53 protein-coding genes, 2 tRNA genes and 1 riboswitch (2 of these 56 cut by a window edge) are annotated in these 55,500 nt (G+C 72.3%); of the genes, 23 read left to right on the plus strand and 32 right to left on the minus strand.

Annotated elements, in window-relative coordinates; genetic code table 11:
* Positions 1–1,098: the 5' portion of a low temperature requirement protein A gene (locus tag D7I43_RS10430; protein WP_158610092.1), read on the minus strand. Its footprint begins 123 nt before the window's first position; only the first 1,098 of its 1,221 coding nucleotides appear in the window; it begins with the start codon at positions 1,096–1,098; the stop codon falls past the left edge of the window.
* A 133-nt stretch (positions 1,099–1,231) separates the two neighbouring features.
* Here D7I43_RS10430 and D7I43_RS10435 point away from each other — a divergent pair, with 133 nt between their 5' ends.
* Together D7I43_RS10435 and D7I43_RS10440 are read left to right on the plus strand one after the other, a co-directional pair.
* Positions 1,232–1,651: a DUF6086 family protein gene (locus tag D7I43_RS10435; protein WP_120328230.1), complete on the plus strand. Its 420-nt coding sequence runs from the start codon at positions 1,232–1,234 to the stop codon at positions 1,649–1,651.
* 162 nt (positions 1,652–1,813) lie between these two features.
* The gene (locus tag D7I43_RS10440) at positions 1,814–2,755 is read left to right on the plus strand and encodes an aminoglycoside phosphotransferase family protein (RefSeq protein WP_120328231.1); all 942 of its coding nucleotides are present in this window, start codon (positions 1,814–1,816) and stop codon (positions 2,753–2,755) included.
* Between the two features lie 113 nt (positions 2,756–2,868).
* On the opposite strand, the gene D7I43_RS33565 is transcribed toward D7I43_RS10440, so the two are convergent.
* On the minus strand, positions 2,869–3,012 hold the full coding sequence (locus D7I43_RS33565) for a hypothetical protein (RefSeq protein ID WP_240032915.1): 144 nt from the start codon (positions 3,010–3,012) through the stop codon (positions 2,869–2,871).
* On the opposite strand from D7I43_RS33565, the gene D7I43_RS10445 reads away from it, so the two are divergent.
* Entirely contained in the window at positions 2,971–3,363 is a 393-nt protein-coding gene (locus D7I43_RS10445; protein WP_240032911.1) for a hemerythrin domain-containing protein, read from the plus strand. The genes D7I43_RS33565 and D7I43_RS10445 overlap by 42 nt on opposite strands.
* Before the next feature lie 48 nt (positions 3,364–3,411).
* On the opposite strand, the gene D7I43_RS10450 is transcribed toward D7I43_RS10445, so the two are convergent.
* Complete coding sequence (locus tag D7I43_RS10450) at positions 3,412–4,536, minus strand: FAD-dependent oxidoreductase (RefSeq protein WP_120328233.1); 1,125 nt, start codon at positions 4,534–4,536, stop codon at positions 3,412–3,414.
* A gap of 31 nt (positions 4,537–4,567) precedes the next feature.
* On the opposite strand from D7I43_RS10450, the gene D7I43_RS10455 reads away from it, so the two are divergent.
* A complete protein-coding gene (locus tag D7I43_RS10455; protein ID WP_240032891.1) occupies positions 4,568–5,296 on the plus strand; it encodes a TetR/AcrR family transcriptional regulator in 729 nt (242 codons plus the stop codon).
* 38 nt (positions 5,297–5,334) lie between these two features.
* On the opposite strand, the gene D7I43_RS10460 is transcribed toward D7I43_RS10455, so the two are convergent.
* Positions 5,335–6,078 carry a class I SAM-dependent methyltransferase gene (locus D7I43_RS10460; RefSeq protein ID WP_120328234.1) on the minus strand — a complete coding sequence of 248 codons (744 nt, stop codon included), beginning with the start codon at positions 6,076–6,078 and terminating at the stop codon, positions 5,335–5,337.
* A 119-nt stretch (positions 6,079–6,197) separates the two neighbouring features.
* Entirely contained in the window at positions 6,198–6,467 is a 270-nt protein-coding gene (locus D7I43_RS32465; protein WP_147427241.1) for a hypothetical protein, read from the minus strand.
* Positions 6,468–6,696: 229 nt separating this feature from the next.
* Here D7I43_RS32465 and D7I43_RS10465 point away from each other — a divergent pair, with 229 nt between their 5' ends.
* Positions 6,697–6,975, plus strand: a complete 279-nt coding sequence (locus D7I43_RS10465) for a hypothetical protein (protein ID WP_120328235.1) — start codon at positions 6,697–6,699, stop codon at positions 6,973–6,975.
* A gap of 344 nt (positions 6,976–7,319) precedes the next feature.
* Here D7I43_RS10465 and D7I43_RS10470 read toward each other — a convergent pair.
* Positions 7,320–7,393: transfer RNA gene (locus tag D7I43_RS10470), tRNA-Gly, on the minus strand.
* A gap of 223 nt (positions 7,394–7,616) precedes the next feature.
* On the opposite strand from D7I43_RS10470, the gene D7I43_RS10475 reads away from it, so the two are divergent.
* Positions 7,617–8,597 (plus strand): zinc metalloprotease, encoded by a 981-nt coding sequence (locus D7I43_RS10475; RefSeq protein WP_120328236.1) that lies wholly within the window; start codon positions 7,617–7,619, stop codon positions 8,595–8,597.
* Positions 8,598–8,670: 73 nt separating this feature from the next.
* Here the strand turns inward: D7I43_RS10475 and D7I43_RS10480 are convergent, their stop codons facing one another.
* Positions 8,671–9,222, minus strand: a complete 552-nt coding sequence (locus D7I43_RS10480) for a pyridoxamine 5'-phosphate oxidase family protein (RefSeq protein WP_120328237.1) — start codon at positions 9,220–9,222, stop codon at positions 8,671–8,673.
* Positions 9,223–9,322: 100 nt separating this feature from the next.
* Between D7I43_RS10480 and dcd the strand changes: the two genes are divergently transcribed.
* Positions 9,323–9,901, plus strand: coding sequence for a dCTP deaminase (dcd, locus tag D7I43_RS10485; RefSeq protein WP_120328238.1), 579 nt, complete (start codon positions 9,323–9,325; stop codon positions 9,899–9,901).
* 98 nt (positions 9,902–9,999) lie between these two features.
* Here dcd and D7I43_RS10490 read toward each other — a convergent pair whose 3' ends face one another.
* Positions 10,000–10,977, minus strand: a complete 978-nt coding sequence (locus D7I43_RS10490; RefSeq protein ID WP_240032892.1) for a C40 family peptidase — start codon at positions 10,975–10,977, stop codon at positions 10,000–10,002.
* Positions 10,978–11,052: 75 nt separating this feature from the next.
* Positions 11,053–11,190, minus strand: a riboswitch (cyclic di-AMP (ydaO/yuaA leader).
* Positions 11,191–11,444: 254 nt separating this feature from the next.
* Here D7I43_RS10490 and D7I43_RS10495 point away from each other — a divergent pair.
* Positions 11,445–13,466: an N-acetylmuramoyl-L-alanine amidase gene (locus D7I43_RS10495; protein WP_240032893.1), complete on the plus strand. Its 2,022-nt coding sequence runs from the start codon at positions 11,445–11,447 to the stop codon at positions 13,464–13,466.
* Between the two features lie 57 nt (positions 13,467–13,523).
* Here D7I43_RS10495 and D7I43_RS10500 read toward each other — a convergent pair whose 3' ends face one another.
* Positions 13,524–14,537 carry a C40 family peptidase gene (locus tag D7I43_RS10500; RefSeq protein WP_240032894.1) on the minus strand — a complete coding sequence of 338 codons (1,014 nt, stop codon included), beginning with the start codon at positions 14,535–14,537 and terminating at the stop codon, positions 13,524–13,526.
* Between the two features lie 193 nt (positions 14,538–14,730).
* Here D7I43_RS10500 and D7I43_RS10505 point away from each other — a divergent pair, with 193 nt between their 5' ends.
* Entirely contained in the window at positions 14,731–15,411 is a 681-nt protein-coding gene (locus D7I43_RS10505; RefSeq protein WP_240032895.1) for a GOLPH3/VPS74 family protein, read from the plus strand.
* A gap of 70 nt (positions 15,412–15,481) precedes the next feature.
* Here D7I43_RS10505 and D7I43_RS10510 read toward each other — a convergent pair whose 3' ends face one another.
* Together D7I43_RS10510 and D7I43_RS10515 are read right to left on the minus strand one after the other, a co-directional pair.
* Positions 15,482–17,680, minus strand: a complete 2,199-nt coding sequence (locus tag D7I43_RS10510; RefSeq protein ID WP_120328242.1) for a (Fe-S)-binding protein — start codon at positions 17,678–17,680, stop codon at positions 15,482–15,484.
* Between the two features lie 322 nt (positions 17,681–18,002).
* A complete protein-coding gene (locus D7I43_RS10515) occupies positions 18,003–18,266 on the minus strand; it encodes a cell division protein CrgA (protein WP_091126805.1) in 264 nt (87 codons plus the stop codon).
* A 222-nt stretch (positions 18,267–18,488) separates the two neighbouring features.
* Between D7I43_RS10515 and D7I43_RS10520 the strand changes: the two genes are divergently transcribed.
* Genes D7I43_RS10520 through D7I43_RS10535 form a run of 4 tightly spaced genes read left to right on the plus strand, consistent with a single transcriptional unit; the run spans position 18,489 to position 21,968 of the window.
* Complete coding sequence (locus D7I43_RS10520) at positions 18,489–19,295, plus strand: DUF881 domain-containing protein (RefSeq protein WP_120328243.1); 807 nt, start codon at positions 18,489–18,491, stop codon at positions 19,293–19,295.
* Positions 19,292–21,025, plus strand: coding sequence for a class E sortase (locus D7I43_RS10525; RefSeq protein ID WP_240032896.1), 1,734 nt, complete (start codon positions 19,292–19,294; stop codon positions 21,023–21,025). Before D7I43_RS10520 ends, D7I43_RS10525 begins: the two co-directional genes overlap by 4 nt.
* A gap of 6 nt (positions 21,026–21,031) precedes the next feature.
* Positions 21,032–21,313, plus strand: a complete 282-nt coding sequence (locus tag D7I43_RS10530; protein WP_120328244.1) for a hypothetical protein — start codon at positions 21,032–21,034, stop codon at positions 21,311–21,313.
* Between the two features lie 4 nt (positions 21,314–21,317).
* The gene (locus tag D7I43_RS10535) at positions 21,318–21,968 is read left to right on the plus strand and encodes an aminodeoxychorismate/anthranilate synthase component II (protein WP_120328245.1); all 651 of its coding nucleotides are present in this window, start codon (positions 21,318–21,320) and stop codon (positions 21,966–21,968) included.
* Between the two features lie 64 nt (positions 21,969–22,032).
* Here D7I43_RS10535 and D7I43_RS10540 read toward each other — a convergent pair whose 3' ends face one another.
* The 9 genes from D7I43_RS10540 to D7I43_RS10575 are packed head-to-tail and all read right to left on the minus strand — an operon-like array spanning position 22,033 to position 31,802.
* Positions 22,033–22,545, minus strand: a complete 513-nt coding sequence (locus D7I43_RS10540; RefSeq protein WP_240032897.1) for a SanA/YdcF family protein — start codon at positions 22,543–22,545, stop codon at positions 22,033–22,035.
* Positions 22,545–22,721, minus strand: coding sequence for a hypothetical protein (locus D7I43_RS33570; protein WP_240032898.1), 177 nt, complete (start codon positions 22,719–22,721; stop codon positions 22,545–22,547). Before D7I43_RS33570 ends, D7I43_RS10540 begins: the two co-directional genes overlap by 1 nt.
* 52 nt (positions 22,722–22,773) lie before the next feature.
* The gene (pknB, locus tag D7I43_RS10545; RefSeq protein ID WP_120328246.1) at positions 22,774–24,591 is read right to left on the minus strand and encodes a Stk1 family PASTA domain-containing Ser/Thr kinase; all 1,818 of its coding nucleotides are present in this window, start codon (positions 24,589–24,591) and stop codon (positions 22,774–22,776) included.
* The gene (locus tag D7I43_RS10550) at positions 24,588–26,027 is read right to left on the minus strand and encodes a serine/threonine-protein kinase (RefSeq protein WP_120328247.1); all 1,440 of its coding nucleotides are present in this window, start codon (positions 26,025–26,027) and stop codon (positions 24,588–24,590) included. The genes pknB and D7I43_RS10550 overlap by 4 nt, the downstream gene beginning before the upstream one ends.
* Before the next feature lies 1 nt (position 26,028).
* The gene (locus D7I43_RS10555; RefSeq protein ID WP_120328248.1) at positions 26,029–27,534 is read right to left on the minus strand and encodes a peptidoglycan D,D-transpeptidase FtsI family protein; all 1,506 of its coding nucleotides are present in this window, start codon (positions 27,532–27,534) and stop codon (positions 26,029–26,031) included.
* The gene (locus D7I43_RS10560; RefSeq protein WP_120328249.1) at positions 27,531–29,024 is read right to left on the minus strand and encodes an FtsW/RodA/SpoVE family cell cycle protein; all 1,494 of its coding nucleotides are present in this window, start codon (positions 29,022–29,024) and stop codon (positions 27,531–27,533) included. Before D7I43_RS10560 ends, D7I43_RS10555 begins: the two co-directional genes overlap by 4 nt.
* Before the next feature lie 28 nt (positions 29,025–29,052).
* The gene (locus tag D7I43_RS10565; RefSeq protein ID WP_120328250.1) at positions 29,053–30,525 is read right to left on the minus strand and encodes a protein phosphatase 2C domain-containing protein; all 1,473 of its coding nucleotides are present in this window, start codon (positions 30,523–30,525) and stop codon (positions 29,053–29,055) included.
* A complete protein-coding gene (locus D7I43_RS10570; RefSeq protein WP_120328251.1) occupies positions 30,522–31,007 on the minus strand; it encodes an FHA domain-containing protein FhaB/FipA in 486 nt (161 codons plus the stop codon). Before D7I43_RS10570 ends, D7I43_RS10565 begins: the two co-directional genes overlap by 4 nt.
* A 6-nt stretch (positions 31,008–31,013) precedes the next feature.
* On the minus strand, positions 31,014–31,802 hold the full coding sequence (locus tag D7I43_RS10575; RefSeq protein ID WP_120328252.1) for an FhaA domain-containing protein: 789 nt from the start codon (positions 31,800–31,802) through the stop codon (positions 31,014–31,016).
* 207 nt (positions 31,803–32,009) lie between these two features.
* Here D7I43_RS10575 and D7I43_RS10580 point away from each other — a divergent pair.
* The 3 genes from D7I43_RS10580 to D7I43_RS10590 all read left to right on the plus strand — a co-directional run bounded on the left by D7I43_RS10580 (position 32,010) and on the right by D7I43_RS10590 (position 34,078).
* Positions 32,010–32,095, plus strand: a tRNA-Leu gene (locus tag D7I43_RS10580).
* A 64-nt stretch (positions 32,096–32,159) separates the two neighbouring features.
* Positions 32,160–33,275, plus strand: a complete 1,116-nt coding sequence (locus D7I43_RS10585; RefSeq protein WP_192902117.1) for an NAD-dependent epimerase/dehydratase family protein — start codon at positions 32,160–32,162, stop codon at positions 33,273–33,275.
* On the plus strand, positions 33,272–34,078 hold the full coding sequence (locus D7I43_RS10590) for a WecB/TagA/CpsF family glycosyltransferase (protein WP_120328382.1): 807 nt from the start codon (positions 33,272–33,274) through the stop codon (positions 34,076–34,078). Before D7I43_RS10585 ends, D7I43_RS10590 begins: the two co-directional genes overlap by 4 nt.
* A 51-nt stretch (positions 34,079–34,129) precedes the next feature.
* Here D7I43_RS10590 and D7I43_RS10595 read toward each other — a convergent pair whose 3' ends face one another.
* Positions 34,130–36,004 (minus strand): S8 family peptidase, encoded by a 1,875-nt coding sequence (locus D7I43_RS10595; RefSeq protein WP_120328254.1) that lies wholly within the window; start codon positions 36,002–36,004, stop codon positions 34,130–34,132.
* A 210-nt stretch (positions 36,005–36,214) separates the two neighbouring features.
* Here D7I43_RS10595 and D7I43_RS10600 point away from each other — a divergent pair, with 210 nt between their 5' ends.
* Positions 36,215–36,814: a hypothetical protein gene (locus tag D7I43_RS10600; RefSeq protein ID WP_120328255.1), complete on the plus strand. Its 600-nt coding sequence runs from the start codon at positions 36,215–36,217 to the stop codon at positions 36,812–36,814.
* Here the strand turns inward: D7I43_RS10600 and D7I43_RS10605 are convergent.
* The 3 genes from D7I43_RS10605 to D7I43_RS10615 form a co-directional block, all read right to left on the minus strand.
* A complete protein-coding gene (locus D7I43_RS10605) occupies positions 36,782–37,180 on the minus strand; it encodes a hypothetical protein (RefSeq protein ID WP_120328256.1) in 399 nt (132 codons plus the stop codon). The genes D7I43_RS10600 and D7I43_RS10605 overlap by 33 nt on opposite strands.
* Positions 37,181–37,431: 251 nt before the next feature.
* Positions 37,432–37,653: a DUF397 domain-containing protein gene (locus tag D7I43_RS10610; protein ID WP_120328257.1), complete on the minus strand. Its 222-nt coding sequence runs from the start codon at positions 37,651–37,653 to the stop codon at positions 37,432–37,434.
* Positions 37,623–38,504 (minus strand): helix-turn-helix domain-containing protein, encoded by an 882-nt coding sequence (locus tag D7I43_RS10615; protein WP_120328258.1) that lies wholly within the window; start codon positions 38,502–38,504, stop codon positions 37,623–37,625. Before D7I43_RS10615 ends, D7I43_RS10610 begins: the two co-directional genes overlap by 31 nt.
* A gap of 643 nt (positions 38,505–39,147) precedes the next feature.
* Between D7I43_RS10615 and D7I43_RS10620 the strand changes: the two genes are divergently transcribed.
* Both D7I43_RS10620 and D7I43_RS33020 read left to right on the plus strand, forming a co-directional pair.
* Positions 39,148–39,438 (plus strand): hypothetical protein, encoded by a 291-nt coding sequence (locus D7I43_RS10620; RefSeq protein ID WP_120328259.1) that lies wholly within the window; start codon positions 39,148–39,150, stop codon positions 39,436–39,438.
* 101 nt (positions 39,439–39,539) lie between these two features.
* The gene (locus D7I43_RS33020) at positions 39,540–39,992 is read left to right on the plus strand and encodes a hypothetical protein (RefSeq protein WP_192902118.1); all 453 of its coding nucleotides are present in this window, start codon (positions 39,540–39,542) and stop codon (positions 39,990–39,992) included.
* A 122-nt stretch (positions 39,993–40,114) separates the two neighbouring features.
* Here D7I43_RS33020 and D7I43_RS10630 read toward each other — a convergent pair whose 3' ends face one another.
* Both D7I43_RS10630 and D7I43_RS10635 read right to left on the minus strand, forming a co-directional pair.
* On the minus strand, positions 40,115–40,882 hold the full coding sequence (locus D7I43_RS10630; RefSeq protein WP_120328261.1) for a PASTA domain-containing protein: 768 nt from the start codon (positions 40,880–40,882) through the stop codon (positions 40,115–40,117).
* 208 nt (positions 40,883–41,090) lie between these two features.
* Positions 41,091–41,771 (minus strand): PASTA domain-containing protein, encoded by a 681-nt coding sequence (locus tag D7I43_RS10635; protein WP_120328262.1) that lies wholly within the window; start codon positions 41,769–41,771, stop codon positions 41,091–41,093.
* A gap of 121 nt (positions 41,772–41,892) precedes the next feature.
* Here D7I43_RS10635 and D7I43_RS10640 point away from each other — a divergent pair, with 121 nt between their 5' ends.
* The gene (locus tag D7I43_RS10640; protein ID WP_120328263.1) at positions 41,893–43,344 is read left to right on the plus strand and encodes a hypothetical protein; all 1,452 of its coding nucleotides are present in this window, start codon (positions 41,893–41,895) and stop codon (positions 43,342–43,344) included.
* A 127-nt stretch (positions 43,345–43,471) separates the two neighbouring features.
* On the opposite strand, the gene D7I43_RS10645 is transcribed toward D7I43_RS10640, so the two are convergent.
* Positions 43,472–44,950 carry a glutamate-cysteine ligase family protein gene (locus tag D7I43_RS10645; protein WP_120328264.1) on the minus strand — a complete coding sequence of 493 codons (1,479 nt, stop codon included), beginning with the start codon at positions 44,948–44,950 and terminating at the stop codon, positions 43,472–43,474.
* Positions 44,951–45,233: 283 nt separating this feature from the next.
* Positions 45,234–45,815: a YceI family protein gene (locus D7I43_RS10650; RefSeq protein WP_120328265.1), complete on the minus strand. Its 582-nt coding sequence runs from the start codon at positions 45,813–45,815 to the stop codon at positions 45,234–45,236.
* Positions 45,816–45,912: 97 nt separating this feature from the next.
* On the opposite strand from D7I43_RS10650, the gene D7I43_RS10655 reads away from it, so the two are divergent.
* Both D7I43_RS10655 and D7I43_RS10660 read left to right on the plus strand, forming a co-directional pair.
* Positions 45,913–46,419 carry a MarR family winged helix-turn-helix transcriptional regulator gene (locus tag D7I43_RS10655; RefSeq protein WP_120328266.1) on the plus strand — a complete coding sequence of 169 codons (507 nt, stop codon included), beginning with the start codon at positions 45,913–45,915 and terminating at the stop codon, positions 46,417–46,419.
* Between the two features lie 220 nt (positions 46,420–46,639).
* Positions 46,640–48,229: a S8 family peptidase gene (locus D7I43_RS10660; RefSeq protein ID WP_120328267.1), complete on the plus strand. Its 1,590-nt coding sequence runs from the start codon at positions 46,640–46,642 to the stop codon at positions 48,227–48,229.
* 300 nt (positions 48,230–48,529) lie between these two features.
* Here D7I43_RS10660 and D7I43_RS10665 read toward each other — a convergent pair whose 3' ends face one another.
* The 3 genes from D7I43_RS10665 to D7I43_RS10675 form a co-directional block, all read right to left on the minus strand.
* Positions 48,530–51,208 (minus strand): ATP-binding protein, encoded by a 2,679-nt coding sequence (locus D7I43_RS10665; RefSeq protein WP_120328268.1) that lies wholly within the window; start codon positions 51,206–51,208, stop codon positions 48,530–48,532.
* A gap of 110 nt (positions 51,209–51,318) precedes the next feature.
* Entirely contained in the window at positions 51,319–52,467 is a 1,149-nt protein-coding gene (locus D7I43_RS10670) for an acyl-CoA dehydrogenase family protein (RefSeq protein ID WP_120328269.1), read from the minus strand.
* Positions 52,468–52,531: 64 nt separating this feature from the next.
* Positions 52,532–54,064 carry an acyl-CoA carboxylase subunit beta gene (locus D7I43_RS10675; protein ID WP_120328270.1) on the minus strand — a complete coding sequence of 511 codons (1,533 nt, stop codon included), beginning with the start codon at positions 54,062–54,064 and terminating at the stop codon, positions 52,532–52,534.
* Positions 54,065–54,289: 225 nt separating this feature from the next.
* Here D7I43_RS10675 and D7I43_RS10680 point away from each other — a divergent pair, with 225 nt between their 5' ends.
* The gene (locus D7I43_RS10680) at positions 54,290–54,862 is read left to right on the plus strand and encodes a snapalysin family zinc-dependent metalloprotease (RefSeq protein ID WP_120328271.1); all 573 of its coding nucleotides are present in this window, start codon (positions 54,290–54,292) and stop codon (positions 54,860–54,862) included.
* A 227-nt stretch (positions 54,863–55,089) separates the two neighbouring features.
* On the opposite strand, the gene D7I43_RS10685 is transcribed toward D7I43_RS10680, so the two are convergent.
* On the minus strand, positions 55,090–55,500 hold the 3' end of the coding sequence (locus D7I43_RS10685) for a hydroxymethylglutaryl-CoA lyase (protein WP_120328272.1). 501 nt of this gene lie beyond the right edge of the window; the window shows 411 of its 912 coding nt (coding positions 502–912); its start codon lies beyond the right edge, outside the window; it ends in the stop codon at positions 55,090–55,092.

Below are 55,500 nucleotides of genomic sequence, written 5' to 3' on the forward strand. Positions count from 1 at the left end.
CGGCGGCGCCAGCAGGACCAGCGCGCCGATGGCCACGAACCGGCGTACCGCGAGCCGGTTGAAGACGGCCCGTTCGAGCCGGATGCGGCCGAGCATGAAGATCGCCGGACCGCCGAGGATCGCGAGGAGCCAGGCCGGCTGGGTGCGCCCGCCCGGATGGGCCAGCACGATCTCCGCCCCCGCCGCGATGGCGACGATGCCGAGCACCATGAGTACGTGGGCGGAGCCGATGTTCCGGCCGAGCGTCGCCCGGTTCGACGACATGCCGACGGCCTGGGCCAGCACCTGACCGGCGCGGTAGAAGTAGATCCGCCACAGCAGCACGGACGACAGGAACGTGATCACCAGGGCGGTCGTGGCGGCGATCGTGGCGGGGTGGGCGGTGTAGGTGAGGCCGATCGACAGCACTGTCTCGCCGAGCGCGATCAGCAACAGCTGCTGGTACCGCCCGGGCAGATGTGCCGTGTCGGCCATCGCCCACGCGCTGGTGGGCACCCGGCGCATGCCGGGTACCGGCCAGCTGAACCGCGCGACGACCAAGTCGACGGTGATGGCGACCGACCACAGTGCCACCCGGTACGCGTCCCGCTCCGCCGCGCCCCAGAGCCAGAAGACCGCCGAGGCGGTGGACCAGATCGCCCGGCGGGTGTAGAGCGCCCGGATCGCCCCGTGCTCCCGCAGCATCGTCCGGAGCAGCAGCGGGCGCCCGATGTGCAGCAGCACGTACGGAACGGCGAAGGCGCCGCCGCGCGCGACGAACGCGTACGGTAGCGACGTCGTCATGATCAGCAGGCCGAACGCGCTCGCCAGGACCAGCAGTTGGATCCAGCGGTTGCGGAAGTCGAACCGGCTCGTGATGTGTGCGGTGGTCGTCCACAGCCAGAGCAGCGGCAGGGCCAGGACGACCGTGTACAGCAGCGACAGCCAGCGCAGACGCACGTTCTCGGAGAGGAGGTCCGGCACCACCCGGCTGACGACCCCGATCAGGGCGAAGACCAGCGCCAGGTCGAAGAACAGCTCCAGGAAGTTGGCCTGCCGGGTGTCCTCGTTACCGCGCAGGATGCCGCCCGCCTGTGCCGCCTCCGATGGTCGCCCCACCCGCCCATGGTCGCCGGGGCCCTTCCCTCCCGCCGCCGATTCGCCTGTTTCACGGGGATCGGGTGGCTCGAGGCCGGCGACGTCGACGGGCCCGGGGCGGGTCGGCGAACAACCGATCTATGATCATGGAGGCATGAGCCAGTACTTCCAGGTCAATGACCTCGTCCTGTGGAACCCCTCCAACCGGGTGGCCGAGTTGTTCGTCCGTACCAGCGAGGCCGTCGCCCCACTGGTCGACGTGCCGACCGGCATCGGCCCCATGCGCGCCGACGACTACGAGATCGACCTCGACGTGTTCGTCGCCTTCGTGGACGCGCTGGTCGCGCAGTACCTGTCGTCGAGCCACGCGATCCTCAGGTCCCTGCTGGAAGGCTTCGTCGCCACCGCACTCGTGATGGTGGACCGGGCCGGCCGCACCGTGCCCTCGCTCCAGGCCACCGCCACGCTGGACCCGAGAGACGTCTCCGTGGGTCCCGGGGGGATCGCCCCGCTCGGCGACCCCGAGCGCCTGTACGAGCTCGCCCGCCGGCACGCCGCCGCGATGGCCCGCTGACCGCCGACCAGGGCTGATCCGGCGCCCCGCGCGCCGACCTGCGCCGTACCCCGCGATCACCCCCGCCATCGAAATCGCTCGACCGGACGGCAGGGATGAGCCGATCATTACGCCAACTGCCAGCCCGGTCACGTGTCGGCCGCATCAGACAAGGACGTCTCGGTGAGCAACACGCCCCATCTCGGTCCGGTGCCCCAACGCATCACCGTCGACGCCGAGCTGGTGCGTCGACTCGTCGCCCACCAGTTCCCCCGGTGGGCCCACCTCCCGGTCGCGCCGGTGGCCGACGGCGGCTGGGACAACTGGACCTTCCACCTCGGCCCCGGGATGTCGGTGCATCTGCCCAGCGCGGCCGAGTACGCCCTGGCCGTCGACAAGGAGCACCGGTGGCTGCCGGAACTCGCCCCCCGGCTTCCGCTGCCCATCCCCGTGCCGCTCGCGAAAGGGGAGCCCGGTGAGGGCTACCCGTACCCGTGGTCCGTCTACTCGTGGCTCGACGGCGAACCCGCGAGTGCGGACCGCATCGCCGACCCCGTCCGGTTCGCCATCGACCTAGCCGAGTTCCTGTCGGCCCTACAGCGCATCGATCCCGCCGGGGGTCCCCTTCCCGGGCAGCACAACTGGTACCGGGGCGGCACGCTGCGCACCTACCACCGGGACGTCCAGCGCGCCCTCGCGGTGCTGGATGGCCACGTCGACGTCGGCCTGGCCCGGGAGATCTGGACGGACGCGCTGGACGCGTCCTGGGACGGCACGCAGACCTGGTTCCACGGTGACGTGGCCCAGGGAAATCTCCTGATCGACGACGGGAAACTGGCCGCCGTCATCGACTTCGGGACATGCGGTGTCGGCGATCCGGCGTGCGACATGGCCATCGCCTGGACGTTGTTGACCACCGAGGGCCGGCAGGCGTTCCGGGAGCGACTGGCCGTCGACGAGGGAACGTGGGCGCGTGGGCGCGGCTGGGCACTCTGGAAGACGCTCGCCGCCTGCGCCCGGACCGTGGGCCAGTCCGACGAACAGGCCGCGGTCGCACTGCGCGTCCTCGGTGTGATCTTCGACGAGTACGTGGCGGACGGCGGACGGCGGCAGTACCAGCCTTGATCGTTCCGGGACGGGTTTGCACGTCCGCCCTGCCCCGTGATCGGATGGTGGCAGCATCGCGTGCCGGTGGCGGGCTGCGTCAGGCATGGAGGTGCGGAACCGAAGGGCCGCCATCAGTGGCTTCCCACGACCGCGACCGTGCAGTCGCGCTCAGCCTGCAGCTCGCGCAGGCACATCAGGAACTGCGTCGCCAGATCGGCGAACTCAGGACCGGTCTGGGCCAGCACCGACCGGAAGACGGCGTACTGGTGACCCATTGCCTGGCGTTCTGCGCCGCGTTGGCGTCGCATCACCGGGGCGAGGACACGGGCATGTTCGCCGAGCTGTTGCGGGAACGCCCCGACCTCGCGAAGACCGTCGCCAACCTCGTCGAGGACCACGAGATGATCGCGTCGATCCTGGCGCGGGTGGTCGAACTCGCCGACCGCGCCACCGGCTCCCACGGTCCGGCGCTGGAGGCGATCGACCGTGAACTCGACGGACTGGCGGCGATCATGGAGTCGCACTTCAACTACGAGGAACGCGCGATCAGTGAGGCGCTGGACGCTGGGATACCGGACACGGGCTGGTCCGACCGGGTGTTCCGGTTCCGCGAGGGCGGGCACTGATCCCCGTCGAGGTCGCGGGAGCGGGGTGCCCGCGCGAGGCCGGCGTCGTCAGTCTGCCGGCACCGGCTCGGCGGGCCGCCCTGAGAAGAAGCGGACGATGTCGTCGGCCGCCGTGGCGGACAGCATCATGGCCTGGACTCGGGCGGACATCTCGGCGATCGGGTGGATCCTCGTGAACATCGCCTCCTCGTACGTCCGGATCGCCGTGTCGGGGTCGGCCGGGTGGGCGGCGAGTTCGGCCGCGAGTTCGGCGGCGTCGAGCATGGCCTGGTTGGCGCCCTCGCCGACCGGCGGCATGAGGTGCGCGGCGTCACCGATGAGGGTGATGCTCGGCTGGTGGGCCCAGCGGGTGCCGGTGGGCATCGCCTCGATCCTGCGCGGGGTCGGCGGGCCGTCACCGGCTTCGATGAGCGCGGTGAGGCGGGGATCCCAGCCGTCGAACACGTCCAGCAGCGCCCGTGTGCTGCGGTAGGTGTCCAGGGGGCGACCGTCCGGGGGTAGGGAGATCCCGACCCGGATGCTGCCGTCGCCGAGGCGTTGCGCCGCCAGGATGCGGCGCACACCGATGCACCAGAGGTTCCCGGGGCCAACCAGCTCGGCGAGGTCCGGGTGGCGCCGGTCGGCGTCGCTGATGCTCAACTCGACCAGGGTGGCCACGGGGGACAGCGTCGTGTCGGTCAGCAGCGACCGGACGACCGAGCGTGCGCCGTCCGCGCCGACGAGGACGTCACAGTCGGCGCCGCGGCCGCCGTCGAACGTCAGCGCGAAGCCGCCGTCGGGGCGTGGCGTCGCCGCCACGAGCCGGTGCCGCCACCGGACAGCGCCGGCGGGAAGCGAGTCGAGCAGAAGATCACGCAGTGCGCCGCGGTCGATCTCGGGGCGTCCGGCGAAGGAGCCGGGGTCGGGCCTGTGGTGCACGAGGGTACGTCCGGCCGGGTCGAGGATGCGGTGCTCCTCGCCCTCCGGCCGCGCCTCGGACCGGAACCGGCCGGCGAGACCCGCCGCGGCCAGGGCCTTCTGCCCGGACTCCGGGTGCAGGTCGAGCGAGCCACCCTGCGATCGCGCGGTTCGGCTCGCCTCCCGCTCGTACACCACCGCGTCGATGCCGTGCCGGTGCAGGATCCGGGCCAGCGTCAGCCCACCGACGCCGCCGCCGGCGATCGCGATTCGCATCAACATCCCCCGTTACCGTACGCTGTATTCCATGGATACGCCGTACGGTAGCGCACCGCTGCCCGTCTGGGAACGGCCCGAGCCGCAGCCGCGGGCGGCGCCGGTGCCGCTGAGCCGCACGAAGATCGCCGCCACGGCGATCCGGATCGCCGACGCCCACGGCCTCGAAGGGCTCTCGGTACGCAAGATCGCCAAAGAACTCGGTGTCGGTCCGATGCGGCTCTACGACTACGTGACCAACAGGTCAGAACTGCTCGACCTGATGGTCGACGCCGTGTACGCCCAGATCGCCGAGGCCGCCGGCCAGCACCCCGAGTGGCGCGCCACGGTACTGGCCATCGTCCACCGGACCCGCGAGGCCGCTCTTGCCCACGAGTGGTTCGCCGACCTGCTCGGCGCCCGGCCGCACCTCGGACCTCACGCGCTCGCCGTGGGCGAGGCGACCGCGGCGGCGCTCAGCCAGGCCCCCGGCGTACGCGATGTCGATGACCTCCAGCGGGCCCTGGGCGCCCTCAACGCGTTCATCGTCGGAGCCCTCCGCAGGGAGGTCACCGAGCGCCGCACCGCCCGTTCGACCGGCACCGACCTGGCCGCCTGGCAGGCCACCCACGGGCCCTACCTGACCCGCATGCTCGAAACCGGCCGCTACCCCACCGTCGCCCGACTCGTCATCGACGGCGCCCACCTCGACGCCGAGGAGACCTTCCACCACAACCTGACCACCATCCTGGACGGCATCACGAGCCGACCCCGCAGGTGACCCCGCGGAGGTTTCTGCTCCCGACGTCGGACGTGGCGCTAGACAGCTTCGAGGACCAGGAACAGGTAGCACAGGATGTACCCCGAGGGGGAGGTCACGAGGTCGGGGAACGCCTCACGGGCACCGGGTGCGGGAGGTGGTTCGCTCATGACGGCGATCCGGAAGCCGGCCGCGACGAACTCGTTGGTGATCGCGTGCAGTGGTCGGTGCCAGTACGTCAGCACGGCGGGCTGGCCGTCGAACGTGTACTCCTCGGACCACTGTTCGGTGGCGAAGTAGTCGCCTTCGGGCCTGATCAGGTGGTAGACGAAGGGGTGGTTGACGGCCACGATGAGCCGGCCGCCGGGCACGAGCACGCGCCGCAGCTCGGCGAGCGGCGCCGTCCAGTCCTCGAGGTAGTGAAGGACCAGGCACACGACGACGTCGTCGAACGCGGCGTCGGGGAACGGCAGAGGCTCGTCACCCAGACCGCCCTGATGCAGGGCAGTGCCATCGCCGAGCCGCTGCCGGGCCAGGTCCAGCATCTTGGCGCTCGGGTCGATGCCGGTCACGATGGCGCCACGATCGCGCAGTGCCGCGAGCAGGGGGCCGGCTCCGCAGCCGACGTCGAGGATCCGCCGCCCGGCCACGTCTCCCGCCAGGTCCAGCATCGCCGGCCGGGTGTAGTAGCCGTTGATGAGGTTGGACTCGGTCTCGGCCGCGTACGCCTCGGCGAAGCTGTCGTAGTCGTTGGCCAGAGTCTGGCCGGCGGGCCGGGAGGAGTGGTCAAGGTCAGGAGACATGCGGCCGATCCTGGCAGGTTCGGTCGCTCCGAGGTGCCCCGCGGCGCGATCGTGGAGCGGGTGGCGGGAATCGAACCCGCACTGTCGGCTGGAAGTTGCCGATCTGGCCGAATCGGCTGCTAGCGCCGCACGAAGATGAGGCAGGCCATAGCGGCCGCGATGGTGACAAAACCCGCTGCGTTCAGCGTTACCACGATCGGATGCGGAATCGACGGAAACTGCGCTGACGCTCCCAGGACGATAGTGACACCTACCAGTGCGAGCGAGCTGCCTTTGCGCAACGGCAGCGGCGCGAAACTGGAACGTGGCCGCGGTACACGCCCCGTGACGATTATTCCGATGCCGAGAGCTATGGCGACGATGCCGAAAACCTCAAAGATCAGCAGCACGGCGACAGGGGGAGATGCTGACGGGGTGAGCACGGCGTGATCTTTACACGCCTGAATTCCAGCGGCTACCCCGACTGCGCGGCGAGATAGGCATTGCCCCACCCAACCGGTACCTGACCCCCTGGCCGCGATGTACGTGACAGCGGGTCAACGGCATGCTGGCGTCAGCGGATCTCGGATCGGGCACGCGATTGAGGGCGGCTGCCGTCCCGGGTGAGAGGCTGAACGCATGGGACTGGACAAGGAGGCGCCCGCGCGGCTTGCCGACGCACGTCTCGCTGAATGGCGACGCGTCGGCTATGGCGAGTGGTGCGCGATGCTCGGCGACAAGGACGTACGCCAGGTCGTCGGCGAGGATGGCAAGCGGTACAGCGTGGTCAGCTACGCCCTTGACGATGGCGAAGGGCGCGTCCGCATGTCGGTGGCCGTGGACGACGGGGACTGGTCGGCGTTCGTGCCGCTGGTGCGCGACGAAATCATGGAGCCAAATGGCACCTTCGTCGAGTGACCTCTTCTGGTGAAAGAATGATCGATCGTCGGTCTTGAGCTGGGCCCCCGCCACTGAGCGGGTGACGGGGATCGAGCCGCTGTCAGCTTCGGAATGGTCGAGTGGGAGCGGCTGCCCAGGCGTTGGCCTCGCACCCGCCACCGGCCGCGACCGGCCCGCCGCCCTGGCCGACGCCGCAATGCACCGGGTCCAAGGCCAGCCGCACCGGCGTCACCCTGTCCGACCCACGCAACACGGCCGGCGGCGGATCAAGAAGGGTCGGGATCGGGCGCGGCCAGCGCAAGAGGCGGTAGCAACGATCAAGGCCCCAGCCAGGAAACCTGTCCTGAACTGGGGCCTCACGTTGGAGCGGGTGACGGGAATCGAACCCGCACTGTCAGCTTGGGAAGCTGATGTTCTGCCATTGAACTACACCCGCAGGCGGGACCACTGTACCTGAGTCACCAGCCACGTGCACCCAGGTACCCCCTCGGCTGTGGCCGCGTGCCGGCCCGCTGGCCGCCGCCACCCCGCCCAGGAAACTTCCGCCACGGCAACCTATGGGCGTTCTCAAATCTGTCGATCGGTTGTAACGTCTGCCACACGTTCTCAGCCACGGCGCGACACATCCCCCGGTCGCGCCGCCAGAAAGAGGTGGGCCCATGGGACTTCGTCCCCACCTGCTGACCCGGCGTACCGCCGGTGTCGCGTCGACGACCCTCGCGCTGCTGCTCAGCACCGCCGCGGTGGGTGTCGTTCCGGCCGCGTCGGCCTTCTCCGCCGCCCCGGCGGGCACCTGCGTCGAGCCGGCCGACGTCCACGCCGACGCTCGGATCAAGGCGGGCGGCATCGCCCGCCACGAACCCAACGAGCTGACGGCGCAGCAGGTCAAAGAGCGGGAGGCGGACCTGGCGGCCGCGCTGCGGGAGCGTGCGAGCCGGCAGAGCGCCACGGTGGCACCGCTCGCCACGGTCACCATCCCCGTGGTCGTGCACGTGATCCAGGAGGACAGCACCCGGGCCGGCGGCAACATCCCCGACTCGATGATCAGCAACCAGATCAGCGTGCTGAACCAGGCATACAGCGGCGCGACCGGCGGCGCATCGACCGCCTTCGCCTTCCAGCTCCAGAAGATCAACCGGGTCACCAACCCCGCGTGGTACCCGATCGTGCAGGGCTCGTCCGCGGAGCGGTCGATGAAGTCGTCGCTGCGTGAGGGCGGCAAGAACGTCCTCAACATGTACCTCGGCGAGCTGAGCGACGACCTGCTCGGCTGGGCGACCTTCCCGCAGCGGCGGCTGAACAGCATGGACGGCGTGGTCGTGCTCAACGAGTCGCTGCCCGGCGGCACCGCCACGAACTACAACCAGGGCGACACCGCCACGCACGAGGTCGGCCACTGGCTGAACCTCTACCACACCTTCCAGGGCGGCTGCTCCGGCTCCGGTGACAGCGTCAGCGACACCCCGGCCGAGGCGTCGCCGGCGTACCAGTGCCCGACCGGCCGGGACACGTGCAGCGCGCCCGGCCTGGACCCCATCACCAACTTCATGGACTACACGTACGACTCGTGCATGTACCAGTTCACCCCTGGGCAGGCGAGCCGCATGCTGACCGCGTGGAACGCCTACCGCGCGGCCTGACCTTCCGCGTACCGCCGGTGCCGGCCCCATGGCGAGGGGGCCGGCACCGGCTTCTTTCTCTCCCCAGGACGTGTCAGGCGGCCGAGCGGTGGGGTTCGCGGCGGGCGGGGCGCGTCTGCCGTACCGGCGTCGGCCCGGCCCGACGGCCCGGCGCCCGCGGGTCGAGCCAGACCTGCACGGCCGGACGGCCGTGCCCCTCGCCCGGCCCGCCGGCGGTGCCCGAGTCGCGCCGCGCCAGCATGGCCACGTCGACGGTGAACTCGAACAGCCGCCAGTCGACGTGCGGAGCGGCCCCGGCGCGGGCCGCGAGCCGGGCCACCCGGCCCTGGTCGGTGACCGGCAGGGCCTGGCCGGCCACGTAGGCCTCGTCGTCGCTCTCCTCCGGCGGGAAGGAGTGCAGGGCGTAGCGCCCGTCGCGCTCCAGGTCGCGCCGCTTGGGCGAGTCGATGATGAAGCAGAACAGCCCTTCATCGGTGATCACCGGAGACACCGGGTGCACCCGGGGCCCGCCGTCGGCGCGGACCGTGGCCAGATAGCCGAAGCCCGGACCGTACTGCTGCAGGAGAATGCGGATCCCGTCGGCGAGCCGGGGCTCGTCAGCGGCGAATTCGGACCAGGAAGCCATGCCGGCATTCTATCGAACAAATGTACGAGGAGCGACCGCGACGCGCTGGTCACCGGCACCGGGATCGAGCCGGCGAGGCGCGCCTCGCTATGGTGGTGCGATGCTGCTCTCCGACCGCGACCTGGTCTCCGAGATCAAGGCCGGCACGCTCGGGCTGGAGCCGTTCGAGCCCACCCTGGTGCAGCCGTCGAGCATCGACGTACGCCTCGACCGGCTCTTCCGGGTCTTCAACAACCACCTCTACACGCACATCGACCCGGCCCGGCAGCAGGACGACCTGACCTCCGTGGTCGAGGTCCCCGACGGGGAGCCGTTCGTGCTGCACCCGGGCGAGTTCGTGCTCGCCTCGACGCTCGAGGTAATCTCGCTCGGTGACCAGCTCGCCGGCCGCCTGGAGGGGAAGTCGAGTCTGGGCCGGCTCGGCCTGCTCACCCACTCCACCGCGGGCTTCATCGACCCCGGCTTCTCCGGCCACGTGACGCTGGAACTGTCGAACGTGGCCAACCTGCCGATCACGCTCTGGCCCGGCATGAAGATCGGTCAGCTCTGCATCTTCCGGCTCTCGTCGCCGGCCGAGCACCCGTACGGATCGGCCGTGTACGGCTCGCGCTACCAGGGCCAGCGTGGCCCCACACCGAGCCGCGCCTGGCAGAACTGGCGTACCTGGCCGACCCGCTGAGCCGGACCCCGGGGCGGCGGCGAGGCACCACGGGTCGCCCCTGACGAGAGGGGCCCTCCGCCGGCGCATGCGCCGGGAAGGGACCCCTCCTTCGTGCGTCAGCCGGGGCGGCCGAAGCTGTGGATCGGGCCGTCGTCGACCTTCTTCATCTTGACCGGCACTCCGGCCTGGGAGGCGTGCACCACCCAGCCGCCACCGACGTACATGCCGACGTGGTGCAGGTCGCTGTAGTAGAAGACGAGGTCACCGGGGCGCAGGTCGCCGCGGCTCACGGTCTTGGTGACCCGGCGCTGCTGGGCGGCGTTGTGGGGCAGCGAGACCCCGGCCTTGGCCCAGGCCGCGAGCACGAGGCCGGAGCAGTCGTACGAGTCGGGGCCGTCGGCGCCCCAGACGTAGGGCTTGCCGATCTGGGCGCAGGCGAACTTCACGGCCACGCCGGCGGCGCCACCCGGGTAGGTGGCCGGGCACGGGGCGGGTCGCAGCGGTCCGCCGCCGCCGTTGCCGTACACCTTGATCCGCAGCTTCTGCAGCCGGTCGATCTCGGCGTTGATCTGCTTCTTCTTGGCCGCGAGCTGGGCCTCGGTCCGGGTCAGCTGGGCCACCAGGGTGTCCAGCGGCTCCTTCTGCCGGACCAGCTCGTCGCGCAGCTGCGCGACCTGCTGGACGTCCTTCTGCTGCGTCTGGGCGAACCGGTCCAGCAGCTCCAGCTGGCCCATCAGCTCGCTGGGGCTCCGGCTGCCGAGCATGGCGTTCACCGTGGACAGGTTCTCGCCCTTGTACGCCCGCGCCGCGAGGGCGCCGACCTTGTCCATGGCCTGGTCGACCTGGACCTGGAGGGGCTTGATCCGCTTGGCCAGGGCGTCGGCCTGCTTGCGCTTGGCGGCCAGTTCCTGGCGGGTGGCGTTGTGCTTCTCGATGACCGGCTCGAGCTTGTTCCAGTCCTCGTCGATCTGCCGTTCGATCTCGGCGACCGACGGGTCGGCGTGCGCCGCGGTGACGCCGCCGGTCAGGACGACGGCGACGCCGACGAGGGCGGCGAGGGCGGTGGTGAAGCGGGACCAGCGTGGACGCGGCACACCCGTCGCACGGTCGGCACGCGCCGACCGGTTCGACGGAGGCCGCGGGGCATGGTGGGCCACCGGGCTCCGTACTCCTTCTTCCCTGACCGCCTACCGGGTTAGCTGACGGGTTCGGGCGGGAAGGGAGGCGCCCTACCGCATCGCTGCGGATTCACCCCGGAAACCTGGGTCCCCGGCTCGCTCCCGAGAGCGACTCGGCGGTGTCGGACCGTTACCGCCCGGGTGGACGGACCTGCTGCCGGCCGACGATTGACCAGACTAGAGAGGCGCGTTATCGATTCGCAACCCGTCAGGCCGTGACACTCCGTACGCGGCACAGCCGACCGCACGCCCGGTGCGACGCCGTAGATTTTCTTCTTCAAACGTCGATAGATGGAAAGGTATTGACCTGAACGCAGCGTCGGAGCGAAGGTGGGCCCACCTGCACCCGTCCTTCACTGGGGGGTTCGATGCACCGATCAGCCATGTCGAGAAGCCGGCGGGCGCTGCTCGCCGCCGCGGTGGTGGCCGCCGCCGCGGCCGTACCGCTCACCGGCGGCCCGGCCGGCGCCGCGCCACCCGCCGGGGCCGCTCCCGTCGACGACCGGCAGCAGCAGTACGCCGCCGCGGCGGCCGAATACGGCGTACCCGAGAGCGTCCTGCTGGGCGTGTCCTACCTGGAGTCCAGGTGGGACACCCACGCCGGCGCGCCCAGCACCAGCGGCGGCTACGGCCCGCTGCACCTCACCGACGCCGCCCACGTCGCGGCGCTGCCCGCCAGCCACCACGTGGACGAGGGCGAGGACCCGCGCGGCGACACGTCCCGCCCGATGACGGTCACCACGCCCGCCGCCGCCCCGGCGGCCGACGGGCCGGACGCCGCGTCACTGCGGACCATCCAGGCCGCCGCCACGCTCACCGGCGCCGACGTCGAGGCCCTGCGCTCCGACCCGGCCACGAACATCCGCGGCGGGGCGGCGCTGCTCGCCGCGTACCAGAGGGAGCTGGGCGGACCCGTCGGCGCCGGGACCGACCCGGGCGCCTGGTACGGGGCGGTGGCCCGCTACTCGGGCGCCGACACCGAGGAGACCGCGGCCGCGTTCGCCGACGAGGTGTACGCGCAGATCCGTGAGGGCGCGAGCCGGCGGACCGACGACGGCCACCAGGTGACCCTGGCCGCGCGGGCGGTGAGCCCGCGGGAGGACGCCCTGCACCGGCTCGGGCTGCGCCGCGCGGAGCGGCCCGACGGGCTGGAGTGCCCGGTCGGCCTCGGGTGCGAGTGGATCCCGGCGCCGTACGAGCAGTACGGCCCGGGCGCCGGTGACTACGGCAACCACGACCTGGGCAACCGGCCGGCCCAGCAGAAGATCGAGTACATCGTCATCCACGACACGGAGGGCTACTACGGCCCCAGCGTCGGCCTCGTGCAGCAGGCCGACTACCTCGGCTGGCACTACACGCTGCGCTCGGTCGACGGCCACGTCGCCCAGCACATCAAGGCCAAGGACGTCGGCTGGCAGGCCGGCAACTGGTACGTCAACGCGAAGTCCATCGGCATCGAGCACGAGGGCTTCGCCGGGCACGGCACCTGGTACACCGAGGCGATGTACCGCACCTCGGCCAAGCTGGTCCGGTACCTCGCGCACAAGTTCAACATCCCGCTGGACCGCCAGCACATCATCGGGCACGACAACGTCCCCGGCACGGTGGCGTCGACGGTGGCCGGCATGCACTGGGACCCGGGCCCGTACTGGGACTGGTCGCACTACTTCGACCTGCTCAAGGCGCCGTTCCGGACCACCGGCACGAAGCGGACCGGCCTCGTCACCATCGACCCGGACTTCGCCGCCAACCGGCCAGCCTTCTACGGCTGCAACCAGCAGCCGCCGGGCGTGCCGGACCCGCCGCCGCCGGCCGAGCCCTGCCCGCTGCGCGGATCCTCCGCCGTGATCCTGCACAGCGCGCCGAGCCACGACGCGCCGCTGGTGAACGACCTCGGCGAGCGCCCGGACGGGTCGCCGGACACGATGTACATCTCCGACCACGGCGCCCGCGCCTCCGCCGGGCAGACGTACGCGGTGGCCGAGGTACGCGGCGACTGGACGGCCATCTGGTACCTCGGGCAGAAGGCGTGGTTCCACAACCCGCCCTCGGCGCCGACGGCGAAGTGGGCCACCGGGTTCGTGGTGACGCCGAAGCCGGGTAAGGCGACGATCCCCGTCTACGGCCGGGCGTACCCCGAGCAGGACGCGTACCCGTCCGGCGTGCCGTACCAGACGATCTCTCCGTTGCAGTACACGTTCCCCGCCGGCCAGCGGTACGCCGTCGGCGGCATCCTGCCGAGCGAGTACTACCGTGCCGTCACGTTCGACGGCTCGTCCCCCGGCGACTGGACGGTCGTGCGGGGTGACCTGCGGTACGTCCAGGTCCAGTTCGGCCACCGCATCATGTACGTCAACCTCGACGACGTGCTGGTGCTCCCGTCACCGGTGGGCGCCCCCCGGTAGCACGAAACGCGAGGGCCCCCGGCCGGTCGGCCGGGGGCCCTCGTCGTGGGCGGCGGGTCAGCCGGGTCGGCGGAAACCGGCGACCGGCATGTTGTTGATGCTCGCCACCTGGACCGGTTTGCCGGCCCGTGGCGCGTGCACCATCTGGTCGTTGCCGAGGTAGAGGCCCACATGGTGCAGGTCGCTGAAGAAGAAGACGAGGTCACCGGGGCGCGCCTCGGAGCGCGGGATGGCCCTGCCCTCGTTCCACTGTGCACCCGTGAAGTGGGTCAGGCTGATCCCGGCGGCCTTGTACGCGTACTGGGTCAGGCCGGAGCAGTCGAACGCGTCCGGGCCGGTGGCGCCCCAGACGTACGGGTCGCCGACCTGCTTGCAGGCCGTCTTGATGGCGATGTTCGCGGCACTGCTGACCACACCCCGGACCGTCGGGCACCCGGACACCTTGACCACGGTCTTCGGCAGCGACGCCTGGAGCCGCTTGATCTCGGCGTCGATGTGCTTCTTCTTCGCGGCCAGGTCGTTCTTCTGCTTGGTCTGGGTGGCGATCAGGGCGTCCAGCTTCTGCTTCTCCGCATCGTACTTGGCGCGGACCTTCAGAATGCTCTCGACCTGCCGGCGCTCCTGCTTGGCCAGCCGGTCCAGAATGGTGAGCTGCTCGGTGAGGGTGTCGGGCTTGGCGCTGACCAGCAGCGCACCGATCTCCTGCGAGGGGCCGGTGATGTAGTAGCGGGAGGCGAGGTCGCCCACCCGGGTCATCGCCAGCTCGCTCTGCAGAGCCAACGGCTCGATCTTCTTCTGGAGGTTGTCCGACTTCTTCTGGTTGACCTTCAGTTGCGCCCGCACCTTGTTGTACTGCTCGATCGTGGGTTCGAGCTGCTCCCACTGCTTGTCGATCTGCTTCTCGATCTCCTCGACCGACGGGGCGGCGTGTGCCGGCGCGGCGAGCAGACCGGCGCCGACGGCCGCGACGGCGGCCAGGGTGAGCAGGCGACGGGCGGCCCGGCGCAGGCCACCCGGACGAGCGGAACGTCCCGGTGCGTGACGATGAGGGGGCATGGTTGCCACCGGCACCGACTCCTTTGCAACCGACCGCCGGGCGCCTCGCAGAGGGGAAGAGGGGCGAGGGCAGACGACCCTCAGCGGTCGGTGCCCCACGATAGGGAAGCGCCGGAGCGGAATCAAGGCGGCCCAGCGCGTCGTGACCCCCGTGCGACGGCACGCCTACGAACGGTGTCCGATGGCCGCGTGCCGCTACCGTCGGCTCATGGCGGATCTCACGCTCGCGCACGAACTCGCCCTCCTCGGCTACGACGACGCCGGCGTCAACCGGCTCGGCGCCCCCCATCTCGGCTTCGGTCTCGCCGGTGCCCTGCTCCTCGAACTCGCGCTCGCCGGACGGGTCACCGTCGCCGACGGCCGGCTCGTGGTGACCGGCACGGACCCGCTCGGCACGCCGCTGCTGGACGACGCGCTCGCCCGGATCGCCACCGACCCCAAGCGTCGCCGGCCCCGGGACTGGGTCCGGCTGCTCGCCAAGGATCTGCCGGACCGGGTGCTGGACGGGCTGGTCGAGGCGGGCGTGCTGCGCCGCGAGTCCGACCGCGTGCTGTGGGTCTTCCCGCGTACCCGCTATCCCTCGCCGACGGGCGCGGAGCCGGTCGTGGAGACCCAGGCCCGGCAGCGGATGCTCGCCGCCGTGTCTTCGGACGGGCCGGTGGAGCCCCGTACCGCCGCGTTGGTCAGCCTCACCCGGGCCGTGGGTCTGGACCGCAAGCTCTTCCGCGACCTGCCGCGGTCGCAGGTCAAGCGGCGGCTCGCGGAGATCTCCGAGGGGAGTTGGGCGTCCGAGGCCACGAAGCGGGCGATCGCGGACACGCAGGCCGCGGTGATCGCGGCCACGACGGCCGCCAGCACGGCGGCCATCATGACCACCACGACCGCCTGAGCGCACGACGCGGGACGGCGGTGGTCAGGTGCCACCGCCGTCGCGCACAGGCTCCCGCGGGCGTACGCGGTCAGCCGGCGACCGGCTCGGCCTCCTTGTCGCCCTGCGCCTGCTCGGGCTTCACCGACCGCAGCAGGACGCTCGCCACGTCGACCACCTCGACCTGCTCGCCGGCGCCCTTGCCGTTGACGCCGTCGTTGAGCATCGTCGAGCAGAACGGGCAGCCGACCGCCACCGTCTTCGCGCCGGTGGCCATGGCCTCCTCGACGCGCTCGACGTTGATGCGCTTGCCGATCTTCTCCTCCATCCACATGCGGGCACCGCCGGCGCCGCAGCAGAAGGAGCGCTCGCTGTTGCGCGGCATCTCCGTGAGTTCGCCCTCGATGGCGGTGCCCAGCACCTCACGCGGAGGGGCGAAGACCCGGTTGTGCCGGCCCAGGTAGCAGGGGTCGTGGTAGGTGACGCCGCCGTCGACGGGCTGTACAGGGGTGAGCTTGCCGGTGGCCACGAGGTGGGCGAGCAGCTGGGTGTGGTGCACGACCTCGAACTCGCCGCCGAGCTGGCCGTACTCGTTGCCGAGGGTGTTGAAGCAGTGCGGGCAGGTGGCGACGATCTTGCGCTTGCTCTTCTCCCGCCCCTCGAACGCCTCGTTCAGGGTCTCCACGTTCTGCTGGGCGAGCATCTGGAAGACGAACTCGTTGCCGATCCGGCGGGCCGGGTCGCCCGAGCAGGTCTCGCCCTCGCCCAGGATGGCGAACTTCACGCCGGCCTCGTGCAGCAGGGTGGCGACGGCGCGGGTGGTCTTCTTCGCCCGGTCCTCGAACGCGCCGGCGCAACCGACCCAGAAGAGGTACTCGAAGTCGTCCACCTCGCCGACCCGCGGCACCTCGAAGTCCAGGCCCTTGGTCCAGTCCTCGCGGGTGTTCTGCGGTGCGCCCCACGGGTTGCCCTTGTTCTCCAGGTTGCGCAGCATGACGCCGGCCTCGGACGGGAAGCTCGACTCGATGAGCACCTGGTACCGGCGCATGTCGACGATGTGGTCGACGTGCTCGATGTCGACCGGGCACTGCTCGACGCAGGCGCCGCAGGTGGTGCAGGACCAGAGCACGTCGGGGTCGATGACCCCGCCCTCCTCGGCGGTGCCGACCAGCGGACGGTCGCCCTCGGCGAGGGCCAGCACGTCGACGTGGGCGAGCTGCGCCTCGGTGGCCTTCTCCTCGCCGGTGAGGTCCTTGCCGCCGCCGGCCAGCAGGTAGGGCGCCTTGGCGTACGCGTGGTCGCGCAGGCTCAGCACGAGCAGCTTCGGCGACAGCGGCTTGCCGGTGTTCCAGGCCGGGCACTGCGACTGGCAGCGGCCGCACTCCGTGCAGGTGCTGAAGTCGAGCAGGCCCTTCCAGGTGAACTGCTCCACCTGGGCCACCCCGAACTGGTCCTTCTCGGGGTCGGCCTCCTCGAAGTCGAGCGGCTTGCCGTTGCTCGTCATCGGGCGCAGGGCGCCGAGGCCGGAACCGGCGGCCTTGGCCGGCTCGCGCTTGAAGAAGATGTTGGGGAACGCGAGGAAGCGGTGCCAGGCCACGCCCATCGTGACGTTCAGCGAGATCACGATGAGCCAGGTCATCGAGATCACGATCTTGACGAGGGCGGAGACGTTGACGCCGGCCTCCCAGGCCGGGAGGGCGTTGCCGATCGCGTGGCTGACCGGGGTGGCCCACACGGGGTACGCGAAGTGGTCCGTGGCGACCTTGAACCCGCGGATCAGGAAGCCGAAGATCAGCACGAGCAGCACGACCCACTCGACGAAGTAGCCCTGCCACATCGTCGAGCCGGTGAACCGGGAGCGGCCGCCCGGCCGGTTGGGCCGGTTACGCAGCCGGATCGCCATCAGGACGAGGATCCCGGCAAGGCCCAACACGCCGATGATCTCGGTGGCCAGGCCGAAGATCGTCCAGTGCCCGATGATCGGCAGTTCGCCGTCGACGGCGACCACCTCGAAGTACGCCTCCAGCACCAGCAGCGACAGCACGATGAACGCGACCATCACGAACCAGTGCGCGGCGCCCACCACGCTCCACTTGAGCATGCGGGTGTGGCCGGCGGTCTCCACCAGCATGGTCCGGGTGCGGGTGGCCTTGTCGGTGAACCGCTCAGGAGCGGGTTGACCGAGCCGGATGACTGCCACCATCTTCAGGACCGCGCGTACCGCAAGCCCCACCGCCACGGCGGTGATGGCGGCCGCGAGGATCGTGGTGACGATCTGGACGCTGCCCATCGAGTTGGCCTCCCGGTCTGCTGCCTGTCGAGCGGCTCGGCGACCGGTGCCCGGGACGGGACGCGATCGGCGAGCCGCCGCTGCCACACCCTCGACCCGACCGGTCGATGACCGCGCTCCGCTCGGTCATGCAGTGCAGCCTACGCGCAAGGTTACCCAGCAGTAACGTGAGTCTTCTCGCACCCGGGCCGCGCCGCCCTGCGCACACCATAGGGGCCCCCGCCCGGATCCGCCGGACGGGGGCGACGTCGAGTGAGGTGGATCCGCTCCGCGGGGCGTCCCGGGCCGGGTCCGCCCCCGGTGCGACGGGGACGCCGCGGGGTCAGCGCCAGCGGGAGAGCAGGATCAGGGAGGCGACCATCGCGCCGAAGCCCACCGCGAGGTTCCAGTAACCCCACGACATGACCGGGTACGCCTGCTCGGAGAGGTAGTAGACCACCAACCAGCCGATGCCGGCGACGATGAGCGCGACCGCCGTGATGGGCAGCCAGACCGGGCTAGGCTTACGCGTCGCCGCCGTCGCCGTCGGGCGCACGTCCGTCGGCGGGGTGTACACCTTCTTCTTGCGGACCTGAGACTTGGGCACGACGCTCTCCAGAGGGGGATATTACGACCTCGTCCGGCCTGTCAACCGGGCGCGGGGGCGACGGTCCATGGCCAATAATGTTCGACAGCTAGCGTAGTCCGGAAGACGCGCCCAGGCCACGAATGGGGTCAGGCGGATGCGCGGAGTGACCAGAATAGGTGGGTTGTCACGGGTCCACCTCCGGCCGGGAAGCCGGCGGGGTACGACGGGAAGGAACGCTCGGTGGAGTACACATCCGGCGCGGCCTCCTGGCAGAAGGTGCTCCGGCGCGCCGTCGCCGGGCTGCTGCCACGGCGACGGCGGCAACGACGGCCGGGCTGGTCTATCGGGGTGCCCGTGATCGCCGCCGCGGCCGGACTCCTCTTCACGACGACCGCCACCACGGCGGGCGGCACCGCCCTGCGAGAGGACCGGCGCCCCCAGCTCACGCAGTTGATCGAGGAGCGCCGCCAGCAGGTGACCGCCAGCGAGCAGCGCGCCGCGGAGCTGCGCCAGGACGTCGAGGAGCACACCGCCGCGCTCGCCGAGCAGGACGGCCCGATCAAGGCACAGCAGGAGCGGGCCGTCGCCAGCCGGGAGGCGGCCGGGTTCACCGCGCTCACCGGGCCGGGGATCACCGTCGAACTCAACGACGCGCCCCCGCGCAAGGACGAGCGCCTGCCGGAGGGGGTCACCAACGACGACCTGGTGGTCCACCAGGGCGACGTGCAGGCGGTCGTGAACGCGCTCTGGGCCGGCGGCGCCGAGGCCATGTCGATCATGGATGTCCGCGTACTGGCCACCAGCGCCGTACGCTGCGTCGGTAACACCCTGCTGCTGCACGGCCGGGTGTACTCCCCACCGTTCAAGATCGTAGCAATCGGCGATCCGGCCGCCATGCAACGGGCTCTCGCCGAGTCCGAGGGAGTCCGGTGGTTCAAGGCCGCGGTCGACGACTACCAGCTCGGTTACCGGGAGTCCGTCTCCACGGTGACCGTGCCGGCCTTCGAGGACTCGACCGCGCTGCGCTCGGCCAAGGTGCTCGGGTGAGCACCGGCGACCGGCCCGACGGGCGACACCGGGACGTCCGCGACGACGCGACCGCCTTCCTGCCGGCGGTCGACCCGGCGGCCGACCGGGACGAGCCGTCGGACGGCCGCCCGCGGAGCGCCTGGCCCGACCCGGTGCTACCGCCCCGCGCGCCGGCCACCCCGCAGCCTCCACGGCATCCCGCCCCGCAGCCGTCCGCCTCCGACCCGCTGCCCCGCCGGTCGCCCACCACCCCACCGCCCTCCACCGCGTCCGACCCCCTGCCGCGCCGGTCGCACGCCGCCCCGTCGGCAGCGGGTGGAGTGCCCGGGGACGGCGCGGTGGCCGACGACGCCTCGGCGTTCGCGCCCCGACCCGGGAACGGCGGGCGCTTCACCCAACCGCTCCGACCGCCGGCCGGCCCCGCCTCGCCCCCGCCGCCCTGGCCCGGCGCCGCATCGACCCATGGTCCCGGCGATCCTGGGCACTCCTTCCCGGCCGGGGCTCCGGGCTGGGGCGACGGCACCGCCGACGGGTCGTACCGGCCGGCGTCGCCGGTCCGGCCGGCCACGCCCGAGGGCCGCCCCTCCCACCCGGCCGCGCCCGAGGGCCGCCCGTCCCGCCCGGCCACGTCCGCCCGGGGCGCCGACGACCGCGCTCCGTACGCCGCCGCGCCCGGCGCGCCGACGCCCGGTCCGTCGGCACCCGGCCGCGGTGGCCCGCCGGCCGCCGGCCCGGACGGCCCGACGGCGTTCCTTCCGCCGGTCGCCTCCCGCCGCGGGTCGAGCGGACCCGTCCCGCCGTCCGGTGGGCCGAACGCGCCGGTGTCGCCGGCCGCCGATCCGGCGGCCACCGCGCTCATCCCGGCCGTCACGACCCCGGCCCGCCACCCGGCGCTCGACTCCACGGCGCTCATGGGCGCGGTGCCCAAGCCGCCGGAGACCGACGACCCGGTCGACACCGCCCCCGCCGAACCACCGCGCCCCCGGCGCGGCGAGCGGGTGGTCCGCCTGCGCCCGGAGCAGACCGGTGAGGGCTACAAGAGCGTCTACTCGGAGCTGACCCGGCCGTCGTTCGGGTCCCGGCTGCGTACGGGCCTGCGGGTCACCGGCGAGCTGTTGATGACCTTCGGCCTCGTGGTGCTGCTCTTCGCCGGCTACGAGGTCTGGGGGAAGTCCGCGATCGTGGACGCACACCAGAACGACCTCAGCCAGCAGCTCGCGCAGGCGTGGGGGCCGACGGGCGACCCGACCGTCGCCGCCTCGCCGACGCCGTCGGTCAAGCAGAAGCCGCCGGCGCACGGCAAGCCCCTCGCGGGGCTCTACATCCCGAAGCTCGACAAGAACTGGGTCGTCGTCCAGGGCGTGACCCAGGCGGACATCCGGTACGCGCCGGGCCACTACCCGGACAGCGCCATGCCCGGCGAGGTCGGCAACTTCGCCGTCGCCGGGCACCGGAACCGGGCCACGTTCTGGCGGCTCGACGAGCTCGACAAGGGTGACGCGATCGTGGTCGAGAGCAAGACCGACTGGTACGTCTACAAGGTCTCGCAGTCCCGGATCGTCAAGCCCACCCAGGTCGAGGTGGTGGCGCCGGTCCCCGGGAAGCCCGACGAGAAGCCCACCAAGGCGATGCTCACGCTCACCACCTGCAACCCGAAGTTCGACAACTACCAGCGGTTGATCATCCATGCCGAGCTGGAACGGACCCAGCCGAAGTCGGCGGGCCGCCCGGCGGAGCTCGGAGGCTGAGCCGTCATGTACGCGTGGATCTGGCGCAAGCTGCCGTTCGGCCTGGCCGGCAAGCTGACCGGCTCGGTGCTGCTCGTCGCCGCCACGGTGGCGCTGCTCTGGTACGTGGTCTTCCCGTGGGCGGAACCCCTGCTGCCCTTCGACGACGTACAGGTCACCCAGGACTCCGGCGAGCCCGGCGGCCCGGCGGGCAACGTCATCCCGGGCGACGCGCCGCCGGGTGACGAGCACGACCTGCCGTACGACACCGAGCGGAACAACACCCCGCCCGCCTCCCCGAACCGGTGACCTCATGCGTGTACTCGTGATCGACAACTACGACTCGTTCGTGTTCAACCTCGTGCAGTACCTGGGCCAGCTCGGTGTGGAGTGCGAGGTACGACGCAACGACGAGATCGACGTCGCCGAGGTCGGACGCGTCCGCGCGGCCGGCATCCTGCTGTCGCCCGGGCCGGGCAGCCCCGACCGGGCCGGCATCTGCCTGGACGTCGTCCGCCGCTACGCCGGCGAGGTGCCGATCTTCGGCGTCTGCCTCGGCCACCAGGCGATCGGCGAGGCCTTCGGCGCGACCGTGGCCCGCGCGCCCGAGCTGCTGCACGGCAAGACGTCCGAGGTGCGGCACCACTCGGTCGGGGTCCTGGCGGGCCTGCCGGACCCGTTCACCGCGACCCGCTACCACTCCCTCGCCGTGCTGCCCGAGACGCTGCCCGACGAGCTGGAGGTCACCGGCTGGACCGGGTCCGGGGTGGTCATGGCGATGCGCCACCGCACCCTGCCGATCGAGGGCGTGCAGTTCCACCCGGAGTCGGTGCTCACCGAGGGCGGGCACCTCATGCTCGCCAACTGGCTGGCCGGCTGCGGTCACCCCGAGGCGCTGGAGCGTGCCCCGGCACTGGCCGCCGAGGTCGATGCCCGCCGCCGCGCCGCCTTCGCGGCCGCCTGACGCCGCGCCCCGAGAATCGGCAGGGCCGGCGGGGCACGGCTCCGGGAACGTCGGCACCCCGACGTCACCTCGTCAACGCGTCGTCCACCTCGCGGCTGGGGGGTGAGCTGACCGCGGGCGGCCTGCGCCGGACGGCGTCCCAGGCAGCCTTGCCGCTGGCGAAGTAGTCCCGTACCGCCTTGCGGGCCAGCAGGGTCGCACCGCAGCCGGAGCAGCGGGCGTCCACCCCGTCGGCGTCGAGGCCCAGATGCCGGCACAACGTCACCGCCCGGGACAGGTGGTACGACTGTGTGACGACGAGCGCACGCTCGACTCCGTACACCTCCCGCGCGCGGATGCAGCTGTCGTAGGTGTCGAGACCGTAGGGGTCGGCCACGACCCGGAGCGGGTCGACGCCCAACTGCTCGGTGAGGTACGACGTCATCACCGCCGGCTCGTCGCCGGACGCGCCACGCCCGTCCCCGGAGACCAGCACCACCCGGGCCCGCCCGCGGTGCCACAGCTCGGCGGCCGTCTCCAGGCGCCCGGCCAGTCGCTCTCCCGGCTGCTGCCCGTCCACCGCCGTGCCGAGGACCATCACGACATCGGCGACCGGGGCCCGTCCACGTCGTACGCGTGCCCGCGGGCGCTGATCGTCGTCCACAGCCACGGAACGCTGACGAGAAGCAGCGCGACCAGCAGCAGGGCGGCCGTGCGGAGCAGACGCCGTCGCCGGCGGTCCGGCCTGCCGCACAGGCCCGTCAGCGCTCGCACCGCACGCTTCCCCGGACCGCGTCGCTTCTCTGCGTACCGGTGCCGGCGATGCTCAGTCCCTGCCGGAGAGGTCCGCCGGTGGAGGGATCACCGGGAGGCCACCGCCACCACCCGTGGGGGGTCCGTTCGGCGTCTCCGTCGGCGTCGGCGTGGGAGAGCTGCTCGTCGGCGGCGTCTCCGGTTCGGGCACGGACACGACGATCGTGATTTTGGTTCCGCGAGGCTGCTTGCCCTTCGGGCTCTGCTTGAGGACCTTGCCGGCCTCCTCGGCCGGCACCTCGTCGCCGAGGTCGACGTCGACCCGGAAGCCCGCGTTCTGCAGCGTCCTGACGGCTTCCTCCCGGCCGAGGCCCTCCACGTTGGGGACCTCGCGGATGTTGCCGCGCGACACCTCGAGGGTCACCTTCGTCCCTTCGGGCACCTTCTGGCCCTCGGCCGGTGACACCTTGACGACGATGCCCTCGCGCTCCTCGCTGTCGACCTCCTTGACGTCGACGGTGAGGTTCGCCTCGCGGAGCCGTGCGGTCGCGCTGTCGACCTTGCTGCCCTCGAGCCCGGTCGGGATGGCGACCTCCGGCTTGCCGCCGCAGATGCGGACGATTACGGTGCGCTCCCGCTCCAACTGGGTGCCGGCCGTCGGGTCCTGGCTGGCCACCGTGTTCGGCGTGCAGTCGGAACTGAGGACCGGATCACCCGACTGGGGTGCCAGACCCGCCTGCTGGATCTTCGTGAACGCCTCCTGCTGGGTCAGACCGGTGACGGTGGGCACGGCGACCCGCTGGGGCTTGTCCTGCTCGTTCCAGAGCAGCGCGGCGACCAGGGCGATCACCGCGAGCACACCGACGGCGGCGAACGTGGCGATCAGCCAGGACGAGGCGCGACGGCGGCGCGGGTCACCGACCCGGGCCGGGATCTGCCCGGTCGGCGGGGCGGCCGCGCCGCCCGCCCGGTAGCCGGGAGCGGCCGCCGCCGGAGCCATCGGCATGGTCTCCTGCTCGCGCATCACCGGGGTCGCCAGCACGGGCCGGCCGGCGGCGGCCCGCAGCAGGTCGGCACGCATCTCGGCGGCGCTCTGGTAGCGGTTGAGCGGGTTCTTCGACAGCGCCTTCAGGACGATCGCGTCGACCGCCGGGTTCACGTCCGGGTTGATGTCGCTCGGCGTGGGCGGCGCCTCCCGTACGTGCTGGTAGGCGACGCTCACCGGGCTGTCCCCGACGAACGGCGGGTGGCCGCAGAGCAGTTCGAAGAGCACGCAGCCGGCCGCGTAGACGTCGGAACGGGCGTCGACCGCCTCGCCCCGGGCCTGCTCGGGCGACAGGTACTGTGCCGTGCCGATCACGGCGCTGGTCTGCGTCATGGTGGTGGCGCCGCTGGCCAGGGCCCGCGCGATGCCGAAGTCCATCACCTTGACCTGGCCGGTCTGGGTGAGCATGACGTTTCCGGGCTTGATGTCCCGGTGGATGATGCCGTGCCGGTGGCTGAACTCCAGGGCCGCGCACACGTCGGCGCAGATCTCCAGCGCCCGTCGCGGCTGGATCCGCCCCTCGGCGGCCAGCACCTCCTTGAGGGTCCGCCCGTTCACGAACTCCATGACGATGAACGGCAGGGTCTCGCCGGTCGGCGCGGTCTCCTCGCCGGTGTCGTACACGGCCACGATCGCCGGGTGGTTGAGCGAGGCGGCGTTCTGCGCCTCCCGGCGGAACCGCATCTGGAAGGTGGCGTCCCGGGCGAGGTCCGTGCGGAGCATCTTGATCGCGACGTCCCGACCGAGCCGCAGGTCGCGACCGCGGTGCACCTCGGCCATACCGCCGTAGCCGAGCAGCTCGCCGACCTGGTACCTGCCTCCGAGCAGGCGGGCCTGGGCTGTCATCGCGTCTGTCGTCCTTCGCTCGTCGTCGTCTCGCCGCTCGCCGGCCGGAGCCCCTCACTGTGACGGTACGACGTACCGGTCAGATCGTCGCGTCCGTCGAACCGTAGCGCGCCGGACACCACGGCCCGCGGGCCGAGCCCCGCGGACTCGGCCTGCCCGCTCTTTCGCAGCTTGTAGGAAATCACGCCGGAGCAGAGCAGGACCAGTACGGCAAGGAGAACGGCCACGAGCACCATGCCGGGGCGGGTCCGCCCCGGTGCGGGCGACACCGCGGCGCCGGGCTGCCCCACGTACGCCGGCGGCTGGTCCTGACGGATCGGTGCCGGTGGCACCGGGGCGGCGCCACGCGGGTAGCTGGCCGCGGCCATGGGTGGCCGGGGCTGCCCGGCCGCCGGGGCGACCACGGTCGGTCGCGGCGGCGGGGCGGACGCCGCGATGCCGGGGCGGGCCGCCGCGGCGGGCGGGCGCGCCGGCGAGGCGACGGTCGGGGGTCGCTGCGGTGCCGGGACCGGGCGCGACTGCTGTGGAGCCGGCACCTGGGCCCGTCCGGGCGCGGCGGCCGGTGACGCGGGCGCGCCGGAGATCGGTCGGGTCTGGCCGGCGGCCCGGGCCTGCTGGGACAGCGCCACCTTCAGCTGGCGCGCCACGCTGGCCAGCGCGGCGGCGCTCGGCCAGCGGGCCGCCGGATCCTTCGCCATCGCCCGCTCCACCACCGCCCGGACCTGCGGCGGGATGTCCGCCGGCAGCGGCCGGGGGGTTTCCTGGACGTGCTTCATGGCGATTTCGAGGGGGTTGTCCCCCTCGAACGGGCGGCGGCCGGCGAGGCACTGGTACGCGACGACCCCGAGCGCGTAGACGTCGGACGCGGGCGTCGCGACCTGCCCCATGGCCTGTTCGGGAGAGATGTACGACGCCGTGCCGAGCACCGAGCCGGCCGCCGTGAGCTGCCCCACCAGGTCGGATCGGGCGATCCCGAAGTCGGTCAGCACGAGCGTGCCGTTCGGCCGGACGAGCAGGTTGCCCGGCTTCACGTCGCGGTGCACGATGCCCTTCTCGTGCGCGGCGTGCAGGGCGTCGGCGGCCTGCGCGACGAGCGCCATCGTACGGGCCGGGGTGAGCCGCCCGACCCGGTTCAACGTCGCCGAGAGGGGGTCGCCCTCGACGTACTCCATGACGAGGAAGGCGATCTGCTGATCGTTGCCGAAGTCGTAGACGTCCACCACACCGGGGTGGTTGATGGTGGCCATCGTCCGCGCCTCGCCGCGGAACCGCTCGGCGAAGCCCGGCTCGTCCAGCAGCGCGGGGAGCAGGCTCTTCACGGCGACCGTCCGGCCGAGCACCTGGTCGGTGCCGCGCCAGACGTCACCCATCCCACCGCTGGCGATCCGCTCGTCCAGGCGGTAGCGGTTGCCGAGCTGGACCCCGGGACTGAGCATGTCAGCGGCTCCCGGGGTCGGCGATGACGGCCCGCATGATGCGGCCGGCGATCTTGGCGGCCTCGGCGCTGCCCCCGGAGCCCGCCTGCTCCAGCTCGACGCAGACGGCGGAGATCGGCGTGCCGTTCTTGTCGAGGGCGAAGCCGATGAACCAGCCGTGGTCGGGCCGGTCCGGCGCGGACTGGGCGGTGCCCGTCTTGCCGCCGACCGTGTACCCGTTGATCTGCGCATTCCGGCCGGTGCCGTTCTCCACGACGCTGACCATCATGTCCCGGAGGTCGCTCGCGACCTGACCGCTGATCGGCTGGCGCAGCTCGCGCGCCTTCGCCGTGTAGTAGCTCGTCGTGCGGTCCGGAGCGAGCAGCTGCCGCACCAGGTACGGCCGCATCTGGCTGCCGCCGTTGGCGACCGAGGCGGCGATCAGCGCACCCTGCAACGGGGTCATCCGCACGTCCCGCTGCCCGATCGACGACTGGGCCAGCGCCGCCGGGTCGTCCCCGCCATCGGCGTTCTGCATGGTGCCGGTGTGGCTGGCCGCCACGGGCAGCCCGTCCTCGCCGAGCTGCCCGACGGTCAGGTCGTCCTGCTCGAAACCGAACTGCCGGGCCTTCTCCTTGATCGCGTCGGCGCCAAGCCGGACGCCGAGCTTCGCGAAGCCGGTGTTGCAGGACTCGGTGACGGCCTCCATGAGCGTGACCTGCGCCTCCGGGCAGATGCTCGCCGCCGCGTTGCGGATGGGCGTGCCCGAGGTCGGCGGGGTGTAGCTGGAGCCGGCCGGGATCGCGGTGTCCTTGGTGATGCCGTTCTCCAGGGCCGCCGCGGCCACCACGACCTTGAAGGTGGAGCCGGGCGGCAGCGTCTCCGTCAGCGCCCGGTTCTTCAACGGGCCGTTCGCGTCCTGCTCCAGCTCGTTGTACGCCGCCTGGGCCTTCTTCGAGTCGTGGCTGACCAGCGGGTTCGGGTCGAAGCTGGGCATGGAGACGAGCGCCTGCAGCGCGCCGGTACGCGGGTCGATGGCGACCGCCGCTCCCCGCTTCACGCCCAGGTCGTTGTTCCGCAGCCCGTCGTACGCCGCGTCCTGGGCCTTGTTCGACAGCGTGAGCAGCACGTTGCCGCCGCCGGTCTGGTCACCGGTGAACATGTCCTTGATCCGGTCACCGATCAGCTGGTCGCTGGTGCCGGCCAGGAAGTCGTTCTCGATCCGCTCGATGCCGGTGGCCGCGAGGTTGACCGGCTTGTAGCCGAGGACGTGCGCGTACTTCGCCCCGTCCGGGTACGTGCGCAGGTACTTCAGCTCGCCGGTGGTCTCCTTGCTGGTGGCCAGGGCCCGCCCGCCGGCCTCGATGTTGCCGCGCTTGCGCTCGTACTCGGCCACCTGGACGCGGCCGTTGTAGTCGCTGTTGCGGTACTCGTCGGCCTTGTAGGCCTGGATCCAGTTCAGGTTCGCGAAGAGCAACCCGAAGAGGATCATGACGACGACGCCGACACGGCGCAGCGGTGCGTTCACGGCCTGATCACCTCCGTGGGGGCACCGTGCAGCTGCTCGGGCGGGCCGGCGGAGGGCCGGGCGGCCTTGCCGCCGCCCGCCGTCACCGGACGGCGCGCGCCGTCGGAGACCCGGAGCAGGACGGCGATGAGCAACCAGTTGGCCATCAGCGACGAGCCACCGGCGGAGAGGAACGGGGTGGTCTGGCCGGTCAGCGGGATGAGCTTGCTGATCCCGCCGACGATCACGAAGACCTGGAGCCCGAGGGTGAACGCCAGACCACCGGCCAGCAGCTTGCCGAACGAGTCGCGGACCGCCAGCGCCGCCCGGAGCCCGCGCTCGACGATGAGCAGGTAGACGACCAGCAGCGCGGAGAGGCCGAACAGCCCGATCTCCTCGCCGATGCCCGCGAAGATGAAGTCGTTGCGCACCTCGGGGAGCAGACCCGGCTGGCCGCCGCCCGGGCCGGCCCCGAACAGGCCGCCGGTGCCGAGCGCGAGTAGCCCCTGCACCAGCTGGTAGCCCTTGTCGTGGGGGTCGGCGAAGGGGTCCAGCCAGATCTCGGCGCGGAGGTAGAAGTTCGCGAACGGCCCGCCGACCGTGGAGCCGAGGAAGTAGGCGAGGTACGCGCCGCCGAAGAACAGCACGAGACCGATGAGCAGCCAACTGACCCGCTCGGTGGCGATGTAGAGCGTCACCACGAACATGCCGAAGTACAGCAGCGAGGTGCCCAGGTCCTTCTCGAAGATCAGGACCAGGAGGCTGATCAACCAGACGACGACCACCGGGCCGAGGTCGCGGCCCCGGGGGAAGTCGATGCCGAGGAACCGCCGGCTGGCCAGCGAGAGCACCTCGCGCTTGCGGACCAGGTAGTAGGCGAAGAAGACCAGCAGGGCCAGCTTGGCGAACTCACCGGGCTGGATCGAGAAGCTCTCGCCGAACTTGATCCACAGCTTGGCGCCGTTGATCTCGGAGAACCGGCCCGGCAGCACCGCCGGGATCATCACCAGCACGATGCCGGCGAGACCCAGGGTGTACGCGTACCGGGAGACGGACCGGTGGTCGCGCATGATCACCAGCAGTGCGGCCGCGAGGATCACGGACACCAGCGTCCAGGCGAGCTGGCGACCTCCCTGACCGGCGAAGACGGCCAGCGTCTCCCGCTCGGGCGGGAGCGCCTCGCCGAGGTCGATCCGGCGCAGGAACCCCACACCCAGGCCGTTGAGCAGCGCCACCGCCGGCAGCAGCGCCGGGTCGGCGAACGGGGCGAGGAAGCGGATGACCAGGTGCAGGCCGAGGAAGACCGCGCCGAGCGCGGCGGCGGGCACCCAGAAGTCCGGGGTGACCGTGTCGAGCATGTTCGCCTCGACGGTCGCCCCGTACGCGGCCACCAGCACCATGGCGAGCAGCAGCAGGGACAGCTCGGCGTTGCGCCGGGACCGGGCCAGGCGTACGCCCGGCTGCTCGCCCGTGGTGGCGGGCGAGGCTGCCGGTGTGGCCGCTGCGGTCACAAACTGGTCCTCTGGGTCGGGCCGGTGCTCACTCGGGCGACCGGCAGTTGGCCGGGTCGAGCACCGGCGGAACCGTGTCGGAGGGCGTGGCGTCGGGGCTGGTGGGCGCCGTCCCGGCCACGGCGCTGCCGATGGCGCTCGGGCTGGAGCTGACGGCGGCGCTCGGGCTGCCCGTCGGCGTGCCGGCGGCGGCGCTGCCGCTCGGGGTGGGCGAGGCCAGGGCGGACGTGGGGGCGGGGCTCGGCGAGCCGGTCGTCGCGGGCAGGCTCGGCGGGCAGAGGGGCTTCAGGTTCGGGTTCGTCGGGCTGTCGCTGGTCAGCTCCGCCAGCCGGCGCTCGGCGTCCGGCTCGCTCTTGGCCGGGATGCCCTGCTTGACCTGCTCCTGCGCGGCCAGGGTCAGGTCGTTCAGGTCCGCGGGGCTCCGGGAGTGCACGGTGGAGAGGTCCAGGCCGGCGATCTGACCCTGTATCCCGCGGAACACGGCCACCTGGCCGTCCTCGGTGGCGCCGACGTAGTACTGCCGCTGGGTGTAGCTCCACCCCGCGAAGAGCCCGCCGCCGAGGATCACCAGCAGCGCGAGCGTCATGGCGGCGGCGCGCACCGGGCGGTGCCGGCGCCGCTCCGGCTCGTCGTCGTCGCCGGCCGGCTCCTCCTCGGGAGTGGCGGACCGGGGGGCGGAGAGCGCGGACGCGCGGGCGGCCGGGGTGGAGGTGTCCGCCGAGGTGGCCATGCCACGGTCACGCGCGGCGGCCCCTCCGACGATCGGCGTCGCCTCGACGATGTCCTCGTCGGTGGCGTCGGCGATGATGACGGTGATGTTGTCCGGGCCTCCGCCGCGGAGCGCGAGCTGGACGAGCCGCTCGACGCACTGCTGCGGGTCGGCGTACTCCCGCATGGTCTCGGCGATCGTGTCGGCGCTCACCACACCGGAGAGCCCGTCGCTGCAGATCAGGTAGCGGTCGCCGGGCAGCACCTGGCGCACCGAGTACTCCGGGTCGATGTCCCGGCCGTCGAGCGCGCGGGTCAGCAGCGACCGCTGCGGGTGGCTGCTCGCCTCCTCGGCGCTGATCCGGCCCTCGTCGACGAGCATCTGGACGTAGGTGTCGTCCTTGGTGATCTGCGTGAACTCGCCGTTGCGCAGCAGGTACGCCCGCGAGTCGCCGATGTGCACCATGCCGAGCTTGCTGCCCGAGAAGAGGGTCGCGGTCAGCGTGGTGCCCATGCCCTCCAGCTGGGGGTTCGCGTCCACGGTGTCGCGGAGCTGCTGGTTGGCGGCGCCCACGGCCGAGCGCAGCGCGTCGACGAGGGCGTCACCCGGGACGTCCTCGTCCAGTGGCGCCATGGCACCGATGACGATGTTGCTGGCGACGTCACCGGCGGCCATGCCGCCCATGCCGTCGGCGACCGCGAGTAGCCGCGGCCCGGCGTAGACGGAGTCCTGGTTACCGTCTCGGATCAGACCGCGGTCGCTGTGGGCCGCGTAGCGCAGGGTCAGAGTCATGGCCGTAATTCGAGGGAAGTGCGGCCGATCCGGATCGGCACGCCGAGGGGGACGGGGGTTGGTCCGGTGACCTTAGCGCGATCCAGATAGGTGCCGTTAGTCGAACCGAGGTCCTCGACGAACCACTGCCCGTCACGCGGCACGAGGCGGGCGTGCCGCGCCGACGCGTAGTCGTCGGTGATGACGAGGGTGGAGTCCTCCGCGCGACCGATGGTGATCTGTGCCTCACCGAGCGTGATCCGGGTGCCGGCCAGTTGACCGGCGGTCACCACCAGTTGGTGCGCCGCCCTGCCCCGCTTGACCTTGGCCGGCTTCGCCGCCGGCCCGGTCGCGGCGCCGAGGGTCCGGGGTGCGGCGACCAGCCGGCCCGACCGGGCACCCGCGAACAGGTCCCGACGGATGACGCCGACCACCGTGAACACGAAGATCCACAGCAGGATCAGGAACCCGAACCGGGCGACGGTGATGACGAGTTCCGGCAAGGCGGATCAGCCGTCCACGCGGAAGGTCAGGGTGGTGGTCCCGAGCTGGATCATGTCGCCCGGGTTGAGGGCGACCGCGGAGACCCGCTGGCCGTTGACCATCGTGCCGTTGGTCGAGCCGAGGTCGGTCAGCACGACCTGACCGCCGTCGAAGTCCAGCCGGGCGTGTCGCCGGGAGATGCCGACGTCCGGCAGCCGGAGGTTCGCCTGGTCACCCCGGCCGATGACGGTCGAACCCATCTGCAGCGGGTAGGTGCGCCCGTCGCCGGAGACCAGCCGCACGTTGCGCGCGCCGCCGTGGCCGGGCGGAGGGCCGTAGCCGCCACCCTGGTCGTACGCCGGGTAGGCGGGCGGGCCGGCGTCGTAGCCGGGGCCCGGGACCGGGGCGACGTCGCCGCCGGTGTAGACCTCGGCGGTCACCCGGAACATGCCGGTGTCCAGGCCCTCGCCACGCTCGATCTCGACGATCACGTCGCCGTAGACCGTCCAGGCCTGCTCGCCGATGAACTCCGCCTGCGACTGGGCCAGCTCCTGGGCCAGCGCGGCGGCGTAGGGCGCCAGCCGACTGTGGTCGTACGGCGAGAGATCGATCACGTAGCGGTTGGGCACCAGAGTGCGTCCACCGGCCAGGATGGCCTTGTGCGCCTCTGCCTCCCGCTGCATGGCGTTGAGGATCTCCACGGGGTGGACCACCCCTTTGAAGACCTTGGCGAAGGCCCCCTCGACCAGGCCTTCCAGACGCTTCTCGAAGCGTTGCAGCACGCTCACCGGCTCCTCCTCGGGTCCCGAGGACATGATGGTATCCGGCCGGCGCGCGCGCAGCTCACACGCCGCTCGGCCGCCTGCTCCCGGCCCGTTCGGACGGGCCGCTGTCGTCGTGCTACTCTTTCGTCCGCCACGAACGGTAACCGCTCGTGGCGATGACCGGGACAGCGTAATATGTGCCGGGCCCCGCCGCAGACGGCGAGGTCGACACGGATTACAGTGATCTGGTCGTGCCACGGGGAAGTGGCGGAATGGCAGACGCGCACGGTTCAGGTCCGTGTGCCCGAAAGGGCGTGGGGGTTCAACTCCCCCCTTCCCCACCACCAGACGAGGGCTCCGCGGAAGCGGGGCCCTCGCTGCGTACCGGGGCATGTCGCCCGTCACGCTATGCTCCGATGGTTTCTGCCTCCCATAAACCAGGAGTGGCGTGTGAGTGTCGCGTTGGTGACCGGATCGGGCGGTCTGATCGGCTCCGAGGCGGTGCGGCACTTCGCCGGCCTCGGCCTCGACGTGGTCGGCATCGACAACGACATGCGGCAGCGGTTCTTCGGGGCGGAGGCGTCGACCGCGTGGAACGTCCAGCGCCTCGTCACGGAGCTGGGGTCGTCCTACACACACCACACCATCGACATCCGGGACCGCGACGCCCTGGCGGCGGTCTTCCGCCGGTACGGCTCGGACATCGCCGTGGTGATCCACACCGCGGCCCAGCCGTCGCACGACTGGGCCGTCCGTGACCCGTACACCGACTTCGACGTCAACGCCGGCGGCACGCTCAACGTCCTCCAGAACGTCCGCGAGCACTGCATCGAGGCGCCGGTCATCCACTGCTCGACCAACAAGGTCTACGGCGACCGGCCCAACAGCCTCCCCTTCGTGGAACTGGAGACCCGCTGGGAGATCGAGCCGGGGCACCCGTACGAGCAGGGCATCCGCGAGGACATGTCGATCGACTCCAGCCTGCACTCGATCTTCGGGGCCTCGAAGGTCGCGGCGGACGTGATGGTCCAGGAGTACGGCCGCTACTTCGGCATGCGTACGGCCTGCTTCCGGGGCGGCACGCTCACCGGGCCGGCCCACTCGGCCACCGAACTGCACGGCTTCCTCGGCTACGTCATGCGGGCCAACATGGAGCGCCGCAAGTACCGGATCTACGGGTACCAGGGCAAGCAGGTCCGGGACGCCATCCACAGCTCCGACGTGGTGGCCGCGTTCGAGGCGTTCTTCCGCAACCCGCGCCCGGCCGCGGTCTACAACCTGGGCGGCGGGCGGCACTCCAACATCTCCATGCGGGAGGCGTTCGCCGAGGCCGAGCGGATCACCGGCCACGAGATGATCTCGGAGTACGTCGAGGAGAACCGGGTCGGTGACCACAAGTGGTGGATCGGGTCGAACGAGGCGTTCCAGGCCGACTACCCGGAGTGGAAGCAGATCTACGACGTACCCATGATCATGCGCGAGATCTACGAGGCCAACGTGGAGAAGTGGGTGCCGGCGGCATGAGCCCGCAGCGCAAACGGAACGTGCTCGGCGTCCTGGTCGACGCCACCACGTACGCCGAGGCGACCGAGCAGGTGGTGGCGGCCGCCCAGGAGCGCCGCCCGCTGGCGCTGACCGCGCTGGCCGTGCACGGGGTGATGACCGGCGTGCTCGACCCGGCGCACAACGCCCGGCTCAACGCGTTCGACGTGGTGACGCCCGACGGGCAGCCGGTCCGGTGGGCACTCAACCTGCTGCACCACGCCGGCCTCACCGACCGGGTGTACGGCCCCACGCTGACCCTGCACGTGCTCTCCCGCTGTGCGGACGAGGGCCTGCCGGTCTACCTGTACGGCTCGACCGAGCAGACGCTGGCGCGGCTGATCCCGGCGCTGGAACGGATGTTCCCGGCGCTCAAGATCGCCGGTGTGGAGCCGTCGAAGTTCCGCCCCGTGCAGCCGGGCGAGGACGCCGAGATCGCCGACCGCATCCGTTCCAGCGGCGCCCGGCTCGTGCTGGTCGGGCTCGGCTGCCCCCGCCAGGAGGTCTTCGCGTACGCCATGCGGCCGCTGCTCGACATGCCGCTGATGGCCGTCGGCGCGGCCTTCGACTACCACGCCGGGCTGCTCCGTAAGCCCCCGGCGTGGATGCAGCGGGCCGGCCTCGAGTGGTTCTGGCGTCTCGGCCTGGAGCCCAGGCGGCTCTGGCGCCGGTACGTGATCCTCAACCCGGCCTTCCTGAGCCGGCTGCTCGCGCAGAAGGTGGGGCTCTGGAAGGCGACCCCGCCGGCGCCGGCCACCGAGCGCCCCGCGACCTTCGCGGTCTGACGCACGTGCGAGGGCCCCTCCCGACCGGGAGGGGCCCTCGTCCGTCGCTGGTCAGAGGGTCAGGGTCCAGGTGTTGATGTAGCCGCTGTCACCCGAGTAGACGTCGCGCACCCGCAGCTGCCAGGTGCCGTTCGCCGCCTCGCTCGACAGGTTGGCCGTGTAGGTCGTGTTCACGTTGTCGGCGCCGTCGAAGATGCTGCTGTTCTTCAGGCGGTACGACGAACCGTCCGGGGCCACCAGGTCGATGACCAGGTCGCCGCGGTAGGTGTGCACGATGTTCACGGCGATCTGGGAACTCGCCGACGCGTTGCGGCCGCACCCGGAGATCACGATGGGGCTGGACACGGTGGCGCCGGTGTCCGGGATCGCCACGTCGGTGCCGTTCGTGCCGGAGCAGCCGCCCCCGGTTCCGGTCACGGTCAGCGTGTACGTGGCCGTACGGCTGCCGGCCGTGCCCGTGCCGGTCACGGTGACCGTGTAGGTGCCGGGCGGCGTGCTCGCCGAGGTGGCGATCGTGAGGGTGGACGAGCCGCCCGAGGTCACCGTCGACGGGCTGAACGACGCCGTGGCCCCGCTCGGCAGCCCGCTCGCGGAGAGGCTGACCGACTGGGCGGAGCCGCTCGTGGTGGCCGTGCCGACGGTCGCCGTCACGGACCCGCCCGGCGCGGTGGAGCCCGAGGTGGGCGACACCGAGACGGAGAAGTCGTTGGTCGGCGGCGGGGTGTCCCCGTTCACGACGTAGAGCAGCCGGTTCGGGGTGCCGGTGCCCACGTTGCTCACCACGTTCGGCGTCGCGTTGTCGACGAGGTTGTCGCGCACCTGCTGCGGAGTCCACGTCGGGTTGGCCGACAGGACGAGGGCCGCGGCACCGGCGACGTGCGGCGAGGCCATGGAGGTGCCGCTGATGGTGTTCGTCGCCGTGTTGCTCGTGTACCAGGCGGAGGTGATGTCCACGCCCGGCGCCAGGATGTCGACGCAGGTGCCGTAGTTGGAGAAGCTCGCGGCGGCGTCGTTGCTCTGGGTCGCGCCCACGGTGATCGCCGGGCCCACCCGGGCGGGCGAGTAGTTGCAGGCGTTCTGCCGGTTGCCGAAGATGTCGCCGTTGCCGGCCGCGACCGCGTACGTGATGCCGGAGTTGATCGAGTTGGTGACCGCCGTGTCGATGGCGCTGTTGGCCGAGCCGCCGAGGCTCATGTTCGCCACCGCCGGCTTGACGGCGTTCGCGGTCACCCAGTCGATGCCGGCCACCACCTGGGCGTTGGTGCCGCTGCCCTGGCAGTTGAGCACCCGGACGCCGACGAGCTGCACGCCCTTGGCCACCCCGTACGCCGAGCCGCCCACCGTGCCGGCGACGTGCGTGCCGTGGCCGTTGCAGTCGTCGGCGGAGCCGCCGTCGATCGCGTCGTAGCCGGACACGGCCCGGCCGCCGAAGTCGTTGTGCGTGAACCGGATGCCGGTGTCGATGATGTAGGCGCGCACGTTCGACGCCGTGTTCGGGTAGGTGTAGGAGCTGTTCAGCGGCAGGTTCCGCTGGTCGATGCGGTCGAGGCCCCACGACGGCGGGTTGGTCTGGGTGCCGGCGATCGAGACGGTGTGGTTCTGCTCGACGTACGCCACGGCGGGGTCCGCGGCGATCCGCGCGGCGGCCTTCGCGTCCACGCGGACCTCGAAGCCGCGCAGCGCCGCGCCGTAGGTGCGGGCCACCGAGCCGCCGTGCCGGCCGACCAGGCGGCGGGCGTTGTCGGCGACCGTGTTCCGGCTGACTGCCGTGTCCTTGAAGACGACGATGTAGCTGTCGGCCACCGCGGTGTCCCCACCCGCCGCCCGGATCACCCCGGTCGGTTCGGCGGCCAGCGCGGGTGTGGCGGCGGCCAGCATGGTCAGCGTGGCCACCCCGACGAGCACGGACCTGTGGGCAAGAGCCATCTCTACCTCCCTCCGACCGGCAGCCGCCCGACACGGGTCGCGCTCGGATCGACGGCTACCGATCAGCAGAGAGTAGATCGGCATGGTGACGCAGAGAAACATGTCGAATCTTTCATAACGCGACAGGATGCCCCTACGGGGACCGCGTCCGGGACGAACGGGGGACGCGCCCGGATTCGCCGCCCGCCCTGGCGGGCAAGACTGTCCCACATGGAGAGCCATCTCGCCGTCCTGCTGCCGATCACCGCGGTGTGGCTGGCCGCCGGCCTCGTCGCGGACGGGCTGCCGCGGCTGGACCACGCCGGTGTCCTGCGCCAGCGCGCCGGGTGGCTCCTCGCCCTGACCCTCGCCGGTCTCGCGTCGACCGCGGCCGTGCTGGTCGCCGGCCTCATGAGCCCCGGACGCACGCCGATCGACCGGGCCGCCGGCACCCTCGACGCCGTGGCCCTCGCGGCGCTCGTGGTCGCCGCCTGCACCGTACGCCGGGTGCACCGGCTGCGAGCCGGCGCCGGCGCGTTCGCCACGGCGCCCGGTACGCCCGCGCCGCACGGTCTGCGGGCCGCCGCGGCGCACCCGTTGATCGCCCTGCCGTTGCAGGTGACCACTCTGCTGACGGTGCCGGCGCTGGTCGCCGCGAGTGGGAACGACCGACTCGCCGCGCCGGACGTCACCGGCCCGGCGATCACCGTGGGCGCGCTCGCGGTCCTGGCCGTCGGGATCCGGCACGCCCTGCGGCACAACCGGCTCGCCGAGCGGGCCCGCCAGCCGCAACCGCCCTCAGCGCGAGCGGCTCGTCCCCTGCACGTATAGCAGTTCGAGGATGGCGCGGGTCGCCTCGAACCAGCGGTCCAGCCAGCCGGGAGGCGGCACGCTCCCCTTCGGCGGCAGCTCCATGAGCAGTCCCCGCAGCAGCGGGTGGTCGACGAGCGATTCACCGGGCTCCGGGGACCAGCCGGTCGTCGGGAAGGACGGCTCGGTGAGCGGGTTCGGGTCCAGTGACGGCAGGGTGAGCGGGCCGGACTGCTCGGGCGCGGGCGCCTCCCGCCCGGCGACCTCCGCGTCGTTCGAGACCACCTCGGTGAGGACGGTGTCCCTCCGCGCGCCGCGGTACTTGCCGCCGAACCGCTCCGGCTTCCCCGGCCCGTTGGTGAGGTTCTCTGAACCGATCGTCGTCATCCGTCTCGCCTGCCTCGCTCGGTTACCGATCCCCGTGGCCGGTTGTCGACCGGCGTCGTACCGACGGGTACAACGAGGCGGAGCGCATGTGGCGACGGGATTTCCGACGGATCCTCGCCGGCCGGCAGCGCGCGAGCCGCAGGCCGGGCCGGGCGTGGCGTGGCCGGGGCCCGCCCGCGTGTCGCGGGACCGGGGCCGGGCGTGGCGGGGCCCCCGCCCGGGGCTACCGGGTCGGGGGCCCACCGGGTATGTCAGGCCGGACCCAACGCGCCGTCCCGGGTGCCGGCGACGAAGGCCCGCCAGTCAGCCGGGGCGAAGACCAGGGCCGGCCCGGACCGGTCCTTCGAGTCCCGGACGCCGACCGCTCCGGTCACGTACGCCACCTCCACGCAGTTGTCACAGTTCGGCCCGCTCTTCGAGCTCTTGAACCACGTGGCCTGCGTCAGGTCCACGGAGAACCCCTTGGTCGCCATTTCCACAACGGCTCCTCTGCCAGTTTCGCGATGTGTGCGATGGATTCCTCTGGACGAATGGCCGCCGCTCGGATGTGATCGAAGATGAAGCTGTACTTCTGCAGTTCGTCGCTCTTCTCGAGGAAGAGCCCACCCGTGGCGTTCTCCGCGTACACGACATCCGGATCACCGGGCTCGGGGAAGCTGAGGATCGTGAAGGTGCCGTCCATGCCGGCGTGCGCCCCCACCTCGAAGGGCAGGATCTGCAACGTCACGTTCGGCAGTTCGGCGACCTCGACCAGCCGTCGCAGCTGGTTCCGCATCACCTCGTCCCCGCCCACCGGACGGCTCACCACCGCCTCATCGAGCACCACCCACAGATCGACCGGATCATCCTGAGTCAGCAACGACTGTCGACCGAGGCGGACACGGACACGTTGTGCGACCTGGTCCGGCGTGAAGTCCGGCCGGGCGGCACGGATCATCGCGCTCGCGTACTCCTCGGTCTCCAGGAGCCCGGGCACGACCTGCTGTTCGTACGCCCGGATCGAGCTGGCCGCGGCCTCCAGCCCGACGTACGCACCGACCAGCACCGTGCTGTACGGGTGCCACCAGCCCTTCTGGCGAGCCTCCCGGGCGATCTGGACCAGTTCGTCGCTCTCCGCGCCGACCACGCCGTAGATGCGGAGCATGTCCCGCACGTCGCGCGGCGTGGCCGTCGTGTGGCCCGTCTCGATCCGGGAGATCTTCGACGCCGAGCACTCCAGCTGCTCCGCCACCGCCTCGATGGTGATGCCGGCCGCCTCGCGCTGACGCCGCAGTTCCGCGCCGAGGCGCCGGCGCCGGATCGTCGGGCTGCGCCGCTCGCTCACGGCATCACCCGCCGAACCGGTCCACTCCACGCGTGCGGGGATGTCGCCTGGGAATGGTGGCTGCTCGCCCTCACCCGCCTACCTCCGGTCGACGCGTTCGTGCTCGCCGCCCGCCATGACGCGACGCTCGGTGGGCGGACGTTCGCGGCAGGGATGGTGCCGGTCGTCGACCGGCCGCGGCGGGCGAAACCGGCCCTCAGTGTGCCGTCCCGACACCGACGGCTTCAAGCGTCGATTTGCGCGACGCACTCACGTATCGGCAAAAGTCGACGTGCAACTTGCATGAAGGACGCCACTGGTGCACTCTGTCGGTATGACGCGGGTTACTCACCGTCTCCGTCCCGTCCCTGATCGTGATCAACACGGCCGGGGCGGGCCGCCGGACGGCGGGGGCCCGGTCCGCGGCAACCAGACCTGCACCGGGTAGATGACCCCGTCGCTGCACGTCAGCTGACTGCGGCGGTGGGTGCGGCGCCCGGAGCAGCCGGGTGATGGTCGGGTGGCGGCACGCCACCAGCGGGTACGGCCCGACCACCACCACCCGCTCCACGACCGGTACGCGAGGCACGACCTGGCGCGCCGGAGAAAGTCCCCCCGACGAGACTCGCCGGCAATTGCCGGCCAATCCTCCCCAGGAGCCCATGTGCTTCCCCGCTCTGGTGACGTACTGCACGTGACTCGCGCGGCGAGTGTCCAGTTCCTCCGGCCCATCATGTTCCGGGTGATCCGGGTGCTCGACTGGCCGACCTACGACGGTTGGCTCTGGCTCGACGGCTACGAGTTGAACGCGGCGGGGGACGCGGTCAACCGGCGCTCGATCTTCGTCCAGCGGCAGGGGCTGCGCCAGTTGCGGTCCGCCCCGCAGCCGCAGCCGCGGCCGCACACCGTACGGCAGCGGCGGCCGGTCGCCCGTACGCCGGTCCGGGTCGGCTGACCGCCGCCAAACCGCCGTTCGTGGGCGTGTCTCGCCTTTAGAATCAGAGCACGCCCACCCCGGCAGTTCCACCCCGCGCGTTCCAGGGCCCCGAACCTGGGATGGCCATGCTCGATCAGCCCGCCGCGCGGCGGCACCACCGCTCCCGTATCGCCTACGCATTCGGACTCCTGGCGCTCTTCGGCGCCGCGATGACCCTCGTCGTCGTGATCCGGGACCCGGCTCTCTCCTCCACCCAGCTGCCCGAACCGGTGCCGGCCCCCGAGATCACCGTGATCGGTGAGAGCGCCTCGCCGGACCCCGAGGACGAACCCGGCTGGAACGGCACGCCCGGCGCGGACGACCCGTCCGGCGACCCGAACGCCGGGGCCACGCCGGGCCAGGACGGCCTGGCAACCGGCTCCGGCGCGGGCGCGCTGGCCGGTGAGGCGGAGGCCGCCGGCCCCCACTCGCCGTCGGACATCCGCCGGTCGCTCTTCTGGTCCGGCGTCCTCGGGCTGACGATCTCGCTGGCCGGACTGGGCCTGGTGGGCACGAGACGCCGGATGTGGTGACGGCCCTGCGGATCGCCGGATGTGGTGACGGCCTTCGGGTCGGCGCGCCGGTGACCCCTGCGGGTCGGCACGCCGGGACGGCACGTCTGTCCCCACGTTCCGGCCGGCAGCCGGTGCCCTGGTCAGGACGTCGGCGTCGCCCTGGGGCTCGACGGGGACGGGCTCGGGGAGTCCGACGGGGTGGCCTCGGAGACCAGCAGCAGGATCTCGTCGTCCTCGTCGATCAGTTCACCCGACTCGGGTTCGGTGTCGATCACGAGGCCCGGCGGCAGCGACGACGGCCGGTACTCCACGCGGTAGCTCAACCCGACCCGGTCCAGCAGCGCCTCGGCGGTCTCCAGCGGCAGGCCGGCCAGCGGCGGCACGGGTACGCCCGCCGCCTCGGTGGTCGGCGGGGCACTGGTCGGCGGCGAGGTGGTCGGCTCGGCCGACGTCGGGGCGGCACTCGTCGGCGCCGAGGTCGTGAGCGGGGCGGACGGGGTCGGCTCCGGGCCGGGCTGCTCGTCCTCGGCGTTGCTCACCAGCCACAACGCGACACCGAGCAGGGCGAGCAGGAGCAGCACCAGGATCCCCCAGAGGATCGGCGACCACCAGCGCCGGCCGCCCTGGTCCTCCGCGTACCACTCGGCGGTCGGCTCGCGGTACTCCGCCGTCCGTGGCCGCACCTCGGCGCGGCCGGACCAGGGCCGTTCCGGTGGCAGTGGGGCCGTGGCGTCCGCGGGCCCGGACGGCTCGGCCGGACCGGGCAGACGTCGGGTCCGGTCGTCGGGCTCCTCGCCCGGGCGCGGCATCGGTCGCGTCTCGTCGCCCTCGTCACCCGGACGCGGCAGGGGTCGGGTCTCGTCGCCCTCGTGTCCCCCGGCGGGCGGCTCCTGGCGGTCGTCGCTCATCGCACGTCCTTTCCCGAGCCGGGCGGGCGGGTCGGGGGTCGGTGCTGGTCGACGCCACCGTGCCGGCCGAGGGTCGGCCTCTCACCGCCAACCTAACGGTCCGTGTCACCATCGGCCCGCATCGACGTGCCGGACCCGGCGCGCGGGTCCGGTCGTGGCGAGACCCGTACGCCCAGGGCGTGGCGTCGTGGCGGGACCGCCCGGTCCGTCAGGACGTCGGTGCGACCGACGGGCTGGCGTCCTCCTCGGTGCCGCACCAGATCCGCACCTGGTCGTTCCACCGCGCGGTGCTCCCGCCGGCCGGCTCCTGCCGGAGCACCGTGCCGCGCTTCCCGCTCGGGTACTGCGGGTAGAGGCCCTCCTCGCCCAGCTCGTCGGCGGCCTCGTCGCAGTCGTCGTCGACGACGTCCGGCACGTCGGTGGTCGGCGCCGGACCGGTCACGTAGAGGGTCACCGTCGACCCGCGCCGGATCGCCGTGCCCACCTCGGGTTCCGTCCGCTCCACCGTGCGGCCCGTGCCGGTGCCGAACACCAACCGCCAGCCCAGCCGCCGGTCGCGCAGCTCGTCCCGGGCCTCGACGAAGTCCGTGCCGATCACGGGAGGAACGGTCAGGCCGGAGGCGGACGACGCCGAGGTGCGCGGCGCTGACGGTGTGGTGCGGGTGGCCGTCGGCCGCCGGGTGGGCGGGACGCTGGGACCCCCGGTGGTGCTCGTCGCGGCCACCGGTGTCTCCGGCGGCACGTCCTCCTCGCCGGCCAGCAGCCAACCCCCGGTCGCCCCGATCGCGGCGAGCAGCACGGTGACCAGCCCGCCACCCAGCACCAGGCCCAGCCGGCCCGGTCCGCCACCGCTTCCCGCGACGTGTCCGCTCGTGTTCCCGTCCGTCATGCCACCGCCTCAGTCCCCGGCGACCGTACCGGTCACCGCCAAGCCGCCTGCGCCACCCGCCGCCGTCCCGCCGGGCATCGACGGCTCGCCGCGCCGACGACGGGACGTTACGCTGCCCCGCATGGCCAGACGCGGCTGGGGAGGATCGATCGCGACCGCCGTCGGCGTTGCTGCCGGCACCGGTGCCGCCCAACTGGGCTTCGGCTACGGGCTGGGCATCATCAACTGGGCGCCGGCCGACGCCGGCGCCGGCCCGGCGGCCTGGGTCGCCGGCCTCATCTGGGCCACCTGGATCGCCGCCACGTCGACGGTGCTGGGCGCCGTCTGCGCGTACCGCCTGCACGAGCGCGCCCTCGCCGCCGCGACGGCGGGGCCACGGCCCGGCCGACCCGACGCCCCGCCGGACGCTCCAGCGGCCGACAGCGGCGCGCCCGCTGCCAGCGACCCGTCCGCGGCCGACAGCGGTCCGCCCGACGCACCGGCCGACAGCGGGACGCCCACCGCCGACAGTGCCGCGACGCCGCCGGTCCGGCACCGCGGCGACCGCCTCGGGCGGGTCGGCCTCGCCGTGGCCGCCGGTCTGGGCGGTCTGATCACCGTGCTGCTGATCGCGGTGCCGGCGCGGGTCGCGGCCGCACCGGACACCGGCACCCCGCAGCGGGTGGCGGCCGCGTACGCGGCGATCGGCGTCCTGACGGGTGTGCTGGCCGCGCTCTGGGCGCTGCGCTCCCGCGCCGCCGCGACCAACGTGATCGCGACGGTGGCCTGGCTCTGGCTGCTCGCCGTCGTCGCGGTGGTCGACGGGGTCCTCGCCGGCCGCGGTCTGACCAGCGCCCAGCTCGGCATCTGGCAGATCAGCTCGGACCGCCCCGAGTTCTGGATCCGCGACTACCTCTACTGGCCGGGTGCGTTGCTGTCGCTCGGCTCGGCACTGGTGATCGGACTGCTCGCCGTGCGGCGGGGCGCCCGGTCGGCCGAGCAGCGCATCGGCGCGGCGGCCTCCGGCGCGGCCGGCCCGCTGCTCGTGGCGGTCGCGTACCTCCTCGCGGTGCCGCGGCTGTCGGCGATCAGCCCCGAGCAGGTGTCGGCCCACCTGATCGCCCCGTACGCGGTGATCGTCGGTATCGGCGGCTCGGTGCTGGTGGCGGCGCTCGCCCAGCGTGCCGAGCGGCGCGCGGCGGCGCGGAGCGCCGGCGGCAGCGTCCCGGGCCCGTCCGACCGGCCCGCCTCCGCGCTGGAGGGCGACGAGGGCCGACCGGACGCCGCGGGCGCGACGACGGCACCGGGCGTGGTCGGCGAATCCGTGCCGCCGACCGCTATCGGGGGAGCCGCGGCGCCGACCCCGGTCGCGGACGTGGAGGCGGCGCCGGCCGGCCGGGCAGCCGGGGCGAAGGCCGGTACGACGGCCGCCACCGACGGATCCACGCGAGAGCCCGCGGCGCCGCGCGTGCCGGCGCCGCGCACCGGGGAGGCGGACCGGCTCGCGGGCGCGGAGACCGCCGCCGCGCCGGCCACGGAGACCCAGGCGCCGACGAGCCCTCGCCGGAGCCGGTCACCGCGACGCACGAGCTGACCGAGGGCCACCGCGACGGACGGCCTGGGAGCGGCCGCGACGGACGGTGTCGGGGCGCCCGCGACGGACGGTGGCGGGGCGCCCGCGACGGCCGCGGCCCCGGGCGCTCCGGCGCTCGCCACCTGATCTAGTCGACGGGCCAGGTGTGCACCGGCTCGTTGGTGCGCTGGTGTTCGGCGTAGCGCTGCACCATGTGGTGCAGGGCCGCGTCGCGGTCCATGCCCCGGTGCCGTTCCGCGGCCCAGACGGTCTCGGCCTGCCAGGCCGCGCCGTTGCGGCCGGTGCGGCAGCGCTGCTCGATGACGCCGAGCAGCCGGTCCCGTTCCGCCGGGGCGACCCCGAACCGGTCCAGCCCGACGGCGGCCTTCGGCAACAGCACGTCGAGCACGAGCTCGGTCACCGGCACGTCACCGAGCCGGGGCCAGTGCAGGACGGCCTCCATGCCCCGACGCGCGGCCGCGTGGAAGTTCTCCTCGGCGGAGCTGAAGGTGAGCTGGCTCCAGATCGGCCGGTCGGCCTCGGCGAGCGCGCGGGTCAGACCGAAGTAGAAGGCCGCGTTGGCCAGCATGTCCACGACCGTGGGCCCGGCCGGCAGCACCCGGTTCTCCACGCGCAGGTGCGGACGGCCGTCCATGATGTCGTACACCGGGCGGTTCCAGCGGTAGACCGTGCCGTTGTGCAGCCGCAGCTCGCCGAGCTGGGGCACCCCGCCGGCGTGCAGCACCTCCACCGGGTCCTCGTCCTCGCAGATCGGCAGCAGCGGGGGGAAGTACCGGACGTTCTCCTCGAACAGGTCGAAGATCGAGGTGATCCACCGCTCGCCGAACCACACCCGGGGGCGTACGCCCTGGGCCTTGAGTTCGTCGGGGCGGGTGTCGGTGGCCTGCTCGAACAGCGCGATGCGCGTCTCCGCCCAGAGCTGCCGCCCGTACAGGTAGGGCGAGTTCGCGCCGATCGCCACCTGCGCCGCCGCGATGGCCTGGGACGCGTTCCAGTAGTCGGCGAAGCTGTCCGGCGCGACCTGGAGGTGGAACTGGAGGCTGGTGCAGGCCGCCTCGGGCGCGATCGAGTCGGTGTGCGTACGCAGCCGCTCGACACCACGGATGTCCAGCTCGATGTCCTCGCCCCGGGCGCCCACGATCTGGTCGTTGAGCACGCGGTAGCGCTCGTTCGTGGACAGGTTGTCCGCCACGAGGTGCCGCTCCGTGAGGGTGGGCAGGATGCCGACGAGCAGGATCTTCGCGTCCGACCGGGCGGCCCGCTCGTCCGCCCGGGCGAGGCTGCCGCAGAGGTCGCGCTCGTAGTCGGCGAAACCCACGCCCTCGATGAGCCGCGGCGGCGCGTTCAGTTCGAGGTTGAACTGGCCCAGCTCGGTCTGGAAGAGCGGATCGGCGATGTCGGCGAGGATCTTCTCGTTCCGCATCGCCGGCTCGGCCGTCGAGTCGATCAGGTTGAGCTCGATCTCCAGGCCGGTCATCGGCCGGTCGGCGTCGAAGCCGAAGTCGTCCAGCATCAGCGCGAAGACGTCGAGGCACCGCCGGACCTTCTGCCGGTAGCGGACCCGGTCCTCCCGGGAGAAGGCGCCCTGCGAGACGTCCCTGCCCATGTGCCCTCCCGGCATAAGGCGCATCCGGGGCCATGGCCTCCCCGTGCGCGTTGTCAGCCCATTACGTTAAGTGCGCACACCTCGCGAAAACCAGAGGCCGATTCCGATAGTCCGTCCATCGGGACCGCCCGCGGCCTGCCGCGACGTGCGCTCCCGGGCATCTCTACCCCGTCGGGTCGCTCCCGCCCCGCCGCCGGCGGGCAAAAGGCCGTGACGATTCGCACGCGAAGACGGCACGGGGCCCGCGCCGGACTCGGCGCGGGCCCCGGACGTGCGGGACAGGTCAGGCCTGACGGATGGCCTCGCCCTCGATCTCGATCTTGACCTTCTTGCCGACCAGCACGCCACCGCTCTCCAGGGCAACGTTCCAGGTCAGGCCGAACTCCTCGCGGTCGATCTCGGTCTTCGCGGAGAATCCGAAGATGTCCTGCCCGAAGGGGCTCCGGCCGACGCCCTCGAAGTCGACCTCCAGCTCGACCGGGCGGGTGACGTCCTTGATGGTCAGCTCGCCGGTCAGGACGAACTCGTTGCCGTCGCGCGACTTCACCCCGGTGCTCCGGAACTCCAGCGTCGGGAACTTCTCCACGTCCAGGAAGTCGCCGCTGCGCAGGTGCCCGTCACGGTCGGCCTGGCCGGTCTGGATGCTGGCGGCCTGGATGGTCGCGGTGACCGAGGACTGCATGGGGTCCTCCGCGACGGTGATGGTGGCGGCGGCGTCGGTGAACTCGCCGCGTACCTTGGACACCATCATGTGGCGCGCGACGAACCCGACGCGCTTGTGAGCCGCGTCCAGCACGTAGGTGCCGGGAGTCGGGATCGTGAGACCCTCCCACTCGCGGGTGACGGCCTCGGTGCTGCTGGTCATGGCTTTCCTCCAGGGAATGGTTTAGTAGCCCAACGGCTGCCTCAGCAACTATAGCGAGAGCAATATTCCCCGTGTCAAGTACTGGTACGATGAAGCCGTGAAGAACGAGTTGGACGATCCCCGGATCACCGCCATCGGCCTCTTCTACGAGGTGCACGCCGGGCTGACGGCCCGGTTCGCCGCCCAGTTCGAGGAGCACGGCCTCTCCGCGGTCGAGTTCGAGGTGCTGACCAGGCTTGCCCGCTCGCCCAACAACCAGCTCCGGATGACCGATCTCGCGGCGCAGACCTCCCTGTCGACAAGCGGTGTGACCCGGGTCGTGGACCGCATGGAACGCGACGGGCTGCTCGCCCGGCGGGCCTGCGCCACCGATCGACGCAGCTCGTTCGCCGTGGTCACGGCCGCCGGCATGCAGCGCCTCAAGGAGGTGCTCCCCGGGCACCTGCGCATCATCGAGGAGTGGTTCACAGGCCAGCTCGACCCCGAGTCGCTGGCGACACTGCTCGACGCCCTCCGCCGGATCCGGGACGCCGTGCATCCGTGCGCGACCGCCGGCAGCAGCACGGCGACACCCACCGACGACGAGGTGAGCACCTCGGCCTGACCGGGCGCGCCGGCTGTCCTGTCTGATGCCGTTCGCACTCCCCTGCACTGCCCGTCCTCCCGAATGACGATCAGGTATCCGGTGGACGGATCGCCCGACGTTCGGCAAGATCGACTCCCACAGCCGGACAGTCCACTGTGGCTGCCCGGCCGTTTCCCGCGATCCGTCCCCGGCGGGACGCCGGTGACGGATGCGACCGCATCGACAGGAAACGGGGAAAATGGGACTTTCACCGATCACCAGCCGGCGTTGGCAGGCCATCGGGCTGCTCGCCGCCACGGCGGCCGTCACGGCCGTCGGCGGACCGGCCACCGCGGCACCGGCCGGTGCGACTCCGGCCACCGGCGAGATCCGCCTGGCCGGCACCCCCGACGCGGTGCCGGGCAGCTACATCGTGGTGCTCAAGGACACCGCGGCCACCGCGAGGGCCGGCCTCGGCGACCGCCGGCGCGTGGTCGCCGAGAGAGCGCAGACGCTGGCGCGCGGGCACGCCGGGACCGTGGGCCGGGTGTACGCGGCCGGGCTGACCGGGTTCGAGGCGCGGCTGTCCGAGTCGGCGGCCCGACGGCTGGCCGCCGACCCGTCCGTGGCGTACGTCGAGCAGAACCAGTGGGCGTCCGGGACCGGCGGGACGCAGTCGGCTCCCCCGTCGTGGGGGCTGGACCGGATCGACGAGCCGACCCGCCCGGTGGACGGCCTCTACACCTATCCGAACACGGCCACCGCGGTCCACGCGTACGTCATCGACAGCGGCATCCGGACCACCCACCGCGACTTCGCTGGCCGGGCGAGCAGCGGCTTCGACGCCGTCGACGGCACCGGGACCGACTGCCACGGGCACGGCACGCACGTCGCGGGCACGGTCGGCGGCACCTCGTACGGGGTCGCCAAGGGCGTGCGGCTGGTCTCGGTACGGGTGCTCAAGTGCGACAACACCACCACGGCGGCCGACACGATCGCCGGGGTGGACTGGGTCACCGCGAACGCGGTCAAGCCGGCCGTGGCGAACATGAGCATCGGCTTCCGCAGCGGCAGCACCAGCGTGGACGACGCCGTGGCCCGGTCGATCGCCTCGGGGGTGACGTACGTCGTGTCCGCGGGCAACGCGACCGCCGACGCCTGCACCCAGTCGCCGGCCCGGGTACCGGCGGCGATCACGGTCGGCGCCACCACGAGCGCCGACGCGCGCGCCTCGTTCTCCAACTACGGCACCTGCCTGGACCTGTTCGCACCCGGGGACGCCATCGTCTCGGCGGGCAGGGCCAGCGACACGGCGAGCGCCACGATGAGCGGCACCTCGATGGCCGCGCCGCACGTGACCGGGGCGGCCGCGCTGATCCTCGCGGAGAACCGGACGTTCACGCCGGCCCAGGTGCGGGACCGGCTGGTGGCCGGCGCTACCTCCGGTGTGGTGACGAGCCCCGGCACCGGCTCCCCGAACCTGTTGCTGCGGGTCGAGGGGGCGCTGCGCAACCCGTACACGCCGGTCGAGGCGTGCGGCAGCGGATACAAGGTCATCAACTCCCGGCCGCTGGCCGTCACCGGCGGCGCCCTCCGCGGCCGGGTCTACCTGCTCTACAACGGCAGCAACGCGAACAACTGCGTGGTCACCATGAAGGCCACCTCGCTGGGCACCGCCACGCAGGTGGCGGCGTACCTGGAGGTGCAGGGATCCACACGCCGCACCGACAGCGGCTCGTACTCCTACTACGCCGGACCGGTCCGGGCGGCGGCCGGCGGCAAGTGCGTCAAGTGGGGTGGGTCGACCGGCGGAGCCCAGTACGACAGCCCGTTCGAGCACTGCGGCTGACCTGACCGGCGAGCATCGCCCCCGGTCAGCCGACCGGCGGTCCGCCCGCGCGTGGAGCGGGCGGACCGCCGGTACCCCGCGGCACCGGACGACCGGCAGAAAGACCGGCAGAACTGCCGGCTCGACCGGACACCCACTGCAAAAACGGACCAACCGGCTTGCCGGCCCTGGCTACTGTTCGCCCCAGCGGGGATTCACCGGGGGGTGACGGCGCGGGCGAACAGCGAGGGGTTAGCAACGAGGGGGCTATTCGCCCGCGCTCCCCGGCCCCGCCCGGGCCCCGCCGAGGGGTCGCGTGGCTCAGTTCCCGCCGCCGGACGCCCGTCCGCCACGGGCCACCAGCGCATACAGCAGATCCTCCTCGTGCGGCAGCAGCCGGATCCCCTCGTCCCGGCAGGCCCGCTCCAGCCGCGCCAGCACGGCCGGATCGGACGTGCTGGCGGCCAGCCCGACCAGCGCCTCCACCGCGTCCCGGCGATCCTGACCTTCGACGCCCGCGTCGACGGCCGCCGCGAACCACTCCGCCGCCAACTCCCGGTCGCCGCGGTGCAGCGCGAGGTTCCCCTCGATCAGGGCGCAGATCCCCGCCTCCGGATGCGGCCACCGCCACGTCTCCGCGTCGCGGGTCGTGCCGCCCGACCGCTGGCGGGGCACCGGAGGGTCCGGGCGGCCTCGGGGCCATCCGGCCGGCGGCACCGACTGCACCCGCAGCCGCAGCAGGGTGCAGGCCCGCAGCTCGGCCAGCACCTCGGCCGCCTCGTCCTCCCGGCCGTCCTGGGCGAGGGCCAGCCCCACCCGGCCGAGCACCCGGCGGCGGTGCCACGGATCGCCCAGCTCGGCGAGCGCCGCCGCCGCACGCCGGCCCTGGTCGACGGCGTCGCCGTAGCGGCCCTCCAACCGGGCGACCTCGGCCAGGTTCGCCCGGGCCAGCACCCGTAACCGCTGCTCCCCGCACTCGGCGGCGAGCCGGTCCACGGCGGCGAGCCGGCGCCGGGCCGCACGCAGGTCGGCGAGCCGGATCTCGTGCCAGGCGAGCCGGTTCTGTGCCACGGCCATGTCCCGGGTGCGGCCGTGCCGGACGGCGAGCCGGAGCGCCGCCTCGTCCTGCTTCCGCGCCTCGCCGATGCTCCCCACCCCCACCAGGAGCGCGCCGAGGACGTTCCGCGCCGCCAGCTCACCGGCCACGTCACCCGCCCGGCGGAACCCCGCGAGCGCCTCCCGCGCCGTGGGCAGCTCCTCGGCGCCCGCGCCGTGCTCGGCGGCGAGCCGGGCCGCGCCGATCCCCGCCCAGGCCCGCAGCACCGGGTCGGCCCCGGTCGTACGCGGGTCGGCCAGCAACCGGCGCAGCCACTGCCGCCCCGACACGTCGCGGCCCCGGAACCGCCACCAACGGGCCAGGTTGGACGCCAGGCGGAGCGCGGTCACCGGATCGTCGGTGGCGGCGTACGACAGGGCCGAACTGATGTCGCTGCTCACCTGGTCGAGCCGGTGCATGGCGTCGGTGAGGTGGGGCCCGACGAGACCGGGAGCGGTCCGGGCGACCAGCCCGGTGATGACCTCGGCGTGCCGGCGCCGGATCCGGGGAAGCTCGCCGGCACCCGCGGCCTGTTCCCAGGCGAAGTCACGGACCGCGTCCAGCAGACGGAACCGGAAGGAACCGGCACCCCGGACGCTCAGCAGGCCGAACTCGGCGAGCCGGTCCAGCACGGGGACCGGGTCGATCGCCACCGTGCCGTCCGGGTCCGCCTCGTCGGCGAGCATCTCCTCGGCCAGGTCGACCGACCACCGGTTGCCGAACGCGGCGAGCCGGCGCAGGGCGGTGCGCTCCTCCGGGGCGAGCATCCGGTAGCTGACCGCCACCGCGTCGCGGAGGGTGACGGCCACCGTCTGGCGGGGCTCCTCGGCTCCGCCCGGCCCGTCCCACCCCGACGTGCCGTCTCCTCCCGTGGCGAGATCGAGGACCCGGTCGCCGTACCGGTCGAGCAGCTCGGTGGGATCGAGGATCCGGCCGCGCGCGGCCATCAGCTCGATGGCGAGCGGGAGGCCCCCCAGCCGGCGGACCAGCGTCGCGACGGCCGGCAGCTCGGCGGGGGCGGGCTGCTCCCGGCGTACCTGGTTGAGGCGGGCGACGAAGAGCGCGACCGCGGGCCATGCCGCGAGCGCCGCGGGCCCGGCCGCCTCGGCCTCCGGGGGCGGCACGTCGAGCGGAGTGACGGGCCAGACCCGCTCCCCGGCGAGGCCGACCGGATGCCGCCCGGTGACCAGTACCCGCAACGACGGCACGGCGACGGCGAGGCGGTGCAGCGCCTCGGCCACCGGACCGGGTGCCCGCTCCGCGGCGTCCACCACGAGCAGCGCCGGCCGACCCGCGAGCCGGCTGGCGAGTTCCGGCAGCCGGGCCGCGCCGAGGACGGCCACCGAGGTGGCGAGGACGTCGGGTGTGTCCGTACCCGCGCCGACCAGGACCCCGGCGACGCCGCCGGGGTGGCTGCCGGACACGGCGTGCCCCACCGCCAGGGCGAGCGCGGTCTTGCCCACGCCGGCCAGCCCCACGAGGCTCACCAGCCGGGGACCGAGTTCGTCGGTGAGCAGGTCGACCAGCGCGGTGACGTCCCGGTCCCGCCCGATCAGCTCGACCGGCGGCGGGAGCGTCACCGGCGGGCCACCCTCGCCCACTCCGTCGCCCGTGCTGAGCACCGGGATGTGCGGCTCGACCACGGGGGCGCCGCGCGCCGCCGCGAGGAAGACCGACCGGGCCGCGCCGGCCAGGCCCAACGCCCCGGCGAGCAGCTCGACGGTGGTCCGCTGCGGCCGCGAGGACCGGCCGCGCTCCAGGTCACGCACCGTGCGGACACCCACACCGGCCCGGGTCGCCAGCTCGGCCTGGGTGAGTCCGGCGGCCAGCCGGTGCCCGCGCAGCAGTTCCGGCAGGGCGGTACGACCGTCCGGGCCGGACGAGCGATCATGGGCCGGAGTCACGGGGTGGAAGACTACGGACCAGGTCCGACCTTCGGCAGTCGAGCGTCAACTGACCGACGCGCCGGTGCTGATATCCGACAGCCGGCGCGACGCGGCGGGCGTACGTCCGCTCAGAGGCCCAGGTCGCGAGCGATGATCATCCGCTGCACCTCGCTGGTGCCCTCACCGATCTCCAGGATCTTCGAGTCACGCCAGAACCGGGCCACCGGGTACTCGTTCATGAAGCCGTACCCGCCGTGGATCTGCGTGGCCTCCCGGGCGTTGTCCACGGCGATGGTGCTGGCGTGGAGCTTGGCCATGGCCGCCTGCCGCTTGAACGGCTCGCCCGCGAGCATCCGGGCCGCCGCGTCGTAGTAGGCCAGCCGGGCGGTGTGGGCCCGCATCTCCATGTCGGCGATCTTGAACTGGATGGCCTGGTAGTTGCCGATGGGCTGGCCGAAGGCGTGCCGCTCCCGGGCGTACTTCAGCGACTCGTCCACGCAGCCCTGCGCGAGGCCGACGGCGAGCGCCGCGATGGCGATGCGTCCCTCGTCGAGGATGCGCAGGAACTGGGCGAAGCCCCGGCCCCGCTCGCCGAGCAGGTTGTCGGCCGGGACCCGGCAGTCGTCGAACGTCAGCTCGTGCGTGTCGGACGCCGTCCAGCCGACCTTCGAGTAGCCGGGAGCCACGGTGAAGCCGGGCGTGCCCGACGGGACGATGATGGTCGACAGCTCCTTCGAGCCGTCCGGCCGGGTGCCGGTCACCGCCGTGACCGTGACCAGCGCCGTGATGTCCGTGCCGGAGTTCGTGATGAACGCCTTCGAGCCGTTGATCACCCACTCGTCGCCGTCCAGCACGGCCCGGGTCTGGGTGCCGCCCGCGTCCGAACCGGTGCCCGGCTCGGTGAGCCCGAAGCCGGCGAGGGCCTCGCCGCTCACCAGCTTCGGCAGCCACCGGGCCTTCTGCTCCTCGGTGCCGAACCGGTAGATCGGCATCGCGCCGAGGGAGATCGCGGCCTCCAGCGTGATGGCCACGCTGGAGTCGACCCGGGCCAGCTCCTCCAGGGCGAGGCAGAGCGCGAAGTAGTCACCGCCCATCCCGCCGTACTCCTCGGGGAAGGGGAGCCCGAAGAGACCCATCTTGCCCATCTGCCGGATCACGTCGTACGGGAAGGTGTGCTTCTCGTAGTGCTCGGCGATGACCGGCGCGACGACCTCGCGTGCGAAGTCCCGCACGCTCTCCCGCAGCGCCTCTTGCTCCTCGGTGAGCCGGAAGTCCATGGTTCCTCCTGTACGACGGGCGGCCGGGCGCTCGTGACGCCGGCGCGGGACGCGGGTCGGTCGGTCAGACCGGGGTGACGCCGTGCCGGCGCCGGGAGAAGTGGCGGTCCTTGCCGCGAGCCGCGGCGAACCGGCGGATCAGCTCGGGCCGCAGCTCGTGCGGCTCGACGATCGCGTCCACCACCAGCTCGCTGGCGAGCCGGACGATGTCGATGTCGCGCTCGTACTCCTCGCGCCGGGCGGCCACGAAGGCGGCGCGCTCGGCCTCGTCCTCGATCGCGGCGATCTTGTTGGCGTAGACGGCGTTGACCGCCGCCTCGGCGCCCATCACGGCGATCTTGGCGGTGGGCAGCGCGATGGTGGCGTCCGGCTCGAAGCCCGGGCCGGCCATCGCGTAGAGACCCGCGCCGTACGCCTTACGGACCACCACGCAGATCTTCGGTACGGTCGCCTCCGAGATCGCAGTGATCATCTTGGCGCCGTGGCGGATGATCCCCTGCTTCTCCACGGCCGTGCCGACCATGAAGCCCGGGACGTCGGACAGGAAGAGCAGCGGCACGTTGAACGCGTCGCAGAGCTGGACGAAGCGGGTCGCCTTGTCGGCCGAGTCGACGAAGAGCACACCGCCCTTGAACATCGAGTTGTTGCCGACCACGCCGACGACCTCGCCGTTCAGCCGGCCGAAGCCGATGGTCAGCTCCTTGGCCCACAGGGCCTGGATCTCGAAGAAGGAGCCCTCGTCGAGGAGGCCCTTCACGTACCGCCGCATGTCGAACGCCTGCCGCTCGCTGGCCGGCACGAGCGCGGCCAGGTCGGCCTTCTCCGGCGCTTCGACGGCCGGCGCGGCCGGCGGCGTCTGCGTCCAGTTCGAGGGCAGGTACGACAGGTAGCGCTTCACCACGTCGAGCGCCTCGGCCTCGCTCTTGCAGAGGAAGTGCCCGACGCCGGACTCGGCGCAGTGCACCTTGGCCCCGCCCATCGCCTCCAGCGTGGTCTTCTCGCCGGTGACCATCTCGACCATCCGGTCGGAGCCCAGGTACATGCTCGCGTTGCCGTCGACCATGGCCACCACGTCGCAGAACGCCGGGATGTACGCCCCGCCGGCCGCGCTCGGGCCGAAGAGCGCGCAGACCTGCGGGATGGAGCCGGAGGCGCGGACCTGGTTCCAGAAGATCTTCCCGGCTCCGCGCCGGCCCGGGAAGAGTTCGACCTGGTCGGTGATGCGGGCACCCGCCGAGTCGACGAGGTAGACCATCGGCACGGCGGTCGTGTACGCCCGCTCGATGATCCGGATGATCTTCTCGACGGTGCGGGCGCCCCAGCTTCCGGCCTTGACGGTGGAGTCGTTCGCCATGAGGCAGACGGGCCGGCCGTCGATGGTGGCGGTGCCGGTGACCACGCCGTCGGCGGGAAGCCCCTCGGCCATCGCGTTGGCATAGAGCCCGTCCTCGACGAAGCTCCCCTCGTCGACCAGGAGCGCGACCCGCTCGCGCGCGAAGAGCTTGCCCTTGGCCGCGTTGGCCGCGTGGTACTTGTCCGCCCCGCCGGCCTTGGCCCGCTTGCGCAGCTGCTCCAGTGCCTCACCGTCGAGCGTCACGCCGACTCCCTCACCGTACCGACCTGAACGATCGTTAGGTTATCGCATCGGTGCGACGTCGGGCCACCCGGCCGATCTCTCGGGCGACCTCTCGCCGATCTCCCGGTGGACCTCTCGCCAGGTCTCCCGGCTGATCTCTCGGCCGATCTCTCGTCAGATATTGATGTGCGCCTATTTCTGTGGCTAGGCTCCTGGCACCCCGAACCTCTCCGATGGGAGTGAGCCATGAACTCACGGATCAGCCGGGCCGCGGTCGCGTTCGTCGCGACGGCGGGCGCCACCCTCGGCGTCACGGTCGCCAACCCCTCGCCCGCGGCCGCCGCCATGACCATCTGCTACAACACCAGCCAGGCAACGAGCTTCGCGAGCATCGCCAACCAGGCGGCCACGATCTGGAACAACGCCACCACGAACCTGACGCTGTCGCCGAACTGCGGCTCGAACCTCCGGATCTACCAGATCACCGGTGGCGGGTCGTACGCCGTCCGCACGAGCCTCGGCAACGGCCGTGTCTACATCGACACCCAGCAGGCCCAGCAGTACAGCCCGCTGCGCATCATGACCCACGAGATCGGGCACATCCTCGGCCTGCCCGACAACTACAACGGCAACTGCGCGATCCTCATGTCCGGCGGCAGCGCCGGCACCAGCTGCACGAACCCGTACCCGAGCACGACCGAGGCGAACCGGGTCAGCAACCTCTTCGCCGGCACCCGCAGCGCCGAGCGCACCAGCGGCGACACCGGAGGCGCGGTCTTCCGCGACAGCTGGCCGGCCGCACCCGCGACGGTCGGCTGACCCGCATCCCCGCCCTGGGAGGGGCCGGCCGACGCCGGCCCCTCCCGTCGGGCCGGTGCCGGCCCCTCCGGGGACCGGTGCCGACCCTTCCGTCGCGGTGTCACCAGGGCCCCTGCATCAGAAGGGGCTCCCGCTCCACGGAGAGCGAGGGCCCGTCCTAACGGGCCAGGCGGGTGCGCGGATGGGCCCGTCCTAACGGGCCAGGCGGGTGCGCGGATGGGCCCGTCCTAACGGGCCAGGCGGGTGCGCGGGCCGGCGCGGAGCACCCCGGACGGGAGCTGCCGCCCGACCAGGCGCTCGGCCAGCTCGGCGACCTCGATCAGGGCGTCCAGGTCGATGCCGGTGTCGATGCCCATGTCGTGCAGCATGTGCACCGCCTCCTCGGTGGCGAGGTTGCCACTCGCCCCCGGCGCGTACGGGCAGCCGCCGAGGCCGCCCACGCTGGCGTCGAACTCCGTCACCCCCAGCTCCAGCGCGGTGAGCAGGTTCGCCAGGGCGGTGCCACGGGTGTTGTGGAAGTGCAGCAGCACCGGGATGTGCGCGTTGCGGTCGCGTACGGCCGTCAACAGCTCGCGGACCCGGCGCGGAGTGCCCATGCCGGTGGTGTCACCGAACGCGACCCGGTCGGCGCCGTCGCG

It is taken from the genome of Micromonospora globbae (assembly GCF_003610785.1).
GTDB classification, from domain to species: domain Bacteria; phylum Actinomycetota; class Actinomycetes; order Mycobacteriales; family Micromonosporaceae; genus Micromonospora; species Micromonospora globbae.

Coding starts and splice junctions, on each gene's coding strand:
- D7I43_RS10435 (WP_120328230.1), top strand. CDS start 1,232: ATGAGCCAGTACTTCCAGGTCAATGACCTCGTCCTGTGGAACCCCTCC.
- D7I43_RS33565 (WP_240032915.1), bottom strand. CDS start 3,012: ATGGGTCACCAGTACGCCGTCTTCCGGTCGGTGCTGGCCCAGACCGGT.
- D7I43_RS10450 (WP_120328233.1), bottom strand. CDS start 4,536: ATGCGAATCGCGATCGCCGGCGGCGGCGTCGGTGGGCTGACGCTGGCC.
- D7I43_RS10455 (WP_240032891.1), top strand. CDS start 4,568: ATGGATACGCCGTACGGTAGCGCACCGCTGCCCGTCTGGGAACGGCCC.
- D7I43_RS10460 (WP_120328234.1), bottom strand. CDS start 6,078: ATGTCTCCTGACCTTGACCACTCCTCCCGGCCCGCCGGCCAGACTCTG.
- D7I43_RS10465 (WP_120328235.1), top strand. CDS start 6,697: ATGGGACTGGACAAGGAGGCGCCCGCGCGGCTTGCCGACGCACGTCTC.
- D7I43_RS10475 (WP_120328236.1), top strand. CDS start 7,617: ATGGGACTTCGTCCCCACCTGCTGACCCGGCGTACCGCCGGTGTCGCG.
- D7I43_RS10480 (WP_120328237.1), bottom strand. CDS start 9,222: ATGGCTTCCTGGTCCGAATTCGCCGCTGACGAGCCCCGGCTCGCCGAC.
- dcd (WP_120328238.1), top strand. CDS start 9,323: ATGCTGCTCTCCGACCGCGACCTGGTCTCCGAGATCAAGGCCGGCACG.
- D7I43_RS10495 (WP_240032893.1), top strand. CDS start 11,445: ATGTCGAGAAGCCGGCGGGCGCTGCTCGCCGCCGCGGTGGTGGCCGCC.
- D7I43_RS10505 (WP_240032895.1), top strand. CDS start 14,731: ATGGCGGATCTCACGCTCGCGCACGAACTCGCCCTCCTCGGCTACGAC.
- D7I43_RS10510 (WP_120328242.1), bottom strand. CDS start 17,680: ATGGGCAGCGTCCAGATCGTCACCACGATCCTCGCGGCCGCCATCACC.
- D7I43_RS10530 (WP_120328244.1), top strand. CDS start 21,032: ATGTACGCGTGGATCTGGCGCAAGCTGCCGTTCGGCCTGGCCGGCAAG.
- D7I43_RS10535 (WP_120328245.1), top strand. CDS start 21,318: ATGCGTGTACTCGTGATCGACAACTACGACTCGTTCGTGTTCAACCTC.
- D7I43_RS10540 (WP_240032897.1), bottom strand. CDS start 22,545: ATGGTCCTCGGCACGGCGGTGGACGGGCAGCAGCCGGGAGAGCGACTG.
- pknB (WP_120328246.1), bottom strand. CDS start 24,591: ATGACAGCCCAGGCCCGCCTGCTCGGAGGCAGGTACCAGGTCGGCGAG.
- D7I43_RS10550 (WP_120328247.1), bottom strand. CDS start 26,027: ATGCTCAGTCCCGGGGTCCAGCTCGGCAACCGCTACCGCCTGGACGAG.
- D7I43_RS10565 (WP_120328250.1), bottom strand. CDS start 30,525: ATGACTCTGACCCTGCGCTACGCGGCCCACAGCGACCGCGGTCTGATC.
- D7I43_RS10575 (WP_120328252.1), bottom strand. CDS start 31,802: ATGTCCTCGGGACCCGAGGAGGAGCCGGTGAGCGTGCTGCAACGCTTC.
- D7I43_RS10585 (WP_192902117.1), top strand. CDS start 32,160: ATGCTCCGATGGTTTCTGCCTCCCATAAACCAGGAGTGGCGTGTGAGT.
- D7I43_RS10590 (WP_120328382.1), top strand. CDS start 33,272: ATGAGCCCGCAGCGCAAACGGAACGTGCTCGGCGTCCTGGTCGACGCC.
- D7I43_RS10595 (WP_120328254.1), bottom strand. CDS start 36,004: ATGGCTCTTGCCCACAGGTCCGTGCTCGTCGGGGTGGCCACGCTGACC.
- D7I43_RS10600 (WP_120328255.1), top strand. CDS start 36,215: ATGGAGAGCCATCTCGCCGTCCTGCTGCCGATCACCGCGGTGTGGCTG.
- D7I43_RS10605 (WP_120328256.1), bottom strand. CDS start 37,180: ATGACGACGATCGGTTCAGAGAACCTCACCAACGGGCCGGGGAAGCCG.
- D7I43_RS10610 (WP_120328257.1), bottom strand. CDS start 37,653: ATGGCGACCAAGGGGTTCTCCGTGGACCTGACGCAGGCCACGTGGTTC.
- D7I43_RS33020 (WP_192902118.1), top strand. CDS start 39,540: ATGGCCATGCTCGATCAGCCCGCCGCGCGGCGGCACCACCGCTCCCGT.
- D7I43_RS10630 (WP_120328261.1), bottom strand. CDS start 40,882: ATGAGCGACGACCGCCAGGAGCCGCCCGCCGGGGGACACGAGGGCGAC.
- D7I43_RS10635 (WP_120328262.1), bottom strand. CDS start 41,771: ATGACGGACGGGAACACGAGCGGACACGTCGCGGGAAGCGGTGGCGGA.
- D7I43_RS10640 (WP_120328263.1), top strand. CDS start 41,893: ATGGCCAGACGCGGCTGGGGAGGATCGATCGCGACCGCCGTCGGCGTT.
- D7I43_RS10645 (WP_120328264.1), bottom strand. CDS start 44,950: ATGGGCAGGGACGTCTCGCAGGGCGCCTTCTCCCGGGAGGACCGGGTC.
- D7I43_RS10650 (WP_120328265.1), bottom strand. CDS start 45,815: ATGACCAGCAGCACCGAGGCCGTCACCCGCGAGTGGGAGGGTCTCACG.
- D7I43_RS10660 (WP_120328267.1), top strand. CDS start 46,640: ATGGGACTTTCACCGATCACCAGCCGGCGTTGGCAGGCCATCGGGCTG.
- D7I43_RS10670 (WP_120328269.1), bottom strand. CDS start 52,467: ATGGACTTCCGGCTCACCGAGGAGCAAGAGGCGCTGCGGGAGAGCGTG.
- D7I43_RS10680 (WP_120328271.1), top strand. CDS start 54,290: ATGAACTCACGGATCAGCCGGGCCGCGGTCGCGTTCGTCGCGACGGCG.